We start from the raw sequence: 53868 nt of genomic DNA on the forward strand, positions 1-53868 counted from the left end.
GTCTTCGACAATATTCCTACTGCCATCCGCTGCATTGTTATCTACGGGCTTGGCAACCACTTTTCGGCGGGTCTCGACCTCTCCGAACTCAAAGAAAGAAATGTTATGCAAGGGGTTTACCACTCGCGTATGTGGCACAGGGTGCTCGATAAAGTGCAGTTTGGCCCCGCGCCAGTAGTAGCCGTGTTGCATGGCGCAGTAGTAGGCGGCGGGCTTGAACTGGCCGCAGCTTGCCACATACGGGTGGCCGATCCTACTACTTTTTATGCCCTTCCTGAGGGGCAACGGGGTATTTTTGTAGGTGGGGGGGCTTCGGTCAGGCTTCCGAAGCTGATAGGCATGGCCCGCATGACCGACATGATGCTTACAGGCAGGGTTTACAAGGCCGAAGAAGGCGAAAGGATTGGTTTAGCACAATATCTGGTCGATACCGGAGCGGGTATGGAGAAGGGCCTCGAACTGGCGCAGAAAATAGCGGCCAATGCCGAAATGACCAACTACGCCCTTACACACGTATTGCCACGCATTACCGATGCCTCACAAAATGAGGGTTTGCTCCTCGAAAGCCTCATGGCGGCTATTGCCCAGAGTGCGCCTGAGGCCAAGCAACGTTTAAAGGATTTTCTGGAAGGAAGAGCTAAAAAAGTAGGGGAATGAAAAACATCGCATATAAAAATATTGCTTTTGGCCCTACGCAAACCCATAAAATGGTACGTGCCGACGGCGCCATTCATTTCAGGTTGGCTCAACCGCTTGGGCAAAGCCCCGATAAACTAACACAAAAACTTATCGATTGGGCAGCCCTGCAACCCGAAAAACCTTTTCTGGCCCGCCGCAACAGCAATGGGGCATGGCAGCACATTACTTATGCTGCTATGTTGGCAAAGGTGCGTTCGGTAGGGCAGTATTTGCTCAACCAGCAGTTTGCGCCGAACGAAACCATCGTTATTCTGTCAGAAAACACACTCGAACACGCCATACTGGCACTGGCAGCCTTGCACGTGGGTATTCCGTACTCGCCTGTTTCGCCGCCTTATTCTTTAATTTCGCAGGATTTCGGCAAGCTCAGGCATTGTCTGGAACTCATGACACCCAAGCTGATTTTTGCCCAGAATGCCCGCCTTTACCAGCAGGCACTGGCATTGGCTAAACAATGGTTTCCTGAGGCCATGATTGTAACGGCCGAAGAAACCACCGAGATTGATTTTACTGCCCTCCTGCAAACTCATGCCTCGGCAGCGGTTGAGGGGGCTTTTGATAAGGTCTGTGCCAATACTGTAGCAAAGGTTTTGTTTACGTCGGGGTCAACAGGCCAACCGAAAGGGGTAATTAATACGCAGCAGATGTGGTGTACTAATCTGCAACAAATCACGCAGGTGTTTCCATTTTTGTCGGCTACGCCTCCGGTGTTTATCGACTGGCTTCCGTGGAACCACACTTTCGGCGGAAATCATAATTTTGGTCTGGCTCTTTATAATGGCGGAACGCTCTATATCGACGACGGCAAGCCTACGCCGCAGGGTATCGAAACTACTATTCAGAACCTGCGCGAAATCTCGCCAACGGCCTATTTTAATGTACCCAAAGGCTTCGAAATGCTCATTCCGTACTTTGAACGTGAGCCAACCCTACGCCATACTTTCTTTCAAAACCTGAATATGCTCTTTTATGCGGGGGCTAGCCTTGCGCAGCCTGTCTGGAATCGGCTCGAGGAACTGGCTATCGAAACCGTAGGCGAAAAAATACCGATTATCACGGGCTTGGGCTGTACGGAGTCGGGGCCGTCGGCTATGTTTGCTAACTGGGGTGGGGCTTTTTCGGGTTTGCTGGGGGTTCCTGTGGCGGGTATGGATGTTAAACTCGTACCCGATGGCGACAAACTGGAGGCGCGCTACAAAGCACCGAACGTAACCTGTGGCTACTGGCGCAACGAGGAGGCTACCCTGAAGGCTTTCGATGAGGAGGGCTACTACAAAACGGGCGACGCTGTGCGGTTTCTGGATGATTCCTGCCCCGATAAAGGGCTGGTTTTTGATGGGCGCATTGCCGAAGATTTTAAACTTTCAACAGGCACATGGGTAAACGTGGGGGTGCTGAAAGCTAAAATCGTTTCGGCGGGGTCGCCAATTATACAGGATGTGGTGCTGGCTGGCCTAGACCAGGAGTTCATAGGGGCTATTCTGTTTCTGAATGCGGATGCCTGCCGGAAACTGGCAGGAACTGCCACCGCCGATAACCGCGAGGTGTTTCTGGACGAACGGGTAACGGCCTTCCTGAACGATTTCCTCCGGCGTTTTAATGAGTCGGCTACGGGTAGCGCAAACCGGCTGGGTAAAATAGTGGTGGCTCTGGAGCCGCCTTCTATCGACCTCGGCGAAATAACCGATAAGGGTTCGCTTAATCAGCGTATCGTACTCAGGCATCGGGCGCATCTGGTCGAGGAGTTGTATCGCTAGCAACTAACTGCCCGACACAAACGTATCGCGGATTGGTAATCCGCAGCATTGGCCTTACCAAAACCCTGAACATAGATAAATTGTATTCAATCATAAAACAAAACTTATTAACTGATGAAACCTCCTTTCAGAGCCGACCACGTGGGTAGTTTATTAAGAACTCAGGCAGTCAAAGAAAATCGTTTAAAATGGAAAAAAGGCGAGATTTCTGCCCAGGAACTCCGCGCCATTGAAGATGCGGCCATTCTGGAAACCGTGAAAAAACTGGAATCAACAGGCATGAAATCAATTACTGACGGAGAATTCCGCCGTGATTACTTCCACCTTGACTTCCTGAAAGAACTCGAAGGCGTATCTGTTACCGGAGGTATCGAGGCCAACCCTAACGCCAAAGTGGCCGAAGATGGCTTTAAACCACCCGTACTGAGCGTAACGGGCAAACTAAAACACGTAAAAGACATTCAAGTCGAAGATTTTAAATATTTACAATCTATTGTTACTCAAACGCCGAAGGTAACCATCCCTTCACCTACCATGATACACTTCAGAGGTGGTCGCAAATCAATCGATATTCATTCGTATCCTGATATGGATGAATTTTTTCATGATTTAGCTGCGGCTTATCGGGAAGAAATCGACCACCTGTATCAGGCGGGTTTGCGTTACCTCCAACTCGACGACACCAATCTGGCATACCTCTGCGACCCTAAAATGCGCGCCGCAGCTGCCGAACGTGGCGAAGACCCCAACCTGTTACCCAAAACCTATGCCGCCTTAATTAATTCGGTAATTGATAACCGCCCTGCCGACCTCACCATTGGTATTCACCTGTGCAGGGGCAACTACCGCAGCACATGGTTTGCCGAAGGGGGCTACGAGCCTGTGGCCGAAATTCTTTTCAACGAAATTAACGTTGATGCCTATTTTCTTGAATATGACGACGAACGTAGCGGCGATTTTGCTCCCTTACGCTTTGTGCCTGCCCATAAAAACGTGGTGCTGGGCATTGTTTCCTCAAAACAGAAAGAACTCGAAAACATCGACGATTTGTGCCGCCGTATTGATGAAGCCGCCCAGTATATGCCGCTTGAAAACCTCTGTGTAAGTCCGCAATGTGGGTTTTCATCAACCCACCACGGCAACGACATGACCCACGACGACCAATGGTGTAAAATAGAACTGGTCGTAAATACAGCCATAAAAGTCTGGGGCGAATCATAAACGCTCCTGCCTCAAGCAAAAAACTGTCAGCCTTGCTATGAAAAAAATACTTGTCGTTCTGTGGCTCGTTTCTGGTTGCGTATGGGCGCAAAATAAACAGCCGTCTATCAGCCAAACCGCCATTACGTCGGCCCGATACTGGCTCGATGTCGATTACGTAGGCGATGGCCTCATCGGGCATCGGCTTGATGTACACCTGCCCCTGAAAGGTAAAGCTCCGTATCCGGTCGTAATAGCTGTTTACGGCAGCGCATGGTTTTCTAATTCATCCAAAGAAGAAACCTTTAAGGTAGGGTTGGGTCAGAAACTGCTCGAAAGCGACTTCGCAGTCGTGAACGTCAACCACAGGTCGAGCAGCGATGCCCGTTTTCCGGCACAAATTCAGGACATCAAGGCGGCCATCCGGTTCATCCGTGGCAACAGCGAGGCTTTTTCGCTCGATAACTCATTTATCGGCATCACGGGGTGGTCGTCTGGTGGGCATCTTTCGGCCCTTGCAGGCACCACAAACAACACCCGTATCGATACAATAGCGGGGCTGGCAGTAGACATTGAGGGTAAGCTAGGCAAATACACGCACGAAAGCAGCCACATAAATGCCGTAGTAGACTGGTTCGGGCCAACCGATTTCCTGATTATGGATAAATGCGGAAGTTCGTTTGCACATAACGAGGCCAAATCGCCGGAGTCGTCGCTCATTGGTGGGCCTATTCAGGAAAACCCCGCCCAATGTGCTTTGGCTAACCCAAGCAGCTACGTAAACGCACAAAACCCGCCTTTCCTGATTTTTCATGGCGACAAAGACCCCCTCGTGCCACATTGCCAGAGCCAGCAACTTTATGATAAACTGCAACAGGCAGGCATTAAAAGCGAGTTGATAATAGTGGCAGGCGGCGGGCATGGCCCGGGTGTAATGATTGATAAATACTACGATAAAATGATTAACTTTCTAACGCTTGCTTGGCAAAAAACAAAGAAATAAACCATAAAACCCATGAAAAAAACGCTTCTTCTTCTGGTTTTGTCTGTCTGCACAGCTTGGGGGCAGAATATCGCCCGCATCGACTCCGGTAATATCAACGGAGCTAGGTACCGGATTCTTTTCCCGCCCGACTGGAAAGGCAAACTGGTGATGTACGCGCATGGGTACGAATTCAACGGCAGCCCTTTGCAAAGTAAAAGCCCGCAGTTTCTGAAAAGCATGAGTCCTTTTCTGGAAAGGGGCTTTGCCGTAGCAGCCTCCGATTACCAGTTTCAGGGCTTGGCGTTGGCGCAAGGCGTAGACGACACCGAGGCCCTGCGTAAGTATTTTTTCGGCAAATATGGCAAGCCTGATTCTACGTTTATGGTAGGGCATTCGATGGGGGGCGGCATTACGCTCGCAATCATGGAAAACTTCGATAAAAACTATCAGGGTGCTTTGCCGCTGTGTCCGCTTTCGAGCCGTATTTACCTGCAATGCCGCAAGGAGTTTGACCTCTACGCTACTTTTAATGGCTTGTTTCCGGGTATTGCTACGCCTTTATCTACCATTTTCGATCTGAAAAACCCCTATCAGGCGCAAGACTCAAGAAAGATGTTTGCCAAAGCAATGGACATGAAAAAAGCCATTCTTGCCAAAGACTCGGCACTGGCAGTAGCCTTTGCCCGCCGTTTCGATTTAAAACTCGACGACCTGCCTTTTTCGCTGTTCTTTAACGAGAACGTCCTGCGTGACATCGCCCAGAAAGCCGGCGGAAACCCCTTCGATAACACCAACACCGTTTATTCGGGTTTTCCTGATAATATGCTCGTAAATGCCCGCGCCGAACGCCTGCCCGCAACCGTAAACCCTGAAAATGTTTTTGGTAAGTACGACCGCTCAGGTAATATCAACAAACCTACTTTACTGGTGCATACCCTCTACGACCAGCTTATTCCGCCCACGTATGGAGTAACCAACTTTGAAAACATGGTGCATAAGCAGGGCAAAGACCAGTTCTTTACCGTCAGGTATACCAATGGGCAAGGGCATTGTGCTTTTTCGCCGCAACAAACAGCTAAAGCCTTCGACGAACTCCGTAACTGGGTAAAAACAGGTGCAAAGGCAAAAGCCGGACTGATGGAATAACGAATCTTACCAAAGCCTTGTGCTGCACTGGCACAGGGCTATCGACAATACAGCTAAATGATAGACATTAACAAAATAATTGCCATTGATGTGCATACCCATGCGGAGGTGTCGTGCTGCCAGCCACATGACGACTACCGCCCTGAGTTTGATGTGGCTTTTGCCAAATATTTCAAGTCAGACAAACGCCCCACTATTCAGGAAACCGCCGACTATTATCGCGAGCTAAACATGGCTTTTGTGATGTTTACCGTCGATTCAGAATTTAATATAGGCAAACGCCGCATACCCAACAAGGAAGTAGCCGAAGGGGCCTTAAAAAACCCTGACGTAATGATAGCCTTCGCTAGCATTGACCCCCACAAAGGCCGTATGGGCGCGCGCGAAGCCCGCGATTTAATTGAAAATTATGGCGTAAAAGGCTTTAAATTTCACCCAACGGTGCAGGGCTTTTACCCGCAGGATAAAATGGCGTATCATCTCTATGAGGTTATTGCCGAATATAAACTGCCTATGCTTTTTCATTCGGGGCATTCGGGGTATGGCAGCGGGGTGCGTGGCGGTGGCGGCCTGCGGCTGGAATACTCAAACCCGATTCACCTCGACGACGTAGCCATCGATTTCCCCGACTGCCCCATTGTTATTGCACACCCTAGTTGGCCGTGGCAAGACGAAGCCCTTTCGGTAGCCATGCACAAACCAAACGTGTATATCGATTTAAGCGGGTGGTCGCCGAAGTATTTTCCGAAGCAACTCATACAGTATGCCAACACCTTACTGAAAGACCGTATGCTCTTCGGAACGGACTTCCCTCTCATTACGCCCGAACGCTGGATAAAGGATTTTGACGAAGCAGGTTTCAGAGAAGAAGTAAAACCTTTAATTTTAAAGGAAAATGCCATTCGGCTATTAGGATTAAAATAAAACCATCGTCTTATGAAACAATTAACCATCAAAACCTGCCTTACTTTAGTTGTTGCCTTTATTTGTTTGCACCGTGCCGTGGCGCAAAATGCGCCCGAAGCTCCGGCACTGGAATTTGTTTGTGAATTAAAAATAAAACTTAATCCACCAATGGTGGTGGGCGAAACCCCCCACGGTATGCGCCGTATTATTCCGATTATGGGCGGCACTGTGAGCGGGCCATCTATCAGGGCAGAAGTGCTTACAGGCGGAGCCGACTGGCAGGTGGTAAGGCCCGACGGGGTGTCGGAACTGGAAGCACACTACCAGATGAAAACCGACGACGGCGTAATTATCTATATCAAAAATACGGGCTTACGCGTAGCAAGCCCCGAAGTTGTGGCCCGCATGAGCCGCGGCGAACAGGTGAGTGCATCGGAGTATTATTTCAGGGCTGTTCCGAAGTTTGAAGCCCCCAAAGGCAGCAAATACGAGTGGATGAACAACGCCATCTTTATTTGCAAGGGTATCAAGAACCCCGATAACGTGGCCATTCAGGTCTGGAAAGTGCTTTAAGCCGAGCTTTATAATTGTATTCAACCGCTATAACTATGACATTCAGCACCCGAAACCTGATTGATAACGCGTCGCTTACCCGTCTGCAATATCTTACCATCCTGATTTGCTTTTTGATGAATATGCTCGACGGCATGGACGTAATGATTATCTCCTATGCCTCAACGGCTATTATTAAAGACTGGCAGATTTCTCCGGCAGCTATGGGGCTGGTGTTCAGTGCCGGACTCCTCGGCATGACCTTCGGCGCGCTGTTTTTAACCCCCATTGCCGACCAAGCAGGCCGCAAAACCCTGATAATTATCAGTGCCTTGCTCATGGGAAGCACCATTTACGCTACATCGTGGGTTAACAGCATTCCTAAACTAATTATGCTGCGGTTTCTGAGTGGCGTAGGCATTGGCAGTATGCTGGCAAGCACGGCGGCTCTGATGGCCGAATACGCCCCCACGCGCCTGAAAGATTTTCTGGTGAGTACAGTTATTGGCGGGTATCCGGTAGGGGCGGTTCTTTCGGGGCTTGCTGCCAGCCAGATTATCCCGACGTTGGGTTGGCAAACCATGTTTCAACTGGCGGGTATGATTACACTGGCATCGGTGCCGTTGATAGTGTTTTTCTTGTCCGAATCGCTCGATTTTTATATTAAACGCCGGCCAGCCAATGCGCTTGCTAAGGTTAACCGTATTTTGGCCCGAATGAATTTCGGAGCCATTGACCAACTGCCGCCCGCCCCTCCGAAACAACACAAAATAGCCGTTAAAGGACTCATGGGTAAAGAGTTTCTGGTGCCAACCATTCAGCTATGGATAGCCCTTTTTCTGGCTTTTGCTACGCTGTATTTCCTCACAAGCTGGATACCCAGTCTGGCGCAGTCAACGGGTTTATCAACAAAACTGGCTATCTATGCCGGAATCGTTTTTAATGCGGGGGCATTCTTTGGTATTATTACACAGGGCTATTTTTCTAATAAATACGGCTTAAAGAAAACCATCGGTATTTTTCTGATACTGACCGGAGTGCTGATGGCTGTTTTTAAGGTTTTTCTGGGGTCTGACATGGTCTTCTGGGTATTTTGTGCCTTAGGCTTTGGTATTCAGGGCGGTTTTGTGGGCTTATATGCCGTGGCCGCGCTTATGTATCCGACCGAGTTCAGAACCACCGGCGTGGGGGCTTCTATCGGTATCGGGCGGCTAGGGGGTATTGTAGGGCCAGCCATTGGTGGCGTATTAATTGGCATGGGGTTTTCAATCAGTACCAATTTTCTGATTTATGCCATACCTACCATTCTGGCGGGAGTCATGACGATGTTTATTTCTTCCAAAGAAATAAGCTAGTTTTTTCGGAAGTCGCTAGGTGTAACGCCTGTTAGCTTTTTAAACAAACGCGTAAAATAGGCGGGGTCTTTGATGTTCAGAAAATAGGCTATCTCCGAAACAGCATAATTGGTATTGAGTAAATATTTTTTGGCTTCGTTTATGAGGTGTTCCTGCACAATCTGCAAGGCCGACTTCTGAACAAGTGCCTGACAGATACGGTTCAGATGCACGCTGGTAATGTGTAGCTCGCGGGCATACTGGCTAATGGTTCGGGTTTCGTGCAGGCTTCGCCTGATACTTTTCTGGAACTCCTGAAAATAATGTAGCGTGCGGTTACTGGCATTAGAAAAAGTAGCTTGTTGCGATAAACTGAAACGGTACAGATAAACAAAAAACAATTGCAATAGCGATTGAATGACGGTTTGCTTTTCGGGGTTTGTTTCGTATAGCTCCCGTGTGAGTTCCTGCGCATAATGCAGGATGGGCGTAAAATGCTCAGGCTCATTTTTAAAAGCCAGTAACTGAAAACGGTTGATTTCGAGCAGAAGTTTTGGCATATTTTTGAAAAGACTCTCAAAAAATGCCTCAGAGAACGTAATTACCTCGCCTTTGGTTTCGGGCTGAAAAGCAAAGCCATGCAAAGTATTGGCCGGAATACACATAACACAAGGGCTTGAAAGTTGCAATGAGTGGCCGTCAGAAATAATGGTGCCAGCCCCTTGCTCAATAATAAACACCTGAAAAAGTTCGGTATGCAGGTGTTCTTTAATTTCCCAGTTGTGCATCCGGCTTCTGGTTTCGAGGGGTTCATGATGAATGAAGTAGGGCAACTCCATCGACTGGGTATCGCCGTAAAGACCTTTGAAATTAACGAGTGTTTTCAATTGAAATGTTTTAAAAATGCAAATATATATATGGAAATATATTTGAATATAGATAGGGTTGAATATAGTTTGTCGGGGAAAAAAAATGACACGGGCAGCGGATTACCAATCCGCTGTACCGCTTCATTGATCAAATACCCACGCTGAAACCTGTAAAACAAACCCACAGCACCAGCCACAACACCACGCCTGATAAGCGGTAAGAAAATAGTTTATATAAAACAAGATGTTTATATTGTACAAGTAATATTTGCATTAGTGCAAGCGTTTGTGGCAGCCAGAAAATACCTTTGTCGAAAAACTATTCAACACATGAGCCAGCTTATTTACCATACCTTTGACCGCGAGGTGCAGCCCCCGTATTTATCGCCCGATTACAAATCAACCGTACTACGTGCGCCACAAAAGCCACTCGTATTGCTCAAACAATCGTTATCAGAACTGACAGGCCCCGTTTTTGGCGACTGGAATTTAGGCCCGCTCGACCACGACCTTACCAGAAATTCGGTAAAAAACGGACAGCCCCTCGGCGAACGCATTGTAGTACATGGCCGCGTAATGAACGAAAACGGGCAGCCCATTCCGAACACCCTCATCGAAATATGGCAAGCCAATGCCGCAGGGCGTTATGTGCATAAGGTAGACCAGCACGAAGCCCCCCTCGACCCAAATTTTCTGGGCGCAGGGCGTTGCCTGACCGACGACGAAGGCCGGTATAAATTCTACACCATCAAGCCCGGAGCGTATCCGTGGGGAAACCACTACAATGCGTGGCGGCCTAACCATATACATTTTTCGTTATTCGGGGCTAATATTACCAACAGGCTCGTAACCCAGATGTATTTCCCGGGTGACCCCCTCCTGCAACACGACCCTATTTTTCTGGGTGTTCCGCCCAAAGGCCGCGAGTTACTCATTTCGCAGTTCGACCTGAGTATCACCGAACCCAACTTTGCTTTGGGCTATCGGTTCGACTTTGTGCTGAGAGGCTATAATCAAACCCCATTTGAAACACTATAACCGAGATTTCTTCGTAAATTGTCATAGAAATGTTACAGACACCTTCCCAAACCGTTGGACCTTACTTTGCTTATGGGCTTACCCCTGAGCAATATTTATATGATTTTAAAAGCCTTGTCGGAAACCAGATGGTAAACCCGCTCGACCACGAGCAAGCCATTACCATTACCGGAAAAGTATTCGACGGGCAGGGTGCGCCTATCAGCGATGCCATGATAGAACTCTGGCAGAACGACGGCGAATATCAGCTTTTTGGGCGATACGGCACAGGAACCGACCCCCAGAACCGATTCGTTTTTCATACCATCAAACCAGAGCCAGTTAATGGGCAAGCACCCTATATATCTGTGATTCTGTTTATGCGTGGGCAACTTATACACGTGTACACACGCCTGTATTTTTCAGACGAAGCCGAACTGAACGCCCAAGACGAAGTGCTTCTGGCCGTGCCTGAAGACCGACGGCACACCCTTATTGCACAAAAGAAAGCCAATGGCTATGAGTTTAATATCTATATGCAAGGCGAAAACGAAACCGTGTTTTTCGACATCTGACCCGCCCGCCCATTGTAGTAACACAAGCCAATGAATGGGGCAAATACCCCGCGTAGTACCTGCCTAAGTATGAATCATGTAAAGGCGAATGCGACCTTCGCCAAAAAAAGAAATGAGCCTATACGCACAATATTTCTACTCGGTACAAGCAGATGAACTCCTGTCAGACAAGCACCTGATAGCCCAGATGCTCCGTTTTGAAGGCACGCTGGCATTGGCACAGGCCGAACAGGGGCTTATACCACAGGCTTCGGCAGAAGCCATTGCCAACTGCTGCCAAACCGACCTGATAGACACCGAATCGCTGATAGCGGCCGTCAGGCTTGGAGGCAATGCTGCCATTCCGCTCATCAAACAACTGACACAAGCCGTTAAGCAAAAATACCCCGAAGCCGCCGGATGGGTGCATCTGGGTGCTACCAGTCAAGATGTAATCGACACCGCTACGGTTTTACAGATAGAAGAATTTATTTACTGGCTCGACGAAAAACTAGCCGTTTTGTCAGAGTTACTTATGAGCCTCAGCCGCCGCCACAGGCAAACCCTCATGGTAGGCCGTACCCTGCTACAACAGGCAAAACCCATTACCTTCGGGCTTAAAACTGCCTACTGGCTGGCAGGTATCGAACGCACACGCGAACGGATAGCCGCCATCGAAAGCAAGATACTCACCCTGCAACTGGGCGGAGCCGTTGGCAGTGGCAACACTTTTATATCGGCCGCAGTACAGCAAAACCTTGCCGATAAACTCAACCTAAATGCTGGCTTTGCATGGCATACCCAACGCGATAATCTGGCCGAATGGGCCGCGGTACTGGGCATAATAGGCGGAAGCCTCGGCAAAATAGCCAAAGATATTGCCTTGCTCATGCAAACCGAAATAGCCGAAGTACTCGAAGGAGCCGCCGAAGGCAAAGGGGGGTCAAGCACTATGCCGCACAAGCAGAATCCGGTTTTGTGTACGGCCATTCTGGCTAACGCCAATCGTTTGCCGCCGCTGGTAAGCACCATGCTTGCCGCCATGCCGCAAGAACACGAGCGGTCGGCGGGGTTGTGGCACTCCGAGTGGGAAGTGCTGACCGAAATTATGCGTTTGGTAGCTGGCTCGGTCGAAAGAAGCACCGAACTGCTGGAAGGGCTGGAAGTAGCCCCACAGCAAATGTTAAGTAATCTGGAACGAACCAACGGGCTGATTTATGCCGAAAACGTTTCGTTAGCCCTTGCCCCGAAGCTCGGCAAAGCACAAGCGCACGAGCTGCTGGAACAAGCCGTTAAGCGCGCCGTTAGCGAGCAAAAACACCTGAAAACAGTATTGACCGACATGGCGTTGGATTTACCCGATTTGGACGAACTCTTCAGCCCCGAAAAGTCGATAGGCAATAGCCTGCTCATAATCGACGAAATACTGGCTGGCATTGAACCTGATAAATACCAGAAAACATGAAAACCCATTACAAACTACAAGGAACCCCCAACAGCCCCGTGCTGATTTTCTCGAACTCGCTGGGGTCTGAAATGATGATGTGGGACGAACTCGTGCCGCATCTGTTGCCCTATTTTCGTATTTTACAGTACGATACCCGCGGGCATGGCGGAAGCGAAACCACGCCCGGCCCTTACAGCATCGAAAAGCTAGGGAAAGATGTAATTGAGCTAATGAATGACCTCGACATCGAAACCGCCTATTACTGTGGCTTGTCGATGGGGGGGCTTATCGGGCAATGGCTGGGGCTGAATCATCCGAACCGATTTAAAAAACTCGTGCTGAGCAACACAGGTGCTAAAATTGGCAACGACGAACGTTGGAACACCCGCATCGAGACCATTAACAAGCAAGGAATGCAGGCCATTGCCAACGAAACAATGGAACGCTGGTTTACCGAAGATTTCAGGCGGCACAAGCCACAACGCGTAGCCGACACCAAAGCCATGTTTCTGCGTTGCAATACGGCTGGTTATACGAGTTGCTGCGCGGCTATCAGAGATGCCGATTTTAGAGAGAAAGTGCAGAATATATCGGTAGAAACCCTCATTATCACGGGCGACGAAGACCCCGTAACCAATGTAGAGCAAGCCGAGTTTCTGGCCAACAAAATTCCGTTTGCACACCTGAAAGTGCTGCACGCGCGGCATCTGACAAGCACCGAATTACCCAAAGAATATGCCCATACACTGATAGACTTTCTGGTTGGCGATACCACCTATGCCAAAGGAATGCACGTGCGGCGCACAGTGCTTGGCAATGCGTATGTAGATAAAGCCAACGAGAAAATCAACGCCTTCAATACCGACTTCCAGTCGTTTATAACCAATTACGCGTGGGGGGAAATCTGGACACGCCCCAACCTCTCGAAACACAGCCGTAGCCTGATAACCATAGCCATGCTGATAGCTCTCGACAAAAAAGCCGAATTGAAACTACACCTCAAAGCGGCCCTTAACAATGGCGTAACCGTGAGCGAAATCAAGGAGGTAATTTTACAGGCGGGGGTGTATTGTGGTGTGCCTGCGGCCAACGAGGCGTTTGCCTCAGCGCAGGAGTTGTTCAAAGAAATTGGAGTGGTTTATGAAAATACTTAAAACGCAGGTTGGCATTATAGGGGGTGGGCCAGCGGGCTTAACATTGGCTTTGCTGCTGCGCAGGCAGGGCATAGAAGCCATTATTCTGGAAAACCGCAGCCGCGAGTACGTGCAGGCCCGTGTAAGGGCAGGCTTGCTTGAACAAAATACCGTTGATATTTATAAAACACTGGGCGTGGCTGACCGCCTCCTGAAAGAAGGGCAGCAACACCATGGCGTTTATCTGAGTTTTAATCAGGAGCGTGTCAGGATTCCGTTCGGAGAACTTACGGGTGGCAGAAACATAACCATTTATGGGCAGCAGGAGGTAATAAAAGACCTGACCGACGCATGGCTGGCAGGTGGCGGAGAAATCTACTTCGAGACCTCGGCCACACGCATAGAAGATTTTGAAACCAGTACTCCGAAAATCTATTTTGAGCAGCAGGGGCAGGCAGGTGTACTCACCTGCGACTTCGTGGCTGCCTGCGACGGCTTTCATGGTATCGGGCGTAAAACCCTGCCGGCATCTGCCTATCAGGAATATACTATAAGCTACCCCTTTAGTTGGCTAGGTATACTGGCGCACGTGGCCCCATCAACCCACGAGCTTATTTATGCCTACCACGAACGCGGTTTTGCCCTGCATAGCCTGCGTTCTGAAAAAATAAGCCGTCTGTACATTCAGGTCGATAACGACGACCATCTGGACAACTGGCCTGACGATAAAATCTGGCAGGAACTGGCCCTCAGGCTAGGCACCACAGGCTGGGAACTTAAAACAGGGCCTATCTTTGAAAAAAGCATTACGCCCATGCGTAGTTTCTTTACCGACAATATGCAGGCGGGGCGTTTGTTTCTGGCGGGCGATGCCGCCCATATTGTGCCGCCTACGGGTGGCAAGGGGCTGAATCTGGCCGTGGCCGATGTAAAACATCTGGCCGATGGCTTGCAGGCATACTACCAGCAAAATACCCTCGAAACCCTTGCAGCTTATTCGGCAACGGCCCTGAAACGCGTCTGGCGGGCGCAGGATTTCTCGCATTTCATGACCACGCTCTTTCATAAACAAGCCGAGCATGGGTCGTATCAATATCAATTACAAAAAGCAAAATTCGATTACATAAAAATGTCGGAGGCTTATGCAACCAGCATTGCCGAAAACTACGTAGGATTGCCCTTTGAGGCATTTGAGAAAAATATATGAAACAAGTTCCGGTTATTGATTTACAAACGGCAGCCCGTATGGTGAAAGAGGGCGACACCCTTCTGCAAGGGGGCTTCGGTATGACGGGCAATCCGGTGCATCTGATGCACGCATTGGCCGAACTAGGTACAAAAAACCTCACTTTTATTGGCAATAATGCTGGCGAAGTAGGGCTTGGCGGAGGGCGGTTGCTACAAAACGGGCAGCTAAAAAAACTCATAGGCTCGTTTTTTACCTCAAACCCCGACGCCGTCAAGGCTGTGCAGGCTGGCCTGATAGACTACGAACTACTGCCACAAGGCACATTGGCCGAAGCCCTTCGGGCGGGTGGAGCAGGTATTGGCGGTTTTTATACGCCTGCGTCGGTAGGTACGCTCATTGCCAAAGACCGCGAAACCAAACTCATCGATGGGGTAGAACAGGTTTTTATCAAAAGCCTGCGCGGAAACGTGGCGTTTATCAGGGCATGGCGCGCCGATACGGCCGGAAACCTGCAATACCGCATGACCGAGCAGAACTTTAACAAGGCTATGGCTACGGCTGCCGATTTGGTCATTGCCGAAGTAGAAGAAATTGTGCCGGTAGGGCAGCTCACACCGGAGTATATTCATACACCGGGTTGTTATGTCGACTATCTGGTGCAGGCTACCCTCACACCCGAAGATTTAGGAATGTCGGCCTCGGTTTCGTCGTCAAAAAAAGTAGACGAATCACGCATGAATATGGCGCGGCGCGCATTGGCCGAACTCAAAAAAGGCGATGTGGTGAATCTGGGCATTGGTATTCCGACCTTAGTAGCCGACCTCATCAACGAAACCCACGGCATTATTCTGCACACCGAAAACGGAATGCTGGGGGTAGGCCCCGTGCCTGCCGATGGTGGCGGAGCCATGGATTATCCGGTAAATGCAGGTAAAATTCCGGTTACAGCCCTCAAAGGCAGCAGCTATTTCGACAGTGCCGATTCGTTTGCCATGATTCGCGGCGGGCATATCGATGTGGCTATCATGGGCGGGCTTGAGGTTGACCAAGCCGCTAATCTGGCCAATTGGGCAGTGCCGGGCAAACCCCTGCTAGGCGTAGGCGGAGCCATGGATTTGGCTAAAGGAGCCAAACGCCTGATTATAACCATGACACACACCAACCCCGACGGCTCACCAAAAATTGTACCCGCTTGTGTGTTGCCTTTAACGGCGTCGGGTGTGGTCGATATGGTTATTACCGACTTGGCCGTGTTTGCGTATCCCGACAACCAACTGACTTTAATTGAACTCATGCCGGGTGCTACGCTCGAAGAAGTAAGGGCCAAAACAAGTGCCAGTTTCCGCGAGCAATTGAGTTAATAAAAACATTTATTCCATGAAAGAAGCCTATATCATAGATGCCGTCCGCACGCCCATTGGTAGCTTTGGCGGAAGCCTGTCGCCCGTTCGGGCCGACGACCTCGCGGCTATGCCCATCAAAGAATTATTGAAGCGTAACCCCTCGGTTCCGGCCCATGCCATTGACGATGTGTTGCTGGGTTGCCATAATCAAGCCGGAGAAGACAACCGCAATGTGGCACGCATGGCTTTGCTGCTGGCGGGTTTGCCTTACACCGTTCCGGGCGAAACCGTAAACCGTTTGTGTTCGTCGGGGATGTCGGCCGTTATACACGCCAGTCGGGCCATTAAAGCCAACGATGCCGAACTTGTTATAGCCGGAGGCATGGAACACATGACCCGCGGCCCGTGGGTGATTTCAAAAACATCGAAACCTTTCGGAAACGATGCCCAGATGTTCGACTCGAGCTTCGGATGGCGGTTTGTAAATCCTGTCATGCACCAGCTTTACGGCACCGATGCCATGGGCGTAACGGCCGAAAATCTGGTCGATATGTATCAAATCAGCCGTCAGGACCAAGATTTATTCGCCTATCGTTCGCAACAGAAAGCCTTTGCCGCACAGCAGAATGGCATTTTGGCTGAGGAGATTATGAGCGTTGAACTGGCAGATAAAAAAGGGAATATCAGTATTTTTGATAAAGATGAGTTCATCAAAGGCAGCACCACGCTTGAGGTACTGGCCAAACTGAAACCCGCTTTTAGGAAAGAAGGCGGAACCGTTACGGCAGGTAATTCGGCCGGTTTGAACGATGGTTCCATTGCCATGCTGATAGCTTCGGAAGAAGCCCTCCGGCAACATGGCTTACAGCCCAAAGCCCGCATTGTGGCATCGGCGGTGGTGGGGGTCGAGCCTAGAATTATGGGCATCGGGCCTGTGGGAGCTTCGCAGAAAGCCCTGCAAAAAGCGGGTCTGTCGCTCAACCAGATGGATGTAATCGAGTTTAACGAAGCCTTCGCGGCGCAATGTCTGGCCGTGAGCCGTTTACTGGGCCTATCCGACGACGACCCACGCATAAACCCCAACGGCGGAGCCATTGCACTGGGGCATCCGCTCGGTATGTCAGGCACGCGTATCATTCAGGCGGCTGTCAATCAGCTGGTACGTACACAGCAACGCTATGCACTGGTGGCTATGTGTGTAGGTGTAGGCATGGGCTACGCCGTAGTAATAGAGCGGGTTTGATGGTATCCTACAAATCAGCAAATAACAAAGGTGGCTTTTAGCAGAAGGTCACCTTTGTTGTTATTGCTATTCAGGACGGGTGCAAGTGTTAAAATAAGCCTTGAAGCCTGCACGCAAGTATGTATTTACTGCGGATTGCTTCCTGAATTTATTACAATACCGTATTTTGGACACAACACTCAGTATTCTGGATACTTTTTTCTGCCGTAATGCTCCCACCTTTGTAACAGATTTATTTAAACACAAAAAACATGAAAGTTACATTGCTTACAGGGGCCTCGAGCGGTATTGGTGAGGCTTGGGCCGAAAGGCTTGCCGCCGACAAACATAATCTTTTACTGGTGGCTCGTTCGGAAGACAAACTTCAACAGTTAAGTACATATTTAAGTGGTAAATATGGGGTTTCGGTGCAGTATATTGCCATTGATTTAACCAAACCCAACGCCGATTGGCAAATATTTGAAGAAACCGAAAAACGCAAACTAACGGTTGACTGCCTCATTAATAATGCCGGAATAGGCACCGCAGGCGACTTCGTGGCGGCAGAGTTAGCCAGCGAGTTAAACATGATTCAACTCAATATTGTGGCGTTGGTGTCGCTCACACACCGCTACCTGAAACAAATGCGTGAGCGCAACAGCGGTACGGTTATCAATGTGGCCTCAATGGCGGCTTTTATGCCTGCCCCTTTCATGGCAGCGTATGCCGCAAGCAAAGCCTTTGTGAAGTCGTTTACAGAGGCTCTTTCGGAAGAAAACCGCCCCTTTAATATCAGAATCATGCTACTATGCCCGGGTGCTACCGAAACCCGTTTCTTTGAAAGAGCCAATATTAACGAGCAGGACAAAAAGGCTTTATTAGGGAATTTTACCCTCCAGACCTCCGGCATGGTTGTAGAAGAAGCCATGAAAGGTTTAAAAAGTAATAAAACGGTGGTGGTGTCGGGCTTTACTAATAAAATAGGGGCCAAGCTAGGGGCTTTTATTCCAAATTCGGTAATAATGAAATTTATTGCTGGCAATGCGCGTTCAACTTTTCAAAAGACCAAAGCATGAAAACCAAAGCGAATGTATTGTTTACTATTGAGTCTATTGCGAAGCAACACCAGTATATGGGTTTGCCGCAACCGCAGCACCCCCTCATGAGTATTGCCCGATTTGAAGACTCGAAAGGCATAACAACCCGAGAAACGGGGCATTTCGTGAATAAATTTTATGCCATTGCCATTAAAAAGAAATGTACTTGCCGAACCAGATACGGGCAACATGAGTATGATTATAATCAGGGCATGATGTCGTTTTTTGCGCCTGACCAACTACTAAGCTGGAATGCCGACGACGAAATGCCCGATGCAGGGTGGTCAATCAGTATTCATCCTGATTTTTTGAGAAACCACCCCCTTGAGCAGAAAATAAAAGAGTATGGCTTTTTTCATTATGCCGTTAACGAGGCCCTGCACCTTTCGCCCAAAGAAGAAAAAATGATAGAGAAACTCCTGAAAAACATTTATGAAGAATACCACAGCAACATTGATGGTTTCAGTCAGGATATTATTCTTTCGCATTTATCGCTTTTGCTGAGCTATGCCAACAGGTTTTATAACCGCCAGTTTATAACCCGCAAGCACGCCAGCAGCCATTTGCTGCTCAAACTCGAACGCCTCCTGAACGATTACTTCAATAGCCCGCAGCTAGCCGAAAAAGGCTTGCCAACCGTAAAGTATGTTTCAGACCAGTTGCATCTTTCGCCCAATTACCTGAGCGATTTACTAAGAAACCTGACGGGCCAGACCACCCAACAGCATATTCATGGTAAACTCATTGAAAAAGCCAAAGAAATGCTGGCTTCGTCAAACCTGAGTGTCAGCGAAATTGCTTACTATCTGGGCTTTGAATACTCGCAGTCGTTTAACAAACTTTTCAAGAGCAAAACCCGCATTACTCCCCTCGAATTCAGGGCTTCGTTTAACTGACCGGAGCCTTGAAGATTCTTCTACCTCAGTAATTATTTCAGGTTGGGCCTTCCGTTTCAAACAATAGTTTTGTATCTTGCTTTTTGGTTGCTAAAACTTATAGTATGGCTACGCAATTACCTCTTAAACTGGCCCGACCAGCCCAAAGAGCTTTGGCAGGAGCGGGCATTACATCTTTGGCCGATTTTTCGGGTTTCAGCGAGCAACAAATTGCCCAACTGCACGGCATTGGTAAAAACGCACTGGCAGCCATTAAAACAGCTTTGGCCGAAAACGGGCTTGGCTTTGCCCAATAGGTTTGCCTAACCACCTTGCTTATGGAAGAAGACACACATACGCTTATCGAAACGCTGCTTCAGGAGTTCCGACCTGTTATCGGGCGCGACTACGCCAAGTACCGAAACCACGTTTATCGGGTTTTTCTGAACTGCCGGCTCATCGATACCACCCCCCAAAATGAAGATAAATATGCTATTGCGGCGGTTTTTCATGATATTGGTATCTGGACTCACCACACCTTCGACTACCTGCCGCCTTCGGTCGAGCAAGCCAGAAGGTATCTGTCCGAAACAGGGCAGGAGCATCTGAGCGAAGAAATTAAACAGATGATAAACTGGCACCATAAAGTAAGTGCCTATAAAGGCAACTACGCCACAACAGTGGAGACGTTCCGCCGCGCCGACTGGATTGATGTTTCGCTGGGGCTGCTTACTTATAAAATCAATAAAGAAGCCATTAAAACCTACAAAAGGCAGTTTCCCACGCTTGGATTCCATTTGTTTCTGGTAAAGGCTACGGTCAAGAACTTTTTTCGGCATCCGTCAAACCCCTTGCCAATGTTCAGAAAATAAGCCCAAAGAGGAGTTTCGGGGCTGGCAAAAATTTTTCTGGCAAAAACTAAATCTTTTTCGCAAAGACGGTGTTGTGTTAAAAGATATGCTGCGTTTTATGAACCAAAACCTCAAAATGTTGTCCTGCTCAGGGCTTCGCTTCCTGAAACCACGTGCCTGTTAGGGCCTGTTTCTCTGCATACGTATTCATCAAAAGCAATTCAGTTATATCAAACTTCGGGTTAGTTACTTTCAAATAAGCTATGAAAATAAATCTACTATCTGTTTCTTATCAAGAAGAAATCAAGAAAACTTTGTCGCTGGCCATACCGATTGTCGTGGCGCAGCTAGGGAATATCCTGATGGGCGTAACCGACAACATTATGGTGGGGCATTACCTCGGCAAAATCGGGCTGGGTGTGGCGGGTATTGCCAACTCAATTGCGTTTGTTATTTCATCTATCGGGGTTGGTGGGTTGGCCGTAGTTGCCCCGCTTATTTCTAAAGCCAAAGCCGAACGCAACATTGCTGAGGTAAATCGCCTGTTCAGGGCTTCTATTCGGGCGGCACTCTGGTTTGGGCTTATTCTGGGGGCAATAGGTTTTTTGTGCGTGTATTTCTTTGAGGTCTTCCGTCAATCGGCCGAAATCAACGCCAAATCGCCCAGTTTTATGAGTATCATTGTGGCTTCAAACACATTCATCTTTTTGTTTATTGCCGCCAAACAATTATCTGACGGGCTTTCGCGCACCTATGTTGCCATGATGATTACCATTTTGGGGTTAATCTTCAATTTTGTGTTTAATATCATCCTGATTAACGGGTATCTGGGTTTTCCGGCATTGGGGCTTAACGGCGCGGCGGTTTCAACCCTACTTACAAAAATACTGATGGTAGTAGCCATGCTGGGCTATCTTTTCAGGGCAAAAGCCTTTAAAAAATACCTGCAAAGCAAGTATAAATCGTTGCCTGTAAACCACCTTGTGGTTAATATCTTTAAAATTGGCGTGCCTAGTGGCTTGCAGTTTTTCTTTGAAATTGCTGCTTTTTCGTTTGCCGTTATCATGATGGGCTGGCTTGGCGAAAACCAGTTGGCTGCCCACCAGATTGCCATTAATGTGGCATCAACTACCTACATGATGGCTTCGGGGTTGGGTGTGGCTGGCGGTATCAGGGTAGGCGAGGGGCGTGGCCTGCGGAGCATTGCCAGAATAAAGCTATCGGGCAATGCCGCCTTGCTGCTGGTAGGGGCTTTCATGACCCTGATGATGCTACTAATTGTGGTGCTAAGAGAAGTGCTGGTGGGGCTGTATATTTCTGAGGCTGTGGTGGTTGACCTCGCCGTAAAACTCATGCTCATAGCGGCTGTTTTTCAGTTGTCGGACGGCGTGCAGGTGGTTTCACTGGGTATCCTGCGGGGTATTTCAGATGTAAATATTCCGACCTGGATTACCATGTTTGCTTATTGGGTTGTAGCTTTGCCGCTGGGTTATGTATTAGGCTTTAATTTTGGGCAAGATGCCATAGGGGTCTGGATTGGTTTGTGGGCAGGGCTGACGATGTCGGCAGTGTTACTAACTGCCCGATTCTACTACATGGTTGGCAAAATGAAAAAGTCGGAAGAATACACTTTAGGAGTAGTTAACGTATAACAAGGATGCTTTGGTCATATTACAATGAATTTCTGGTGGAAGCAGGGCTCGACGAAGCAGGGCGGGGGTGTTTGGCTGGCCCTGTGCTGGCAGCGGCGGTTATTCTGCCTAAAGATTATAAACACAACTTACTGAACGACTCAAAACAGTTGACAAGAAAACAGCGGAATCGCCTGCGGAAAGAAATAGAGACCGATGCACTGGATTTTCATGTGGCGCAGGCATCGCAGGCCGAAATAGACCAGATTAATATCTCGAAAGCGAGTTTTCTGGCTATGCACAGGGCAGTAGATGCCCTAACCATACGGCCCGAACATTTGTTGATTGATGGCAACAGGTTTGTGGCGTATCCGCTCATACCGCATACGTGTATCGTAAAGGGCGATGCCAAGTTTTTATCGATAGCGGCGGCATCGGTGCTGGCAAAAACATATCGGGATGATTTGATGGAGAAACTTTCGGAAGAATACCCCGAATACCGCTGGCACGAAAATGCAGGATACCCGACCCCCCACCACAGAAGAGCCATTATGCAAAATGGTCTTACGCCGCATCATAGGCTTACTTTCAAGTGCCGCGACCTGATGCTATGAATAAAAGAAGGTAGGTAGTCGGTAACTTGGTCAGAGGAACGACAGATTAATTATCCAATTCTGCTAAAGTAAGGTTCAATGGCATTATTTTATAAAGTATCGGACAAAGAATTTTTGACAATAAAACATAAGATATTTAAAGAAGTAGGTATTCCTGCCCTTGAAAAAAACAGGTTTGTAAAATCACCCTTTTCGGGGATTTGGTTCGGAGAGTATGACCGCAATATTAATGGATATTCTTACGAGTTGTGTAGATTGTCAAACCAACACTATTTAGAAATTATTTCTGTTGATATTGTTAAAGGGGATGAGTGGATACAAATACGCTTAAATATCTTTGAATTAAAACCAAATAATAATTCATTAAAAGAATTAAATGGTGTAGATGGAATACAATTTCATTTGCCTCCAAATAGTATAACAAAAATGAGACTACGAATAGATGACTTTAAGGGGATGCCGTTATTCAGATTTGTAGAGCATAAAATTGGTACATATTATACTAAAAATGGCTTTGAAAGCGAAGTAGAAAAGTTGAGGAAATTGATTAAAAAGGACATGACCAATATAGACCATTTTGTAAAAAGGTGGCATGAGCTTCACACACCTTTAGTTACAGATTGGAAAGGGAATAAGATAGAATAATTAGCTTTGACCTCATGCTATGAATAAAAGAAGGTAGGTAGTCGGTAACTTGGTCAGAGGAACGACAGATTAATTATCCAATTCTACTAAATTAAGGTTCAATGGCACTATTTTATAAAGTATCGGACAAAGAATTTCTGAAAATTAGAAGTAAAATTTTTACAGAAGCAGGTATCCCTGAATTAGAGAAAAATGGGTTTGAAAAATCACCCTTTTCGACTGCTTGGTTCGGAAGAAATAATTTGCAGGATTTTACTTATGAGTTGTGTAGAGTTGTTAACGGCTCATTGTTGGAAATCTTAGTAACTCATATTTCGAGAGGAGATAGTTGGATTCAAATCTACTTAAATGTTTTCAAATTAAATCCAGAGATAAAAAGTTGTGATGCTTTAAAAAATGTAGATGGAATACAATTTCATTTGCCTCCAAATAGTATAACAAAAATGAGACTACGAATAGATGACTTTAAGGGGATGCCGTTATTCAGATTTGTAGAGCATAAAATTGGTACATATTATACTAAAAATGGCTTTGAAAGCGAAGTAGAAAAGTTGAGGAAATTGATTAAAAAGGACATGACCAATATAGACCATTTTGTAAAAAGGTGGCATGAGCTTCACACACCTTTAGTTACAGATTGGAAAGGGAATAAAATAGAATAATTAGCTTTTGACAAGAAAACAGCGGAATCGCCTGCGGAAAGAAATAGAGACCGATGCACTGGCTTTTCATGTGGCGCAGGCATCTCAGGCCGAAATAGACCAAATTAATATCTCGAAAGCGAGTTTTCTGGCTATGCACAGGGCAGTAGATGCCCTAACCATACGGCCCGAACATTTGTTGATTGATGGCAACAGGTTTGTGGCGTATCCGCTCATACCGCATACGTGTATCGTAAAGGGCGATGCCAAGTTTTTATCGATAGCGGCGGCATCGGTGCTGGCAAAAACATATCGGGATGATTTGATGGAGAAACTTTCGGAAGAATACCCCGAATACCGCTGGCACGAAAATGCAGGATACCCAACCCCCCACCACAGAAGGGCCATTATGCAAAACGGTCTTACGCCGCATCATAGGCTTACTTTCAAGTGCCGCGACCTGATGCTATGAATAAAAACGGCACGGTTGTCAGAGCCGTGCCGTTTTCGTTATCAGAAGTTCAGGGTTTTCAGATACGCCGCATCGTTTTTCATGCTTTCAATAGGGCTTACCGGATATTGCTCCTGTTCTACCAGAAAATACTTAATGCCTGCGTCTTTGGCAGCACGTAGCAATTGGGTGTAATTAATGATACCATTGGCCAAATCGGTTTGTTTGGGTCTTGGTTCTTTGGTTTCCAATTGTTTTACGTGGCAAAGCTCGTAACGTTTGCCGTTTTCTTTCAAGTGAGCAATGGTGTCTTCTCCGGCGGCTTCAATCCAGCACATATCTAGTTCAAAACATACCAGCGAGGGGTCGGTGTTATCTAACAAAATGCGTTGACCTTTTACGCCATTTGCATTCTGGAACGAGTACGAGTGGTTGTGGTAGCCGTAGCGCATACCGTATTTTTTACAGGTTTCGCCATGTTTGTTAAAGGCTTCTGCTTTTTGTTTCCAAGCATCGGCCGACGGCTGCATCCCGATGGCGGGGCAAATTACGTAGTTCAAACCTGCCTCGGCACATTTGGCAATCATTTCTTCGTTGGTTTCGGGCAAGCCGAGGTGCGTACTCACCATTTTCACGCCTATGTCAGACAAATAGCTTTTGGCATCTTTCGGCGACATCCCCCAGAGAGGGTCTTTCGAGTAGCTTTCAAAATATTTATAACCCATGTCGGCCAGTTGTTTCATATAGCCTCTTGGGTCTTTAGGCAATACATCGCGGATACTATATAATTGGCAACCAAATTGTTTCAGGGTTTCGTTGGCGTTAACGCGGTTAGCTACCAGTGCCAGTGCTGCCAAAGAAGCCGATTGTTGCAAGAATTTTCTGCGATTGATAATCATAGTTTTGTAGTAGGTTTTGGTATTGATAAATTATGCAGCAAGTTAGCAGAATTTATAGCACACAGATAATATTAATTATGATTTTTTTTGTATCAGAAACGTACTTGCAAGCCGTATTATTGCAGGGTTTCGAGGTGAGATAGTGTTCTGGCAATACAGGGGGGGGCCATGCAGGGCCAGCCCACACAAAAAAAGGCACGAGTAGCGTTTTACCCGTGCCTTCTATCGCTTTAATATACGCAATATTAACTTTCAAACATACTGCCCAGACCGCCCAGAATAGAGCCGCTTTCTTTATTAGCATTACCACCATACGGAGTTAAACGCTGAATAAGTTTAGAAATTGGCAACGACTGAATCCAGACTTTACCTGTGCCGCGAAGCGTAGCAAGGAAAATACCTTCGCCACCGAAAATCATCGATTTAAGGCTACCCGAACGCTCAATGTCGAACTGGAGTTGTGGCTCAAAACCCACCACACAGCCGGTATCAATCCGTAGGGTTTCGTTTACTAGCTGGCGTTCAATGACTACCCCGCCCGAATGGATGAAAGCCATGCCATCGCCTTGTATTTTTTCAAGAATAAATCCTTCGCCACCGAAGAAGCCCGCCCCTAAACGTTTGTTGAAATGAATCGAGATACTGGTTCCCATAGCGGCACATAAAAAGGCATCTTTTTGTACAATCAGGGTGTTGCCCATAATATTAGCCAGATTTACGGCCTTGATAGTACCCGGATACGGCGCAGCAAAAGCTACCTTGCGCTTAATGCTGGAACGGTTTGTGAAGTGCGTCATGAATAGTGACTCGCCCATTAAAACCCGTGAACCCGCCTGAAATAACTTGCCCAGAATACTCTGCTCAGGTTGTGAGCCATCGCCCATTTTGGTTTCAAACAAAATGCCGTCTTCCATAAAAAGCATGGAACCTGCTTCGGCAATGACGGTTTCCATGGGGTCAAGCTCGATTTCGACAATCTGGATGTCTTCACCGAATATTTTGTAATCAATTTCGTGAGAACGCATAACAAATTAAGGTTTATAATTTTGTGACGAATATAGAAGTTTCGCCGGATAAGTTTCAAAAAAATCTACATAAAGGGCAGCTTTATTCATGGAACGGTTATTTTCAGAACATGAACTGCTTTTAAGTTTTACTATATTTTATTCTTGCTGTACTGCTGCAAGGTTGTTCTGCTTTTGATGCTAACTAGTGCGCTGGTATCTATTTATCTTCCTTGCACGGAAACCGAGTTTGCAATTAAACAACGTGATATATTTTGTAAGCGTCTGCCGCCCTCATGCCCATCAGAAATACCATTAAAACTACTGGAGAGCAACAGGATGCTTTATTTTTGTACTTCTGGAGAAACAACCACGAAGTCATACTTATCGATAATCTGATAGGTATCGTCCGTTAATGTTTTATCATTCCTGTAACGAACACGGAAAGGGCGCAAGTCAACAACTACCCATTTATCTTTGTCGTATAATTGCAAAAACTCTTTCGGGTATTCGTTTTCAGTACTTGCCAAATCATCAATGATTCTTCCGTCTTCGGTAGTATACCTGACAATGAAATATACATTGGTAAAATTGGTTTGGTTACGCTGCGACAATTCATAAACCGAATTGCCAATATCGTAGAGGTGTGTCATCAGGTTAAGCCCTTTGGCTAAATGGTTAGCTCCTAATTTAAAAAACACTTTTTCGTTTTTGGTTTTTGTCTGGTCGTAATACTGGTAAAAATTTTTCTTCATTAAGGTGGCTCGCATCAATGAATTATCTTCATAGTAAATCGTTCGGGATACCTTTATGTCATCCAACACACGTTTATAAATCGGTTGTGGAACTGCATTTCTCAAGCTGTCTAGTAGTTTAACTGCGGGCATCCACCATTTTGCCAGTAAGCTATCTCGTACAGGTTTATACGTCTGCTTTATTTTCGCAGATTGGGCATTGTAGACGTGGTTAATTGCATACGGAAAAGCCAATTGAAACTCTTGGTCGATTCCCCAGATATGGTACTTATATTTTTTTGCTGTAACCAACATTTGGGCATCTTCAGTAGTCTTGAAGAATGGGAAAGTTCCATAGTTTGGGTGGTCTTTAGAAACCATGAGCAAACTGTCAGCAGGATTTGCACTGGCTGCAAACCGCATGAGTTCGGAGGCTACAAACGGGCTTACTTCTACACACCAGTTTTTAAATCCATACCTGGACCCAACTTCGAGTGCATAGCTGGATAATTGTGATAATACTGTTGAATTATGATATTCGCCCCAAGCAACAAACTGATTGTCGGCAAACTGTTTTTCTAAAATATCCCACCCTGCACCGCTTGGTTTGTGGCCATCAAAAGTAAATGAACTCGTGTGTTGTAACAAATATCTGTTAAATTTGGTAGAGTCGCTGACAACCTTATTTTTCTGGGCAAAACACGTGTAGGAAAACATTAAACCAACGAGTAATAAAAGACTTTTCATATTTCAGTAAAATATTTTGAATTAATTGTATAAAATAAGGTAGATTATCAAGAAGTGGAACGCCGCCGCCGTATTTAATCGGGCTGGCAGCCGATGCGAAGCCAATATATGCGATGCTATTTACAAAACCAAAGAAAACTCCAGAGAGGTCTTACAAATATTGCCCCCTTATTATTTTATGTACAAAGGTTGTGGTGTTGGCTCAGGACAACAAACTTCTGTATGTGAGCCTTATGGCTACCGCCGTGTAATGTTCTTGCCTGATGTTAATAAGCATAAGCACTGCTATTACTGAAAGCTCCTGAAAAGTATCTGGCACTTGTTTAGTTGGTAAGGCAAGAGAAAAATAGAAGACTTGAATCAGAATATTTTAAAAGTTTTTCCAACCTTTTTGTTGCTGGTGGTATCCTTGTTATAAATATAGGGCTTTTCAGGTTAAACTTCTGTGGAATGATTTTTTTGAACTGAAAACTCGGAAGTATTACAAACAAACGTAAACGCAAAAAACAGTTATGAAAAGGTTAATGATTATGATGATGGTTGCAGTAGCAATGGCGTGTTCTAAAGAAGATACCACCGAGCCGCGGGCTTCGTTAGGTAGCACTATCGAAACAGCCTATGCCAAAGCAGTGGTGCTGCAAGAGGGTGTCGAAGTAAAAGTTACAAAAATCGAAGACAGCCGTTGCCCTAAAAGTGTGGTTTGTGTGTGGGCCGGTATGGTAAAAATCTTTGTGAATGTTTCAGAGAACAACATTACCAAAGAAGCCGTTATTGAGGTAATGGGCGATAAATCGAAACCTGCCAAAGCTACCGTTGACCTAAACGGGCATAGCTATGAAATTGAGGTGTCTGACGTGGCTCCGTATCCACAAACACCTGACCCGATAAAACTCGAAGATTACAAAATCAGCTTTACTATCAAGAAAGTCTGATAAAAGCAAGAGGCTAACCCAACGGTTAGCCTCTGCTGTTTTATGCCTGTGGCTCTGGGTTAGCCGGTGGTACGTCGGTAGTTTTGCCGAATAAATCCTGCAAGAATTTCTCGGCACCCGGAAAATACTGTTTCAAGGCTTCTGCTCCTTCGGTTTTCAGTTTTTCAAAATATTCAGGGGCTTTATCGATGGCCTGTTCGGCTTCACCCTTAAACTGATTGGCTTTTTCTTTCAAATCGGCCAGAGCCTTTTCGCCTTCTTCTGTCTGTAAATATTTGTGTAGTGCTACACCCGCGGCTGCGCCGAATACGAATGTGGCCAGATGTTTTGCATTTACCATTGCTGTATTGAATTTTAATGTTAGTACGGCCGCAGTTCCTCCTGAAACTGTTTTCTCATAACGCCGCAAGCCGCCTGCATGGTGTGTGTACAGGTATTAATATTTTGTGCTATCGTAATAGTTAAACGTAATGCTGTTATCAAACACATTGGCTTGTTTATTTACTACGTAGATGTCCTGTAAATTACAGAATATTTTTTCATATCTGTAATACTGGTTGGCAGCTACTCCTAGTTTGGCAATCTCGTTTTTTACGTATTTTTCGTTTACATACATTGTGCCGTAGCTTTCTTTCTTACGAATAGCATCTTCTACCACATTACTGGTCAGGTCTTCACTGGCTGTTAGGTAAACGGTATCTTCAGGGCTGTTTATAATTGAAGTATCGTGTACTGTAAATGCCAGAATACCGTCTTCGTGCAGGTGGTTATGAAGCACTTTCAACCAGCGCGTAAATAAATCTTCGGGTAAGTGGCTAAACAACGAGCCTACAAAAATAAATTTGAAGCGCACATCGGTTTTAAAGTCTTCGGGGGTAAAAGAAGAATAAATGCCATTGACACCAAATTTTTCTACCTGAAAATCAACCCCTTTCTTTTTTATGTCGGATGTATAAATCTGATTAGCGGGCAGGTAATGCACCAGTAGCCTTTCTAAAGCTCCATAGCCTGAGGCAAAGTCAAGAAAAGGATATGCCTGTTGTTGCCAGTTTTTGCCCCATTTTTTCTCTGCTATCTTTGAAATCATATCCAGAAAATGAACACTCCTAACAAAATAGGCTTTGAAGGCTTCGGGGAAAGAAAAGTTGTTCTGGATGAAAAACCTGAACATCAGGTCATTTTTTGAGATACCCGTATTAAAATCCTGTGGTAAATCAAAAATATTTTTTATACGCTCTATTTCTTCGGCACTTCGTTCGTTAATTACCCACTCGTCAGGATAAGCATCCTGAAGCATGGTCTCCAGAAACTGAAAGCGTTCTTCCACAGGTTTGTAAATGTACATTTGAGAAATAACATACTTAACCGGAGGGCCAAAAGTAGCAAGGACGATTTTTTTGAGTAAGTTTTTTAGCATAGCAGTATAAAGGTTTTTTTATTAAACCCATTAGTAATTGAATACTAAGCGTAGATTAATTTTATATTGAAAGATAATAATACGTATAGGGTGTTTGGCTGGGGCAAATATAAAAGGTTTTATTTTTTTACTGTAAGCATGAGTACTTTTTTTGATTTATCGGTAAAAAAACTCAGTAGGGCTTCAATACAGCATTGCTGGCAAGGCTAGAAATATGCCCATCATGAGAAGCCCGCCCGCCCGCTTTATGTAAACAGTTTATAAGTATCAGCAGCCATAGTATGGCAGAAAACATAAGCGAATCGGCCAGTGCTAGCCCACAAAAAAAAACATTTGCCGAGTAAAGCAACGGAGGCTAAGCAACTGGTGGCGGTGTGCCTTTAAACCAAATTATGGGCAAAAAGTAGCAGAAACTTTACAGATATTGCCTAATTTTGCCGCCGTTAAAACATTTATAGATGGCTGAAAGCCTTATCGACCATTACGCCGAGATTCTTTTCGATTATCATTTCCTGAAACAGCCTTTGGTAAAGGCCGACTGTATACTGGTGCTTGGTAGCCATGACCCCAGCGTGGCCGACTACGCCGCGCAACTATACCACGGGGGTTTTGCGCCATACATTATTTTTTCGGGTGGGGTTGTCAGGCCCGTTGGCGAGTTACGCAATACCAGACCCCGCTCAGAGGCAGAAGCGTTTTTTGAAATTGCCATTGAGCAGGGTGTGCCTGCCGAGGCCATTATTTTAGAAAATAATGCTACTAATACCGGAGAAAACTTTATCTTTACTAAAAAACTACTGGCCCATAAAGGGCTGGAGTTCAGAAGTTTTATTCTGATACAAAAACCGTATATGATTCGGCGCACCTATGCCACGGCTATGGTGCAGTTTAAAGAGTATGATTTTGTGGTTTCGGCCATGCCAGATACTTACCAGTCATATCTGGTGCGCTGTGCAGCAGAGGGTATCAGCAAAGAGCGGGTTATTAGTAACATGACCGGCGACTTACAACGGCTCAGAGTTTACCCCGAAAAGGGTTTCCTGATTGCCATGGATATTCCTGAGCAGGTATGGAGTGCCTACGAGCACCTGTTGGAAGCGGGCTTTGAGGGACGTATGGCAACCTGAGTGTAATCTGTTGCCGCACAATAAATAAATTGGGGAAATATTTCCTGTTGATGCTTATCAAATAAGCAGTTGTTGTTAATATTGCCCCGTCGAAAGCATCACAAGTGTACAGGCTTCGAGCGGTTCAATCTGGTTTTGTTCGAGCATTGTTTCAAACTCAGGGTTTTCGGTTCCGGGGTTAAAAATTACTCGTTTTGGTTGTAAGCCTACGATATAGTCATAATATTCGGGCTGATGTTTCGGGCTTATATACAGTGTTACGGTATCAATATCTTTCAATACAGGTTTGGTTGTTTGTATCTCATTGCCACCTATTTTTCCCTGATCTCTGCCTATGAGTTCAATTTCATGCCCATGATTTAACAAGCGGTTGGCCGCCAGAAAGGCATAACGTGAGGGGTCGGTGGATGCTCCTATTACTAAGGTTTTTTTTGCCATTGTTGTATCATAAAAATGAAGAACATTTATCAGAATGCCTTTCGTTCCTTAAATTAAGATTAAAACCTATATTTTAAAACAATTTTTTTATAAAAATGTTGTTATTATGCGAAGATTATCCTAACTGTTGTAGATGTTATCATTTTTCTGCTGGCATAGTTTTTTAGTGTAGAATTAACAGAATTAAGATTAACAATTTATATTTTTTTAGTGATGAATAGAGGACTGAACAGTGAAAAAACTGCCCTCTGGGCAGAGCGATGGACGCCAGTAATTATTGACGTAGAGGGAGTAGAAAACCCGCCCCGTTATGAGGTTTCAAATTTCGGACGCCTCCGCAGCTTGCAGAATGATTCTAAAGGGACAATTATTAAAGGCTCAGTTATTCAGGGCTATCGCTCTCTGAACGTAAGGCTCCCTAAAGGTAAAACGTTTAACCGTTATATTCATAAGCTGGTTGCAGAAGCCTTCGTTAAAAGAGAAACTCCCGAACAGAAGTTTGTGATTCATCTGGACTACGACAAAATGAACAACCACTTTGAAAACCTGAAATGGGTAACTAAAGATGATATGGTTGAACATAACCGCGAGAACCCGGCCGTTAAAAACAAGCCTATTCCGCGAAACACCAAGAATTACAAGCTTACTGAAACCAAAGTGAGAATGATTAAGAAGATGCTTCAGAACGAAAACACCCGTCTGAAAATGATTGCCAAACAATTTGGTATTACACATACCCAATTGAACCGCATTCGTTCGGGCGAGAACTGGGGGTATCTTAAAAACGAAGAATAACTGTTGTTTAAATAACCAACTGCTAACAGAATACTCAGCCCATGCCCATGCCTGATGTATTCGGATTTTCTCCGTTGATTTCTTAAAATAACACACACAGGTACGAATCAATGCGTATCTGTAAGTAGTAAACTTTTCAAAAAGTTTGCCTTAGCTCTCTATTGCCTTTACCGGCCTGAAAACCCTGTTTGCGGGCTGTGCTGTTTTTCTTGATTCTGTAACCAAAGGGCATAAAAAAAGGGATTATAAAATCCCTAGTTGCTTTAATATCTTATTGGTGATTTCGAGCCTGTCGGCACCGAAAGTTGGCATTTTTTTGTCGACGGGTTTATAAATACGGGTAGCAAAAAAATAAACCTTTCCGTGCGTTTCAATATAACCCACATACCAGCCAATATCGTTAGGTGGGGTATCGGCCCAACCGGTTTTGGCGCGTAGCACATAGTCGGGTGTTTTTTCCTGAATCATGATTTGTTTCACGATATTGTATGTACGTTTCGAGAAAGGAAGTTTTTCTTCATATAGTTTTACCAGAAAATCAAGCTCATTTTTGGGCGAGATAGTCAGGCTTGATCCTAGCCAGAAGGTGGTCAGCCCCGCGCTGATGTCCTGATTGCCGTAGTTTAGTAGTTTCAGGTATTTTTCGTAATTGTTTTCACCTATGCGTCGGGCCAGTTCCTGATAAAACCACACCGTTGAGTTTTTATAGGCATTTTTCAAGTCGTGGTCGGCGTTCCAAGCATCACGAAAACGCTTTTGCCCGTCCCATTTAAGCACTTCGTTTTCGTCTTTAATTACGCCCAGTTCGAGGGCAATCATTGAGTTAGGAATTTTGAAAGTCGAGGCCGGAGAAGTAGGTCGCAGAAACTCATCCTTATCGCTTACGATGTATTCCTTTTGCTGGTAGTCGTACAGAAAAAAGCCGCCTTCAACGTCTTTTTCTTTAAAATACCCACTAAAGTCCTGTGTTTTTTGTGAAAACGCACCCGTTAAAAAACAAAGCACGAAAATAAAAGTAAGTAGTTCTTTCATTGTGGTAAAGCACGAAGTAAATTTGAATTAATTTCTACAAAAATAAGTTTTTTTTAAAAGGTTTTGTTGCCTTATTGATTAAAATGCACCTGAAAATTTTATGCTTTGGTATTACACGTGATATTATCGGGCAATTTGAATATAAAACATCATTGCCCGAAGGGGCCACAGTGGCTGATTTGAAAAATCAGCTCAACGAAAGTTTTCCGGCTTTTGGCACGCTTAAATCGTTGCGTATTGCGCTCAACGAAACTTACGCCGAAGATACGACACCCTTAACCGAAAACGCCGAAATTGTGCTTATTCCACCCGTGAGCGGGGGGTAATTGCCACACTCACATACCATGATAGACATACAATTATTACATACGCCCCTTTCGGAACAGACCTGCCTCGACTTTGTAAAAACCGACAACGCCGGAGGCATTGTGGTGTTTGTGGGTACCGTACGCAACCAGACCAAAGGCAAAGCAGTAATAAGGCTCGACTTTGAAGCCTACGAACCGATGGCTATTGCCGAAATGCGAAAAATAGCCGTGCAGGCACTCGAACAGTTCGGGCTGAAAAAAGTGGCGGTGCATCATCGGGTCGGAACCCTCAATATTGGCGAAGTACCCGTGGTAATTGCTGTTTCGGCGGCGCACCGCAAAGCTGCCTTTGAAGCCTGCGCCTTTGTGATTGATACGCTCAAGGAAACAGTGCCTATCTGGAAAAAAGAAATATTTGAAGATGGCGAAGTATGGGTGTCGGCTACACCTTAAATTGGGGGTAAGCAAGGAGGCAGCCAGTACAAATTAGCAGATATAGCAAGTGCGATTTTACATCGTTGAAGACGATGATTTAATGAAGAATACAGCGAAACTTTTAATCAGTTCAATTAATGGATATTCATTGTACTATCGCATGACCTGATTTTTTCTTTAGCAATTGAAAGGGCTTTTTTCCAATCCACAGAATAACCTTCAGGCCAAATTATTTTTAAATTCTTATTACATATAATTGATAAAGCATTTTTTTTAAAAAAACTTACAAAGTAATAGTCGTTACAATTGCCTATGCTGAAATATTCCTTTTTTACTTCTCCATTGATAGACGCAAAGAATGTTTTTGGCACTATCAGCTTATTATTTTGATATAATTCAAACAAAATAGGAGTATCATTTGTATTCGTGATTCCGAACTCCTTTGTGTAGTATATTTTGAAAAAATCATGGCTATTATTAGGGAAATACAATGTATGTACTTCTATATCCTCAGCGGGTCTTTGCAATTCATACCTAAGATATAAAAATATTGTAATTATTGATATTACTGGAATTAACAGTTTGAGTATTTTTTTATTCATAGAAAGCGTTTAAGCTAAAAAGAAGATTCCCAAAATAGGTTGAATTTTATGCCGGGCCACCCGTGCAATACGAATCATAAATAAATATACAATCGAAAAATATCTTTTACCACACACAACTACACATTACTTATACAATTTCTCTGCTAGATAAAATCTCCTTATAAACTATTCTTTCCCCTTTTTATTAGATGATATACTAGAAAAATGATGATATAAAACCCCTCTAACCACCCAATATAACCTGCAAGCCATAGAACTGCTTCGTTAGGAAAAAGATTCTTTAAAGGGCCGTCCTTTATATATTCATAATTGCAAATCGGTTTTAATTTACAGTCTTAATTCAAACTCATCCGAGCATTATTATCATGTTATCAAAACTACGGCGCATTTAAGCAAATACACGTATCATCAATGAGCTGCAATAGAGAAGAATCGCCACGATGCTTGGTTAACCCCCTTGCTGGTTAATAAATGTTTTGAAATCCTGAGGTGTATTAATATTAGTCATAAAGCGGGTGTCTCCACCAAAAATTATTTCGATGTCATGCTCTTGCAGAAAAATTTTAGGGCTTTTTTGCCCTGCCTCAAGGCTGGCTTTCATGGGCAGATACGCCGCAGGTTCATAGACAGTAATGAGCGGCTCAGGGGCCTTTGTTTCGGGGTTATAAAAAGCCGTGGCTACTTTAGCAGCGTGCCGATACTCCAATAAGGTTCGTAGGGTGGCCTCGTTTACGAGCGGCATATCGCAGGCAACTACCAGCCACGGGGTGTCGGGGTGTTGGGCAAAGGCCGACACAATTCCGCTCATGGGGCTAACAGCCTGTTTGTCAGGAATAACGTTTGCATGAGCAAACTGCCCCTCACGTGCCGAAAAATAGACCTCCGTACAAAAGCCTTTCAGTAGGGCAAACAGATAGTCGCGTTGGGGTAACCCATCATGATAGGGCAAGAGGCTTTTATCTGTACCCATGCGGGTGCTGCGGCCTCCCATCAGAATCAGCCCGTTCATAGCCTGAAATCACGCTTACCGCCTGTTTTTTCAATCAGACGTGTTTCTCTGATAACAATATTATGCGAAAAAGCCTTGCACATATCATAAATGGTAAGTGCCGCAATGCTTGCACCTGTGAGAGCCTCCATCTCAACCCCTGTTTTGCCTGTAAGCGAGGCGGTGCATTCAACCACAACTTCTTTTTGCTGATTAAGGCTGATATGAATCTGGCAGTTTTCAAGCCCTAGCGGATGGCACAACGGAATGAGGTCGCCGGTACGCTTGGCGGCCATTACGCCAGCAATAATGGCGGTCTGAAAAACCGGCCCCTTCTGGGTATGAATTTCGTCGTTCTGTAATTTTTCCAGAATGGCCTCATCCAACACCACAATACTGCGGGCTTTAGCAAGCCTTCTGGTGATATTTTTTTCGCCTACATCAACCATCGACGGGTTGCCTGCGGCATCGATATGCGTAAAGTCTGACATAGCAAAACAATAGATAATAATAGCTGCTCGGTAAAACACCTGTATACCGCCGCAGTTGCCTCCGAAGGTAAACCAACGGCCGTTTGTATCAATACTGATGTAAATGTAGCGGGTGTAATTGCTTTAAGCAATACATATATTCAGTATTATTACGGCAGCTTCGGTTTCCTGGCCTTTTGTGCGTTTGTGTGGGTTTTGCCACCTCAAAAGTGCAAAGGCGTTTATTCATAAAAGTAGTGGCTACACCCGCAAAAGTCCTAAAACAATTAGGTAGCCCAGATATATTTAGTAATATTAATCCTATTTCATGCAACAGATTAATATATTTGTAACCAACAAGGTAAAACCAGCCACTGACCTGTAAGCTGTGGCTATTATTAATTTGTTAATATTTTCCTCTATGCAATCAGAACAAAGTCAGGAAGTAACCAAACGCTTCTTTGAAATCCTCGACGAACTCGTCCAACTGGGCCACATCCATTTTATGAACGACTTCTACGTCGAACATAAAATAAACAGCCGTAATATTTACCAGTTACGTAAAGATTACAGCCGTGATATTATGCAACTTGAGTGGTTGACAGCACTGGTAAGAGACTACCATGTATCGGGCGACTACCTGCTTACAGGCAAAGGTAAAAAATACAGAAAAGAACTGGAGCCTATCGAACGCCCCAAACGCCGCAAATACCAGAAGCATAAAACCGCATCTGTGGCAAGTGTGTAGGGTATCGGGCAAAGTGTTTTTGTTTGCTGTAATTACCCCAACTGCCACAAAGGTTTGTGTGCCAGCACTTGTTCATATACAGGGCATTGGCTATGATGCGCACCGGGCAACACGCCGATACTCATCAGAAATTCGTTTACGATTTCGCCGCCCGTAAACCTGAAAGTTTTCTTGAAGAGTTTCACCCATTCTTCCTTCTTTTTAGGGTGGTGCAGGCTTATCCAGTTCTCGAACGAGCCGTGTTCTTTTTGCAAGCGCAGAATCACGTTGGCGTTTTCGATGGCTGCATTAATTTTAAGCCTGTTTCGGATAACCCCTGCATCGGCCATCAGGCGGGCGCGGTCTTCTTCGGTATAAGCGGCCACCGTTGCAATATCAAAGTTATGATACGCCAGCCTGAAAGTAGCTTCTTTTTTCAGAATGGTTTCCCAGCTTAAACCGGCCTGATTAATTTCCATGATTAAACGTGCAAACAATTCGTTGTCGTCATGAATCGGGAAACCATAGTGGTGGTCATGATAAGCCTGATGAAGCTCCCGCTGTGGCGAGGGCATAGAAGGTATATAATTGCAATAAGACATCGTATGTGGTTTTTATGGCAAAGGTCTGAAAGAATCGGTATTAAAGTAGCTAAAACCTCAAAAAAAGGTTTCAATAGGTATAGATAAGGCTAAAAATCGCCTTTTTTGCTAGCTTTTATGCAATTCCTTACTAAAGATTTGGTTAGGTCAGAATATTCAATTATTTTACCGAAAGATTACTCACTGCCCCTACTGAAATGAATAAACTTATACGTTTATTAAACTTGTTGTGTACTAGCATTATTATTCTTAGCTGTGATTCATTTAAATGGGATTTGCCCGAAAAGGATTTTCCTGTTTGCAATGAGCCCAACGCTACGGTCAGAGTGACCAGTTCAGGTCTTATGGTAAACCTGAGTATTTCCAACCTGCAAGGCCCTGTAACTCAGCTACAATGGGATATGGGAGATGGAACCACCTCGACCCAGACAAGCGATTTTTCGTACACCTACCGCAATGCTGGTACTTATACCATCAAATTAAACTTACGCAATACTTGTGGCGATACCAAAACCCTCTCGTATCCGGTAAGCGTAACGGGTATTCCGGCTGTAAGCACACTCGATGCCACCGACGTGGTCGACACCAAATTTGTGATAAACATGAGCATCAGCAGCAGCGGTAGTTCGCTCGTAACACAATATGGCGTTTGTATGTCAAACATATTAAGTGTGCCTGCCATCGAAAACTCCACAGTTATTACCAGTAACGGAAATCCGGCCGTTAATACACGTTATTCGTTCAAGTTTGAAAACCTCAAGGTTAATACCTCTTATTACTGCCGCGCCTTTGCCAGAAACTCTTCGGGGCTATCATACGGGCAAGTATTGAAAATCAATACCATGCCTATCAGCGCGGCTACCAATACGCTCATCTTCCCGCTTGATTTGAAAGGCCGCGACAGCCCGATTTGCTTTGTTATTAACAAAAAACTTTATACAGGTATGGGAGCCGACGGCACAGGTACGGTGTATAATGACTTGTGGGAATATGACCCCGCAAAAAACAGCTGGACACAGAAAGCCAGTCTGCCGTCGTCGGGTCGGGTTTCGGCTGTGGGCTTTACAGTAGGTAGCAAAGGCTATGTGGGCTTAGGTTATAATGGCACTGCCATGCTCGACGATTTCTGGGAGTATGACCCAAGTACCGACGCATGGACCAAGAAAGCCAGCCTGCCCGCCACAGGGCGTTGGGCGGCGTTTGGGTTGGGGCATTCGCAACGCGGATACGTAGGCGGTGGAAGCAACAACTCGCTTAACTTCAAGGATTTCTGGGAGTATGACCCAAGCGGCAATACTTGGACACGTAAAGTAGACCTGCCTTTTTATAAGGTAAACGGAAGCGGTTTCTCGATAGGTAGCTTTATGTATATGGGCTTTGGGCAAAATATGGATTCACAAACGGCAGGCGAAGGGCCTACTGGCAGAGATTTCTGGCAGTACAACGCTAGCTCGAACGTATGGGTTCGGAAGCCGGATATACCAAGTAATGCCCCTTACGAAACCAAAATTAACTTTACTATTGGTGACAAAGGCTACATTGGCCGCTTTGATGCCGACTCGCCCAATAACCTGAGAATGTATACATACACCCCTTCAACCGAACGTTGGATTGTGTCGGCAGGGTTACTGGCAATTCCTCGTTTTTACGGTTGCGGAGGAGCCATTGATAATGTTGCCTATTACGGATTCGGTGGTGCTAACAATAACCTTTTAAACGATTTCTGGCTATTTAAACCCTGATACGCAGTACTAAACCGCTAAAACAGGTTTTAATATATTTTACTCAAAACGACATGATAAATATTATCAAAGTCTTAATCATATTTTTGCCGTTTGTTGCTTTTTCACAGGGGAGCATCACGAATGTTCGTATTGAACAGGTAAACCAGAATCTGGAAATAAGGTATGATTGCGACGGCGTACAACCCGGCGATTTTCTGAAGGTAATCATCAAGACAAGAAGCAGCCAGAAAAGTTTTGTGCCTAATAGCCTGACGGGTTCGTTCGGCAACGACATCCGTTCGGGTACTAATAAACTAATTGTCTGGAACATGGTAGAAGACAACATCAGGATTGATGAAGAAATAAGCGCAGAGCTAACTATTGTTCGGCCAAGCACAGGTGCAGGCACAACTGTTGCCAACACAAAACCCACCTCGCCCTCGCAGCCGGTTACTACTGCCAAAACGAGCACCATACCTGCCAGCGAAAAAAGATTTGGCAAGGCGTTGGCTTCAATACCTGTACCGGGTTTAGGCAATTATCTGGTAACAGGCAAAAGTAAACCCATACTAAGGGTAGTAACGGGCGTAGCAGCCTTTGGTTTGCTTACAACCTCGTTTATTACCAACAAGAAGTCGAACAACCAGTATTCGATTTACGAAAGCCTGCTTCGGCGACAAGAGGCACAACCCTATTATGACAAAGCCAATGGCCTGCATAAAGTTTCTTACATTACAGGGGTGCTGGCCTTTGCCGTCTGGGCTACCGAGCTTACAAGTGCCATTACCAATAGCATGAAGCCACTACCCGCCAAGCGTGCGGGGCTATCGTTTAAATCGGGCTATGCGTTTAATACACCCGTGGTAGGCATAAGCTATCAGTTCTGAAATAACTGGGCGTATACATAAAAAAATAGGCTGCCTGATGAGTGCATCGGGCAGCCTATTTTTATAAAAACCTTCTTACTTTGTTTTCATGGTTCCGGCCAGAATAACCAGCACAGCCCCAACAAACAAAACACCCCAACCCCACTGCATCTGGATAGACCCCATGGCTGCATTGGTTAATTCTTTAAAAGGGTTTTTGTCTGACTCCGCCCCCAGACTTTCGCTGATTTTCGAGATACGCTGCTGAATCGTGACAAACCTGTACCCTACAATACCCAGCGCAATAATGCCCGTAGCAACTAGCGGTTTAAACTGTTTTATCAGCACCAACCCCAGCGATATTACCGCCACAATCAGCACAATGGTACCATCGCTTTTGCCATTCTGGTATAAATTAAGGTTACCCATAATAGGCAAACTGATAACAGGCGCAAAAACACCGCATAAGAGCAATGAAGCTCCTACAAGGCCAATTGAATAGTTTCTTGAATTCATGTATATAAGTTTTATTTATTGGCAAAGGCGCAGAGAAATCACAAAACAACAATTGTGACCTTGAATGATGATACAAACAGCCCTAAACGCATGAGCTACTATTTATTCGTAATCAACAGGTGTTCTCTTTAACAAAGAAAACAAAAGTATGCCATAATGCCAAATGTGTAGGGGTCGTAAGGAGTTATAGCATTTGCTTACAATTTATGTAGCTGTTTGCTTTCTATTCCAGAAATAGCAAATTAGTTTTGGCAAAACATAAACTTTTAAACCCTCGTCAGGAGTTATAACAATAAAAAGCGTTCTATTGCATGATAACAGTTGAAGAAGCCGAAGCCATAATTTTGCAACATACCCTAAAGCCAACGCCCGAACTAGTGCCACTCGAAGAAGCATTGGGGCGCGTGCTGGCAGAAGATTTATTTGCCGACCGCGATTTTCCGCCTTTCGACAGGGTAACGATGGATGGCATTGCACTGGCCTATGCTACACTAGCGCAAGGGCAAACGCGTTTTCAGATAGCCATGACCGTGGCCGCGGGGCAACCGCAAGCCATACTGAACGATATTACCCAATGCGTAGAGGTCATGACGGGGGCCATGCTGCCTGTTAATACCGACGTGGTAGTGCGGTATGAAGACCTTCATATTGAAAATAATATAGCTACCATAAACGTTATTCCAGAAAAATCGGGCATTAACATACATACGCGCGGAGCCGACAAAAAAGCTACCGAGCTACTCGTAGCCAAAGGTAGGCGCATTACCCCCGCCGAAATAGGCGTGGCAGCCACCATTGGCAAACACAAGGTATGGGTACAGAAGCGTGTCAGTGCGATAGTGATAGCCACTGGCGAAGAGATTATCCCCATTACGGAAACGCCTCTGCCACACCAGATTCGTACCTCGAACAGCTATGCCTTGCAGGCAGCCCTGAAAAGCTGGGGCGTAGCGGCCGACATCGTGCTGCTGCCCGACAACCAGTTGGTTATAGAAGCGCAATTGCAGCAGTTTCTGCAAAGCTACGATGTGCTGGTGCTGAGTGGTGGGGTATCGGCCGGAAAATTCGATTTTGTGCCACAGGCATTGGCTAATCAGGGTGTGCAACAGTTGTTTCATAAGGTATCACAAAGGCCGGGGAAACCCTTCTGGTTTGGTATAAAACAAAACACGGGCAAAGTGGTGTTTGCCTTGCCGGGGAATCCGGTTTCGACGTTTATGTGTTTGCATCGGTATTTCAGGCCGTGGCTCGATGCCTCGCTGGGGTTACCTACGCAACGCCTTATGGCCGAATTAGGCAAGAATTTTGTAGTAAAATTTCCGTTGACGTTTTTCTTGCAGGTAAAACTGGAAGAAACCGCCTCAGGAATACCCAAAGCTATACCCATTGAAGGAAACGGCTCCGGCGATTTGGTAAGCCTTACCGCTACCGACGCATTTATGGAGTTGCCTTTAGGCACCGGAACCTTCAGGGAAGGAGAGAAGTTCGTAATCTGGAAATACAGATAAACCAGCCATCGTAATAAAGCAGCCTATTATGGGTTTTTATGCTTAAAATTGCTTTATACGGGCTTTAATCTTTCTTTTTATAGCATTTTTCAATATTTTTGAACAAAAATCTGTGCGAACGTGAAAAATCTAAGAGAAACCATAACAAGAGTGCCAGTGGTGCCACCAAAAACGAACCGTGAAGAACGCAAAGAAGTATTACAGGAGTCGATTGATAAGTATCTGGGCGCCATTGAAACGCAAATAGGAGACTTGAAAAAGGTTGGTAAAAATGCTTTGGTTATCGGAGGAATAATTGTGGCAGTGTACGCACTGACTGAACTGCTTTTGCCTGAAGGCGAAAAGCGCGAAACAACAACCGAGCCGGAACCTTTACCTGTTGCACCAGAACCCGAAAAAGCGCATGATTCGATGCTGTGGGCTACCATGAAGGGCGTGGCTACCTCGGTTATACTGGCTATTGCCAAGGATAAACTATTGCAAATAATTGACCACCTCACAACGAAAGATGCCGAAGCAACTGCTTGATAAAATACTTTCTGATAAACAAAGCAAGCGGAAATCGCTGGCTGTTTTGCTCGACCCCGATAAAGTGGAGTTGGCTTCGTTCCGTCATTTTCTGTTTGCCTGTGTCGAAAATCATGTAGATTTCTTTTTTGTTGGAGGCAGCCTGATTACCAAAAACATTATGGCAGCAATGATTGAGGCCATTCGTACACACACCTCTATTCCGGTTGTGATTTTTCCGGGTAATAACCTGCACATTGACCCTTCGGCTGATGCCATTCTGTTGCTCTCATTGATTTCGGGGCGCAACCCCGACTACCTCATTGGACAGCACGTTATTGCTGCGCCTATTCTGAAACAAAGCGGGCTTGAGATTCTGCCAACGGGTTATATACTGGTTGACAGCGGCCGGCAAACTACGGTTTCGTATATCAGTAATACTACGCCTATTCCGCACGATAAACCCGATATTGCTGCCTGCACCGCTATGGCCGGCGAAATGCTGGGGCTGAAACTGATTTATCTGGATGGTGGCAGTGGGGCGATGTATCCGGTATCACCAAAAATGATTAGTCGGGTAAAAGAAAATATTGATGTACCGCTGATTGTGGGCGGTGGAATCAATTCGGCCGAGAAAGCGCATGAGGCCCTCGAAGCCGGAGCCGATATGCTCGTAATTGGCAATGCGTTTGAGAAAAATCCTACTTTATTACCCGAAATAGCAGAGGTAATTCATTCTTTCAATTTAACTACGGCCTAGTGAAAATCAATCAGGTGTATCTGGGGCTTGGGTCGAACATGGGCGACAGACAGGCTAATCTGGCATTGGCACGCGAGGGTATTGCACGCGAGCTTGGGCCTGTTGTGGCGTTGTCGGGCATTTACGAAACAGCGGCGTGGGGCTTAACCAGTCAGGATGATTTTCTGAATCAGGTGCTTGCCGTTGATACTCCGCTTGGTGCTACCGAGGTGCTTGCAAAAGTACTGGCTATTGAGCAGTCGATGGGAAGGGTACGGAAAGTTAAATGGGGAGCCAGAATTATTGATATCGATATTTTGTATTACAACCATGAGCTTATTACGCTCGAAGGGCTTACGGTGCCGCATCCGTTTTTGCAAGAAAGACGCTTCGTGCTAGTGCCGCTGGCAGAAATTGCGCCTGCGTTTGTGCATCCGAAACTACACCAGACTAATGCCGAATTACTGGCTAACTGCCCTGACACGAGCGAGGTATTGTTGAAGGGCTAGGGCTTAGGCCATGCCGGATGCAAGGTACAACGGAATGCCATTCCGTTGTACGCCACTATCCTGCTTAGTTAATTTTCCATTCCCCATCTTTATAGAAATCCAGAATTTTCTGTTGAAGCAACACCTCATATTTAGCCTGAACCAGATTACTTCTGGCGCGGTCGTAATTCGTTTTTGCCAATACATACTCAACCGAGTTAACCGTTCCCGCATTAATTTTGCTCTCAACCGCCTTCACGTTTTCCTCGTTAACAGAAAGCTGTTCGCTTGCCACCTTATAACGCTCCGAGGCCGCATCAAAAGCCTGAAACGACTGCTCAATGGCCTGACGTAGCTGCAACTTGGCCGTGTTCAGTGTATTTTCGGTTAATTGCTGTTGCACCTTTACCGCAGCAATACGCGGGCTATTTTGCAAGCGGCCCAGAATAGGCACACTAAAATTCAGCGACAACGAGCCGTTACGTGTACCGTTAATCTGTTGCAGGTAGTTCTCAGCCTTATTTGAAGTAGAATAAAAAGCCCCGTAGCTAGCCGACAACGAAATATAAGGCATTACGTTTGCTTTGGTAGCTTTCAGTAAATTATTAAAACTTTGTAGTTGCAGTTCGGCCCTTTTTACGGTAGGGAAGTTGGCTAATGCCTGGTCATATAGCTGGTTCACGAAACCATCTTCCAGTTTATAGATATTCACCTCGTCGGCAATAGGCTTAAAGGTAATGCTGTTAGTAGGCATCTGGTTCATGAGCTGAAACAACAAAAGTCTGTTCGTTTTGAGCGTATTCTGTACGGTTACCAAAGCAAATTCATCGTTAGCCATCTGCGATTTAATCAGAAAATACTCTGCTTGCCCTACAATACCCGCCTCAACCATTTTGGTAACGCGGTTAACCTGCGCTTTTGAGGTTTCGACCTGCTGCTTGGCTACCTCGACCAACTCCTGCGAGGCCAGCACCTGCAAATAAGCCTGAATCACGTTAATTGTAACCAGATTGCGCGTAGCCTCAATGTTTTTTAGCCCTGCTTCTCTGAGAAGAACATTTTGCTGAATCTGGTTTCTTACCTGAAAGCCATTAAAAAGCAATACGCTGGCATCGAACCCAAAACCGTTGGTGCTGTAAACCTCTTCGATATAAGCATTGGTGAAGCGGTCGATACTTCTACCGATACGGAGGTCTTGCCCGAGGCCGAAACTCATTTTCGGATACTGCAACGATTTCACCCGTTGTAGTTCGGCGTTATTACCTTCAGACTGAATCTGGCTTTCTCTCAGCGTTAAGTTATTCTTCAAAGCAGCGTCTACACTCTCTCTGAGCGACATCTGCGTTTGCGCCCATGCCCCCGAAACCCCAAGTGTAAACGAAAAAAACAATAAGTATCTGGTTAAATTCTTCATTGGTATCTTAATAAATCACTGATAAAACTTTTAGTGTAAAATTGATTATTCAATCCAGCCATCTTTCAGGCGAATGACCCTGTTGCCGTAAGTAGCGTTTTCTTCCGAGTGCGTTACCTGCACAATGGTTACGCCGTCTTTCTCGTTCAGTTCCTTGAAAAGCTCCATAATCTGGCGGGCTTGTTCCGAGTGCAGATTCCCCGTAGGCTCATCGGCAAAGATAATTTTGGGTTGCGCCACAATGGCACGGGCAATGCCTACGAGTTGTTGCTGCCCACCCGAAAGCTGTGTCGGGAAAAGGTCTTTTTTGGCTACCATATTAAAGCGGTCAAGCACATCGGCCACGCGGCTTTTGCGCTCTGAGCTCGACTGCCCTTTGTATAAAAGAGGGGTTTCAATGTTTTCATAAACGGTAAGCTCGTCAATCAAATGATAGGCCTGAAACACAAAGCCAATGCTGGTACGATGAAGCTCGGTGCGTTTTTTCTCTGATAGTTTCTGAACAGGCACATCTTCAAACAGATATTCGCCTTCTGATGCTTCTTCAAGCAGCCCCAAGATATGTAACAAGGTTGACTTGCCCGAACCCGAAGGGCCCATAATCGACACAAATTCGCCTTGGTTGATAGTCAGGTTAATGTTTCTTAAGACATAGATTTTTCCGAAGCCCGCAGGATAATATTTTGATATGTTGTTTAATTGAATCATTTTGATTGAATTGATTAGTTCGAGTGCTTAAGATAGTACTTCTTCGCTGATTTTCAGGTTTAAACTATAAACAACTAAGTGCCAAAGTTTATGCCATATATTTAAAATACTGATAATGAGATATTTACGGTGATTTTTATGCAATAAAAATGTCCGAAAACGGACAAGATTTGTACGCCTTCGGACAATGGGTAGGGTTTATAAAAACAGTGGTATCAGTTCATGAATTTTTTGCCGTTTGAATACTTCATGTCAATACCAGAACGGAAACGGGTGTTATCGAAGTTACCCGAATCTTTAAATTCTGCATATTTGAAGTCGGCACTATTATCGAACGACGAGCCTTTAAACGTAACACGTTCGTTGAAATTAGCATACTTGAAATCGGCGTAATTTCTGAACGATACTTTGTAAAAATCGGCATCGTATTTAAAGTTGGCATACTTAAAGTTGGCGTATTCGCCAAAAGAGCAGTTAGCAAAATATACCTCTTTTTTGAAATTGGCATATTTAAAGTTGGCTTCTTCTGCAAACGTTGAATTACTGAAAGTGGCCTTCTCTATAAAGTCAGAATACTTAAATTCGGTTTTGCCTTTAAAAGTACAGTTTTCAAAAACTACGCTTTTCTGAAAATCAGTTGTGTAGGTGTCGCCATTGCCCCAGTTGCCTTTTTCGATGTTTTTGTAGGCAATTACATCATCTTTAAATACACAGTTCTTGAACGAAACCGGCACTTCTACGTTGCTTTTGTACTCTTCGTAGTCTTTGTTTTTCTTGATACGCTTTTTGTTTGAAAGCTCGGTTAAATCCAGCTTGCCTGTAATGGTTGCCCCTTCGTAGCTAACAGCTTTGCCCTGATCAATCATGTCGAAAATGGTTTTGGCCGAAACCTCCTGTTGTGCTGCCACAGAGCCAGCCACACCCATCGATAAAAGAAAAATGAATAGTCTTTTCATGTGCTTATGAATTTTGTGTGGCAGGTTAGTGGCCTGCCACCAGTATTTACGTATATTTTGTATTAGTCGTTAATAGCAATGCTACCAGAGTTGGCATCCATCGTAACCGGAATACCACCGCCATTTACCGAACCTCTTACGCGGTCTTTCTCGATACGGCCATTAAAGTTTCTGATTTCTGGCACATGCACACGGTTAGCGTCAAGGTCAAGGTCAAGCCCTTTGTCGAGCGGCATTCTTACCTTGATATTGCCCGCGCTGGTTGATAACGAAAGGTATTTACCTAACGATTTAATATCGGCACTGATACCCCCACCACTGGTTGAAGCCTTTACGCTTGCCATGATGTCTTCGAGGTGAATTGAGCCTCCCGAGGTTGATGTAATCAGTTCGCCTCTGATTTCCTCTGCTCTTATGCCGCCACCGCTGGTAGTTGCCTTGATGCGGCCGTCTAATTGCTTTAAACGCAAACCACCCCCCGAGGTACTCAAATGAATATCACCCTTGCAGTCGGTAGCTTCAATGCCGCCGCCACTGGTGCTTACATCAATTACATCGCGGCAACCAGTAAGGTCAATGCCACCACCTGAGGTTCTGCCTTTTACGTTTCCGCCCAGATTCGTAAGTTTCAAGCCACCACCACTGGTATTAAAATTTAAATCTCCCGTAAGGTTTTTGAGGGTTATGCCACCGCCACTGGTTTGGAGGTCGGTCGATACTTTTTCAGGTGCAAATACCTTAAAGGTAATGCTCAATGATTTTTTCCAGTCGTTCCAGTTATCGTTTTTCTTTTTGGCTACACAGTAAATAGTGTTGCCTTCTTTCTTGATGCTTAGTTCGTATTCGCGCAGGCGGTCTTCAATTTCCGACTTGCTGAGCGATGTTCCGTTCCAGTTGCTGGGCCTGATGTAAACCTCCACACGGGTTTCGTTGCCTGCTTGCCCTGTTACGGCAATACCACCGCCCGAAGTGCGTACATCAATGTTCTTTACTTCTGACGACTGATACGTTTTTACTAAATAAGGGGTTTCTTTGTCTTGTGCAAAGGCCGCTGTTGATAATCCGGCAATGAGTAATAGAAATAGCTTTTTCATACATTCAGTACTGTTATATGTTCATAGTTTTGATATATTGTTTATAAGATGCAAAAAAAAACAGGGGCGTTGCATTAGCCAAATAATTATTTTTTTTGTTACTCTGCCATTACAAACGGCTTTCGGCACTAAATGGCGTTGTGGTTGCCCATAGCTTCAAGCCCTTTTTTTATGCCATAAAGCACCAAAGAAACCAAAAATTGCATAAAAAAACCACTCACAAAGCGGGTTTATGAGTGGTTTGCCAGAAGCTACTGAGTGCTTCAGAACGAGCAAAATATTTTTATTTATTACGGAAAAATATAGTAATAGGTACGCCCGAAAAACCGAAATGCTCGCGGATTTTGTTTTGCAGGAATCGCTCGTAAGACTCCTTGATGTACTGCGGAAGGTTGCAGAAAAACACAAAAGTAGGCGACGGCGTAGGTAACTGAATACAATATTTAATCTTGATTTGCTTGCCTTTGAGCATGGGCGGTGGCGTTTGCTCAATAATAGGTAACATCACCTCGTTGAGTTTCGAGGTAGTAATTTTGGTAGTTTTATTTTCAAAGACCTCCATCCCTTTTTCAATAACCTGAAAAATACGTTGTTTTTCGGTTACCGAAGCAAAAACAATGGGCATGTAGTTCATGGGGGCCAGCCGCTCAAGAATTTCTTTTTTCATGTGGTCGGCGGTTTTGGAGTCTTTTTCTACCAAGTCCCATTTGTTTACCATAATCACAATCCCTTTTTTAAGGTTATGAGCATTGGCAATAATGCTGATGTCTTGCGCTTCAAGCCCTTTTGAGGCATCGAGCAGTACGATACAGATATCGGAGTCTTCGAGAGCCTTAATGGAGCGCAACACCGAGTAAAACTCGATACTTTCGCGAACTTTGGCTTTCTTACGGATTCCGGCCGTATCGGTCAGGATAAAATCTTTGCCATAAAGTTTATAATGGGTATCGATGGCATCGCGGGTGGTTCCTGCGATGTCGGTCACGATACTTCTGTCTTTTCCGGTTAAGGCATTCAGGAATGACGATTTACCTACGTTTGGCCGCCCCAGAATGGCAATTCTCGGAATACCCTCGTTCGGGTTTTCGATGCCGTCTTCCTGAAACTCCGCCACTACGTCGTCGAGCAGGTCGCCGGTTCCGCTTCCGTCGGCTGCCGAAATCGGATAAATGGTTTCGCCCAGCCCCATTTCATAAAATTCAGAGGCTGTCTGGTGGCGTTCAAAAGTTTCGGCTTTGTTAGCCACTACAAAAACCGGTTTTTTAGAACGACGCAGGATATTCGCAAAGTCCTTGTCGAGGTCGGTTAGCCCCGTAGTGGTATCTACCACGAACAAAATTACGCTGGCTTCTTCGATGGCAATTTCGACCTGTTCGCGGATAGCCCCCTCAAAGGTATCTTCCGAGCCTACTACATACCCACCGGTATCAATAACGGTAAAAAATTTCTCTGTCCAGACCGCCTGCCCGTAGTGTCGGTCACGCGTTACACCCGGCATATTATCAGTGATAGCCACGCGGCTTTCAATAAGACGATTAAAAAGCGTAGATTTTCCGACGTTCGGTCGGCCTACAATTGCAACAATATTTGCCATAAACCCCTAACCCTACCAAGAGGGTATAATTATTAGATGAAGACCTCAAAAAAAATACTTAAAAACAATTTTCCGAATACCAGTAAAGAGAGAGGTCTATGAGTCTCTTCAGGTATCAGGTATAAATGGGGTACAAAGATAGGGAAAACAGAGGGAATTCTGTTGAGTATCAACACGCCGGAGGTGTTTTGGGTTCACGATTTTCAAAAAATAGCCTGAATATCCTGCCACGAAATCAAAAGTATGGCAATCACCGCCAGCAATAAACCTATTTTATTAAGCCCCGATAGTTTTTCTTTGAAATAAAGCCACGCAATACCCGCCGATACCAGAATTACGCCAATGTTATAGAGCGGATACACAAACGCACCGCTGTTACCATAGGCTGTAAGGGCGAGTATCAGAAAATAAAACGACAAAAAATTGGGTACGCCAAGTGTAATACTAGCCAGTACGTTTTTCAGCGCAATTTTTTCTTTCCCTCTGATAACCTGAATTACCAGTGCTACTATGCCGGCAATAATTGCCCCTAGCACCATTACGAGCGTAACCGGCACGGTGCGGTCGGCCGAGGTAATGTATTGCATATTGAGGTAATTAATGGAGGTGTTGGTAACGCCATACATCAGAAACACAGCCACCGGCAGCAGGAAGTCAAGGCCCTTGCCCGATATTTTGTCTTGTGCAGGTTTAAATGTGCTTAACCCTACGGCAAGAAGTGCCAGCGCAAGCCCCAGATAATTGAGGGCATCGAAGTTGCGCCCGTTGGTTTTGAATACGAACAGGCTGAAAATAACCGGAATTACCAGCGAAATATTATTAGCCAGCGAAGTGGCCGTAATGCCCATTTTCTGGGTTGAAACCCCCGACAAAATAAAGGTAATAATAAACCCTACGCCTAGCAACAAGGCATAAAGAGGCCATTTTTCGGCAAAGTTCAGTTCAAAGTGTTGCCCCTGCGGCATTAATGCCAACCCTGTTAAAAAACAAACCGGATAATTAAAGGCAATGGCCTGAAAGGTGCTGATTTGGTATTTTGGGTAAATCCGAAAGTTAATCAGCAACAAAACCGAAAAAATAATGCTCAGGATAAGATAAACCATGTTAATCAGGATGCGTTTGAGGGATGAAATTATTCGTACCCGAATTTCTCTAATTTATTTCGTTTATTGCGCCAGTCGGGTTCAACTTTTATATATTGCTCCAGAAAAATCTTTTTGCCGAAGAATTTTTCCATTTCCAGCCGCGCTTCCATGCCCACTTTCTTGATTCGCTCGCCTTTATGCCCCAGCAAAATGGCGCGTTGGGTGGTGCGTTCGACATAAATTTCAGAACTTATGACAATAATATCTTCTTTTTCTTTGAAACTATTTACCACTACCTCGCAGCTATAAGGCACTTCTTTGGTGTAGTTGGTAAAGATTTTCTCACGGATGATTTCGGCCGCAAAGAAGCGTTCGGGTTTGTCGGTGAGTTCGTCTTTCGGAAAATAAGGCGGATGCACCGGCAGGAAGTTAATGATTTTGTCGAGCAGGCTATCGACGTTTTGTTGGTGTAAAGCCGAAATCGGAATTACCTCAACAGCCTTGAAGTTATCTTTCCAGTATTGTATTTTTTCGTCTATCTGTTCGGGTTTAGCGAGGTCTATTTTATTAACTACGAGCAGAATAGGCGTATTAGTGTGTTGTAGTTTTTCGATAACGTCGTTTTCGTCGTGTTTTTCAAAGATATCTGTTACGAAAAGCACCACATCTGCATCTTCGAGGGAGCCATGCACAAAGTGCATCATTGATTTATGGAGTTCGTAGACAGGTTTGATGATACCGGGGGTATCGGAATAAACCAGTTGGAAATCGGTGCCATTATGAACGCCATTAACGATGCCCATAATGCGGTGGCGGGTAGTTTGGGCTTTAGAAGTAATAATGGAGAGGCGTTCGCCCACGAGGATATTCATGAGGGTTGATTTGCCCACATTAGGTTTGCCAATGATACTAATAAAGCCAGCTTTATGATTCGGAGAGACTATGTCCACAATATTTTTTTATTTTTTTTGCAAAGATAGTTTTTTTATTTGGAATAAAGTTCTACCTTTGCAGTCCGATTTAGGAACAACATCGCGGGATGGAGCAGTTGGTAGCTCGTTGGGCTCATAACCCAAAGGTCACAGGTTCGAGTCCTGTTCCCGCTACAAGGTAGCAAAAGCCCTGATTATCAGGGCTTTACTCATTTATATACAACACAACTTATACAGTATACAGGTATGCAACCCTACAAGGAATGTACGCCAAATTTCTACAATAATGACCTATCAAAGAAGTGGTACTTCGATTTTTACGCATTTTCTAAGCGATTTCAGAAGGTAAAAAGGCATCGAGTTTGGATTCCGAAGCAAGGGAATTTAGAATTTCGTCTACTTCGAGCCGAAATGATGATGAAAAATATTAACGACCAGTTAAAAAAAGGAATGGTCGTTGATGACTTGCCAAAGCCAGTAGAAAAGAAACCAGTTAAGAAGACTTTAAAGCCTGATAGCAATACTGCAATAGGTAGATTTAGGGAAATAGTTTTGCTTAACCCTGATAACGTATCAAGCAAACAAATTTCTGCTTACAATACTGCAATTAATAAATTTGAATATTTCTTACGGAAAAGAGGGCAGGAAAAACACCCGTATCATTTTATTGATGATGAAATAGTTTTGCAGTTCTCTGACTTTATGCGATTAGAAGAAAAGTTAATGCCGCGAACCATTAATAATACATTTGATTCGCTTAAACATCTTGCTAAATTATTGATTAAGCGTAAGCTAGTTTCCGAAAATCCCTTTCTTACTTACGAACACATGAGGGAAGCGGATACCGACAGGCACACGGCTTACTCAGAATTTGAAAAAACAATAATAGAAAAACATATTATTGAAAATGACAAAAGATTATACTACCTGACAAGATTCTTGTTTTATGCTTTTATACGTCCTACTGAATTACGAAAATTAACTGTTGGGGATATAGATTTTAGAAAAAATAGCATAATGGTTTGGGGGTCAAAGTCGAAGAATAAAAAGCGGATACCTATACCAATAGTATCAAATTTGCAAAGTATAATCCTTGAAATGGAGTTGCATAAAAAACCATCTCATTTTTTTGTATTTGGAAAGGATTTAGAAACAAGTCCTGTACAAGCTGCAAAGAATCAGTATCTAAATAAACACAATGCCGCTTTAAAAGAAATCGGTATTTATCGTTCGAACGAAACAACCCTTTACGGGTGGAAACATACAGGCAATGTTTATGCTTATCTTGCAGGGGTAGACATTGCTACAATTAAAGAAATAAATAGGCATTGGAGCATTGCCGAAACTGAAAATTACTTGCGTGGGTTGGGTCTGATACTTAGGAAAGAAGCAAGTAAATTGAGTTGGTAAAATAAAGCCCTCATTTGAGGGCTTTATTTCATTTAATTTCTTCTAAATTAAGCTCTGGATATTTGTTTTTAATTTCTTGTATTGCTCCCTTTCTTATATTATTCAATTCCTCTTTGTTAGGGAATATTAGGTTCTTATTGTTCGTGTTTAAGAAATTGAAAATTTCATAAAGTTCACCGATTTTTACTTCTAAACTAGCAATTTGTTGTTGAGTTTTTTCGTGGGCTCTTTTGGCCATAAATGTTTGAGGCATAGCATTGTTGTTTAATATGTTATAACTAATATTTACTAATCAACGAACGTGTATTAGGTAGTTGAAAGTTCAATTTTCGCAACTAAAGAAAAAAGCAAAAATAACCAAATATAATATTTGGTTTGAGTAAGAGAGTTTAAAATAATATTCTGTATATAATACTAAAGCCTGATTGTTCATTGCTACAATCAGGCTTTTTCTTTAGTTATTATTCTGTATTGGTAAAATATACAAAATAAATTTTGTCGATTTTATCTTTCTATCTTTCTACAAAGGTGGTCTATCTTTCTACTTTCTACATAACTTACTACATATCTTTCTACATATAAAACACTTATAATCAATATATTATATATAATTGTAGAAAGATAGAAAGATAATATTAAGGTTTTAAAATGCTTATTATGCAAAAAAAGCCTGTAAGTGTCTGATTTTCAGAACCTTACAGGCTTTTTTAATGAATACTATTTTTGTATGTAGATTGTAGAAACTTACTCGTGAAGAAGATGGTAAATGTAGAAAGTTATCTTTCTACATCTTTGCTTTTTTCTTTAGTTGCGATACTCTTACTTTACCCCCCTTCTACCCCCCGCAAAACCCCTATCAATTTAGCCTTAGCCCCCCACCAAACCCCCGCGTAAACCCCTCTTTTATCC

At 44.8% G+C, this 53868-nt stretch carries 57 protein-coding genes, 1 tRNA gene and 1 pseudogene (1 of these 59 only partly in view); 38 read left to right on the forward strand and 21 right to left on the reverse strand.

The annotated features are described in order from the left end of the window. The 8 genes from WAA15_RS12565 to WAA15_RS12600 form a co-directional block, all read left to right on the forward strand. Positions 1–657 carry the 3' portion of a crotonase/enoyl-CoA hydratase family protein gene (locus tag WAA15_RS12565; RefSeq protein ID WP_337043110.1) on the forward strand. 126 nt of this gene lie to the left of the window's left edge, so 657 of the gene's 783 nt are visible here — the last part of the coding sequence; the start codon falls outside the window, past its left edge; it ends in the stop codon at positions 655–657. Next, entirely contained in the window at positions 654–2456 is a 1803-nt protein-coding gene (locus tag WAA15_RS12570) for a feruloyl-CoA synthase (protein ID WP_337043111.1), read from the forward strand. The genes WAA15_RS12565 and WAA15_RS12570 overlap by 4 nt, the downstream gene beginning before the upstream one ends. Before the next feature lie 114 nt (positions 2457–2570). After that, a complete protein-coding gene (locus WAA15_RS12575) occupies positions 2571–3677 on the forward strand; it encodes a 5-methyltetrahydropteroyltriglutamate--homocysteine S-methyltransferase (RefSeq protein ID WP_337043112.1) in 1107 nt (368 codons plus the stop codon). A 37-nt stretch (positions 3678–3714) separates the two neighbouring features. Continuing rightward, positions 3715–4659 (forward strand): alpha/beta hydrolase, encoded by a 945-nt coding sequence (locus tag WAA15_RS12580; protein WP_337043113.1) that lies wholly within the window; start codon positions 3715–3717, stop codon positions 4657–4659. 12 nt (positions 4660–4671) lie between these two features. Continuing rightward, complete coding sequence (locus WAA15_RS12585; RefSeq protein WP_337043114.1) at positions 4672–5787, forward strand: alpha/beta hydrolase family protein; 1116 nt, start codon at positions 4672–4674, stop codon at positions 5785–5787. A gap of 57 nt (positions 5788–5844) precedes the next feature. Then, on the forward strand, positions 5845–6711 hold the full coding sequence (locus WAA15_RS12590; protein WP_337043115.1) for an amidohydrolase family protein: 867 nt from the start codon (positions 5845–5847) through the stop codon (positions 6709–6711). Positions 6712–6723: 12 nt separating this feature from the next. After that, positions 6724–7266, forward strand: a complete 543-nt coding sequence (locus WAA15_RS12595) for a DUF3237 domain-containing protein (RefSeq protein ID WP_337043116.1) — start codon at positions 6724–6726, stop codon at positions 7264–7266. 35 nt (positions 7267–7301) lie between these two features. Next, on the forward strand, positions 7302–8600 hold the full coding sequence (locus WAA15_RS12600) for an MFS transporter (protein WP_337043117.1): 1299 nt from the start codon (positions 7302–7304) through the stop codon (positions 8598–8600). On the opposite strand, the gene WAA15_RS12605 is transcribed toward WAA15_RS12600, so the two are convergent. Next, the gene (locus tag WAA15_RS12605; protein ID WP_337043118.1) at positions 8597–9466 is read right to left on the reverse strand and encodes a helix-turn-helix domain-containing protein; all 870 of its coding nucleotides are present in this window, start codon (positions 9464–9466) and stop codon (positions 8597–8599) included. The genes WAA15_RS12600 and WAA15_RS12605 overlap by 4 nt on opposite strands. A gap of 312 nt (positions 9467–9778) precedes the next feature. On the opposite strand from WAA15_RS12605, the gene pcaH reads away from it, so the two are divergent. The 16 genes and pseudogenes from pcaH to WAA15_RS12685 form a co-directional block, all read left to right on the forward strand. Continuing rightward, positions 9779–10486 (forward strand): protocatechuate 3,4-dioxygenase subunit beta, encoded by a 708-nt coding sequence (gene pcaH / locus WAA15_RS12610; RefSeq protein WP_337043119.1) that lies wholly within the window; start codon positions 9779–9781, stop codon positions 10484–10486. 29 nt (positions 10487–10515) lie between these two features. Continuing rightward, positions 10516–11040, forward strand: coding sequence for a protocatechuate 3,4-dioxygenase subunit alpha (gene pcaG, locus WAA15_RS12615; RefSeq protein WP_337043120.1), 525 nt, complete (start codon positions 10516–10518; stop codon positions 11038–11040). 112 nt (positions 11041–11152) lie between these two features. After that, positions 11153–12484, forward strand: a complete 1332-nt coding sequence (pcaB, locus tag WAA15_RS12620) for a 3-carboxy-cis,cis-muconate cycloisomerase (protein WP_337043121.1) — start codon at positions 11153–11155, stop codon at positions 12482–12484. Then, complete coding sequence (pcaDC, locus tag WAA15_RS12625) at positions 12481–13620, forward strand: bifunctional 3-oxoadipate enol-lactonase/4-carboxymuconolactone decarboxylase PcaDC (protein WP_337043122.1); 1140 nt, start codon at positions 12481–12483, stop codon at positions 13618–13620. The genes pcaB and pcaDC overlap by 4 nt, the downstream gene beginning before the upstream one ends. After that, positions 13607–14806, forward strand: a complete 1200-nt coding sequence (locus tag WAA15_RS12630; protein ID WP_337043123.1) for a 4-hydroxybenzoate 3-monooxygenase — start codon at positions 13607–13609, stop codon at positions 14804–14806. Before pcaDC ends, WAA15_RS12630 begins: the two co-directional genes overlap by 14 nt. Continuing rightward, positions 14803–16149, forward strand: coding sequence for a 3-oxoacid CoA-transferase (locus WAA15_RS12635; RefSeq protein WP_337043124.1), 1347 nt, complete (start codon positions 14803–14805; stop codon positions 16147–16149). Before WAA15_RS12630 ends, WAA15_RS12635 begins: the two co-directional genes overlap by 4 nt. 16 nt (positions 16150–16165) lie before the next feature. Next, complete coding sequence (gene pcaF, locus WAA15_RS12640) at positions 16166–17374, forward strand: 3-oxoadipyl-CoA thiolase (protein ID WP_337043125.1); 1209 nt, start codon at positions 16166–16168, stop codon at positions 17372–17374. Positions 17375–17625: 251 nt separating this feature from the next. After that, positions 17626–18429, forward strand: a complete 804-nt coding sequence (locus tag WAA15_RS12645) for an SDR family NAD(P)-dependent oxidoreductase (protein WP_337043127.1) — start codon at positions 17626–17628, stop codon at positions 18427–18429. Continuing rightward, positions 18426–19346, forward strand: a complete 921-nt coding sequence (locus WAA15_RS12650) for a helix-turn-helix domain-containing protein (RefSeq protein ID WP_337043128.1) — start codon at positions 18426–18428, stop codon at positions 19344–19346. Before WAA15_RS12645 ends, WAA15_RS12650 begins: the two co-directional genes overlap by 4 nt. A 104-nt stretch (positions 19347–19450) precedes the next feature. Next, positions 19451–19642, forward strand: coding sequence for a hypothetical protein (locus WAA15_RS12655; RefSeq protein ID WP_337043129.1), 192 nt, complete (start codon positions 19451–19453; stop codon positions 19640–19642). 21 nt (positions 19643–19663) lie between these two features. Continuing rightward, on the forward strand, positions 19664–20197 hold the full coding sequence (locus tag WAA15_RS12660) for an HD domain-containing protein (RefSeq protein WP_337043130.1): 534 nt from the start codon (positions 19664–19666) through the stop codon (positions 20195–20197). 242 nt (positions 20198–20439) lie between these two features. Next, a complete protein-coding gene (locus WAA15_RS12665; protein ID WP_337043131.1) occupies positions 20440–21828 on the forward strand; it encodes an MATE family efflux transporter in 1389 nt (462 codons plus the stop codon). A 5-nt stretch (positions 21829–21833) separates the two neighbouring features. Next, positions 21834–22421 (forward strand): ribonuclease HII, encoded by a 588-nt coding sequence (locus WAA15_RS12670; protein ID WP_337043132.1) that lies wholly within the window; start codon positions 21834–21836, stop codon positions 22419–22421. A gap of 78 nt (positions 22422–22499) precedes the next feature. After that, positions 22500–23066 (forward strand): hypothetical protein, encoded by a 567-nt coding sequence (locus WAA15_RS12675; RefSeq protein WP_337043133.1) that lies wholly within the window; start codon positions 22500–22502, stop codon positions 23064–23066. Between the two features lie 101 nt (positions 23067–23167). Further along, entirely contained in the window at positions 23168–23728 is a 561-nt protein-coding gene (locus tag WAA15_RS12680; RefSeq protein WP_337043134.1) for a hypothetical protein, read from the forward strand. Between the two features lie 7 nt (positions 23729–23735). Then, positions 23736–24179, forward strand: a pseudogene (locus tag WAA15_RS12685) (ribonuclease HII); the annotation flags it as partial. Between the two features lie 41 nt (positions 24180–24220). On the opposite strand, the gene WAA15_RS12690 reads toward WAA15_RS12685, so the two are convergent. The 3 genes from WAA15_RS12690 to WAA15_RS12700 all read right to left on the reverse strand — a co-directional run bounded on the left by WAA15_RS12690 (position 24221) and on the right by WAA15_RS12700 (position 27542). After that, complete coding sequence (locus tag WAA15_RS12690; protein ID WP_337043135.1) at positions 24221–25057, reverse strand: sugar phosphate isomerase/epimerase family protein; 837 nt, start codon at positions 25055–25057, stop codon at positions 24221–24223. Positions 25058–25302: 245 nt separating this feature from the next. Then, positions 25303–26082 (reverse strand): TIGR00266 family protein, encoded by a 780-nt coding sequence (locus WAA15_RS12695; protein WP_337043136.1) that lies wholly within the window; start codon positions 26080–26082, stop codon positions 25303–25305. Between the two features lie 323 nt (positions 26083–26405). Next, positions 26406–27542, reverse strand: a complete 1137-nt coding sequence (locus WAA15_RS12700; protein ID WP_337043137.1) for a hypothetical protein — start codon at positions 27540–27542, stop codon at positions 26406–26408. Positions 27543–28054: 512 nt separating this feature from the next. Here WAA15_RS12700 and WAA15_RS12705 point away from each other — a divergent pair. Continuing rightward, the gene (locus WAA15_RS12705; protein WP_337043138.1) at positions 28055–28474 is read left to right on the forward strand and encodes a hypothetical protein; all 420 of its coding nucleotides are present in this window, start codon (positions 28055–28057) and stop codon (positions 28472–28474) included. Between the two features lie 40 nt (positions 28475–28514). Here WAA15_RS12705 and WAA15_RS12710 read toward each other — a convergent pair whose 3' ends face one another. After that, positions 28515–28814: a YtxH domain-containing protein gene (locus tag WAA15_RS12710; RefSeq protein ID WP_337043139.1), complete on the reverse strand. Its 300-nt coding sequence runs from the start codon at positions 28812–28814 to the stop codon at positions 28515–28517. 96 nt (positions 28815–28910) lie between these two features. After that, positions 28911–29891, reverse strand: coding sequence for a hypothetical protein (locus WAA15_RS12715; protein ID WP_337043140.1), 981 nt, complete (start codon positions 29889–29891; stop codon positions 28911–28913). Positions 29892–30349: 458 nt separating this feature from the next. Between WAA15_RS12715 and WAA15_RS12720 the strand changes: the two genes are divergently transcribed. After that, a complete protein-coding gene (locus tag WAA15_RS12720) occupies positions 30350–31018 on the forward strand; it encodes a YdcF family protein (protein ID WP_337043141.1) in 669 nt (222 codons plus the stop codon). A gap of 75 nt (positions 31019–31093) precedes the next feature. Here the strand turns inward: WAA15_RS12720 and WAA15_RS12725 are convergent, their stop codons facing one another. Beyond that, entirely contained in the window at positions 31094–31456 is a 363-nt protein-coding gene (locus WAA15_RS12725) for a CoA-binding protein (protein WP_337043142.1), read from the reverse strand. A 213-nt stretch (positions 31457–31669) separates the two neighbouring features. Between WAA15_RS12725 and WAA15_RS12730 the strand changes: the two genes are divergently transcribed. Continuing rightward, a complete protein-coding gene (locus tag WAA15_RS12730) occupies positions 31670–32251 on the forward strand; it encodes an HNH endonuclease (RefSeq protein ID WP_337043143.1) in 582 nt (193 codons plus the stop codon). Positions 32252–32494: 243 nt separating this feature from the next. Here WAA15_RS12730 and blaOXA read toward each other — a convergent pair whose 3' ends face one another. Continuing rightward, on the reverse strand, positions 32495–33283 hold the full coding sequence (gene blaOXA / locus WAA15_RS12735) for a class D beta-lactamase (protein WP_337043144.1): 789 nt from the start codon (positions 33281–33283) through the stop codon (positions 32495–32497). 83 nt (positions 33284–33366) lie between these two features. Between blaOXA and WAA15_RS12740 the strand changes: the two genes are divergently transcribed. Then, positions 33367–33609, forward strand: a complete 243-nt coding sequence (locus WAA15_RS12740; RefSeq protein ID WP_337043145.1) for a MoaD/ThiS family protein — start codon at positions 33367–33369, stop codon at positions 33607–33609. An 18-nt stretch (positions 33610–33627) separates the two neighbouring features. Continuing rightward, entirely contained in the window at positions 33628–34044 is a 417-nt protein-coding gene (locus WAA15_RS12745; protein ID WP_337043146.1) for a molybdenum cofactor biosynthesis protein MoaE, read from the forward strand. A gap of 116 nt (positions 34045–34160) precedes the next feature. Here WAA15_RS12745 and WAA15_RS12750 read toward each other — a convergent pair whose 3' ends face one another. The 3 genes from WAA15_RS12750 to moaC all read right to left on the reverse strand — a co-directional run bounded on the left by WAA15_RS12750 (position 34161) and on the right by moaC (position 36110). Further along, positions 34161–34628: a hypothetical protein gene (locus WAA15_RS12750; protein ID WP_337043147.1), complete on the reverse strand. Its 468-nt coding sequence runs from the start codon at positions 34626–34628 to the stop codon at positions 34161–34163. Positions 34629–35079: 451 nt separating this feature from the next. Next, complete coding sequence (locus WAA15_RS12755) at positions 35080–35640, reverse strand: NTP transferase domain-containing protein (protein ID WP_337043148.1); 561 nt, start codon at positions 35638–35640, stop codon at positions 35080–35082. Further along, on the reverse strand, positions 35637–36110 hold the full coding sequence (moaC, locus tag WAA15_RS12760) for a cyclic pyranopterin monophosphate synthase MoaC (RefSeq protein WP_337043149.1): 474 nt from the start codon (positions 36108–36110) through the stop codon (positions 35637–35639). The genes WAA15_RS12755 and moaC overlap by 4 nt, the downstream gene beginning before the upstream one ends. Before the next feature lie 400 nt (positions 36111–36510). On the opposite strand from moaC, the gene WAA15_RS12765 reads away from it, so the two are divergent. Beyond that, a complete protein-coding gene (locus WAA15_RS12765; RefSeq protein ID WP_337043150.1) occupies positions 36511–36837 on the forward strand; it encodes a hypothetical protein in 327 nt (108 codons plus the stop codon). A gap of 32 nt (positions 36838–36869) precedes the next feature. On the opposite strand, the gene WAA15_RS12770 is transcribed toward WAA15_RS12765, so the two are convergent. After that, positions 36870–37418 (reverse strand): DNA-3-methyladenine glycosylase I, encoded by a 549-nt coding sequence (locus WAA15_RS12770; protein WP_337043151.1) that lies wholly within the window; start codon positions 37416–37418, stop codon positions 36870–36872. 197 nt (positions 37419–37615) lie between these two features. Between WAA15_RS12770 and WAA15_RS12775 the strand changes: the two genes are divergently transcribed. Together WAA15_RS12775 and WAA15_RS12780 are read left to right on the forward strand one after the other, a co-directional pair. Further along, entirely contained in the window at positions 37616–39160 is a 1545-nt protein-coding gene (locus WAA15_RS12775; RefSeq protein ID WP_337043152.1) for a Kelch repeat-containing protein, read from the forward strand. A 53-nt stretch (positions 39161–39213) separates the two neighbouring features. Continuing rightward, positions 39214–40029: a hypothetical protein gene (locus WAA15_RS12780; RefSeq protein WP_337043153.1), complete on the forward strand. Its 816-nt coding sequence runs from the start codon at positions 39214–39216 to the stop codon at positions 40027–40029. Between the two features lie 75 nt (positions 40030–40104). On the opposite strand, the gene WAA15_RS12785 is transcribed toward WAA15_RS12780, so the two are convergent. After that, positions 40105–40524 carry a hypothetical protein gene (locus WAA15_RS12785; protein ID WP_337043154.1) on the reverse strand — a complete coding sequence of 140 codons (420 nt, stop codon included), beginning with the start codon at positions 40522–40524 and terminating at the stop codon, positions 40105–40107. A 311-nt stretch (positions 40525–40835) separates the two neighbouring features. Here WAA15_RS12785 and WAA15_RS12790 point away from each other — a divergent pair, with 311 nt between their 5' ends. From WAA15_RS12790 to folK, 4 genes are all read left to right on the forward strand, one after another. Continuing rightward, positions 40836–42032, forward strand: a complete 1197-nt coding sequence (locus tag WAA15_RS12790; protein ID WP_337043155.1) for a molybdopterin molybdotransferase MoeA — start codon at positions 40836–40838, stop codon at positions 42030–42032. A gap of 120 nt (positions 42033–42152) precedes the next feature. Continuing rightward, positions 42153–42560 (forward strand): hypothetical protein, encoded by a 408-nt coding sequence (locus tag WAA15_RS12795; protein WP_337043156.1) that lies wholly within the window; start codon positions 42153–42155, stop codon positions 42558–42560. Next, a complete protein-coding gene (locus WAA15_RS12800; RefSeq protein ID WP_337043157.1) occupies positions 42541–43299 on the forward strand; it encodes a geranylgeranylglyceryl/heptaprenylglyceryl phosphate synthase in 759 nt (252 codons plus the stop codon). The genes WAA15_RS12795 and WAA15_RS12800 overlap by 20 nt, the downstream gene beginning before the upstream one ends. After that, a complete protein-coding gene (folK, locus tag WAA15_RS12805; protein ID WP_337043158.1) occupies positions 43299–43787 on the forward strand; it encodes a 2-amino-4-hydroxy-6-hydroxymethyldihydropteridine diphosphokinase in 489 nt (162 codons plus the stop codon). Before WAA15_RS12800 ends, folK begins: the two co-directional genes overlap by 1 nt. A gap of 64 nt (positions 43788–43851) precedes the next feature. Here the strand turns inward: folK and WAA15_RS12810 are convergent, their stop codons facing one another. The 7 genes from WAA15_RS12810 to era form a co-directional block, all read right to left on the reverse strand. Then, positions 43852–45180, reverse strand: a complete 1329-nt coding sequence (locus WAA15_RS12810; RefSeq protein ID WP_337043159.1) for a TolC family protein — start codon at positions 45178–45180, stop codon at positions 43852–43854. A gap of 45 nt (positions 45181–45225) precedes the next feature. Next, on the reverse strand, positions 45226–45888 hold the full coding sequence (locus WAA15_RS12815) for an ABC transporter ATP-binding protein (protein ID WP_337043160.1): 663 nt from the start codon (positions 45886–45888) through the stop codon (positions 45226–45228). Positions 45889–46103: 215 nt separating this feature from the next. Further along, positions 46104–46844 carry a pentapeptide repeat-containing protein gene (locus WAA15_RS12820; RefSeq protein WP_337043161.1) on the reverse strand — a complete coding sequence of 247 codons (741 nt, stop codon included), beginning with the start codon at positions 46842–46844 and terminating at the stop codon, positions 46104–46106. Positions 46845–46906: 62 nt separating this feature from the next. Beyond that, entirely contained in the window at positions 46907–47938 is a 1032-nt protein-coding gene (locus WAA15_RS12825; protein ID WP_337043162.1) for a DUF4097 family beta strand repeat-containing protein, read from the reverse strand. A gap of 283 nt (positions 47939–48221) precedes the next feature. After that, the gene (der, locus tag WAA15_RS12830; protein WP_337043163.1) at positions 48222–49532 is read right to left on the reverse strand and encodes a ribosome biogenesis GTPase Der; all 1311 of its coding nucleotides are present in this window, start codon (positions 49530–49532) and stop codon (positions 48222–48224) included. A gap of 203 nt (positions 49533–49735) precedes the next feature. Continuing rightward, on the reverse strand, positions 49736–50635 hold the full coding sequence (locus WAA15_RS12835; protein ID WP_337043164.1) for an EamA family transporter: 900 nt from the start codon (positions 50633–50635) through the stop codon (positions 49736–49738). 29 nt (positions 50636–50664) lie between these two features. After that, positions 50665–51567: a GTPase Era gene (era, locus tag WAA15_RS12840; protein WP_337043165.1), complete on the reverse strand. Its 903-nt coding sequence runs from the start codon at positions 51565–51567 to the stop codon at positions 50665–50667. Positions 51568–51650: 83 nt separating this feature from the next. On the opposite strand from era, the gene WAA15_RS12845 reads away from it, so the two are divergent. Together WAA15_RS12845 and WAA15_RS12850 are read left to right on the forward strand one after the other, a co-directional pair. After that, positions 51651–51723: transfer RNA gene (locus tag WAA15_RS12845), tRNA-Met, on the forward strand. Between the two features lie 243 nt (positions 51724–51966). After that, on the forward strand, positions 51967–52959 hold the full coding sequence (locus WAA15_RS12850; protein WP_337043166.1) for a tyrosine-type recombinase/integrase: 993 nt from the start codon (positions 51967–51969) through the stop codon (positions 52957–52959). Positions 52960–52987: 28 nt separating this feature from the next. On the opposite strand, the gene WAA15_RS12855 is transcribed toward WAA15_RS12850, so the two are convergent. Beyond that, positions 52988–53212, reverse strand: a complete 225-nt coding sequence (locus WAA15_RS12855; protein WP_337043167.1) for a hypothetical protein — start codon at positions 53210–53212, stop codon at positions 52988–52990. Positions 53213–53868 lie beyond the last annotated feature (656 nt).

This window comes from Emticicia sp. 17c, from assembly GCF_037153985.1.
Lineage (GTDB): Bacteria > Bacteroidota > Bacteroidia > Cytophagales > Spirosomataceae > Emticicia.

Bases quoted from the DNA above. Each gene is read 5' to 3' on its own strand.
- WAA15_RS12755 (WP_337043148.1), bottom strand. From the start codon at position 35,640: ATGAACGGGCTGATTCTGATGGGAGGCCGCAGCACCCGCATGGGTACA.
- pcaH (WP_337043119.1), top strand. From the start codon at position 9,779: ATGAGCCAGCTTATTTACCATACCTTTGACCGCGAGGTGCAGCCCCCG.
- WAA15_RS12765 (WP_337043150.1), top strand. From the start codon at position 36,511: ATGCAATCAGAACAAAGTCAGGAAGTAACCAAACGCTTCTTTGAAATC.
- WAA15_RS12655 (WP_337043129.1), top strand. From the start codon at position 19,451: ATGGCTACGCAATTACCTCTTAAACTGGCCCGACCAGCCCAAAGAGCT.
- WAA15_RS12630 (WP_337043123.1), top strand. From the start codon at position 13,607: ATGAAAATACTTAAAACGCAGGTTGGCATTATAGGGGGTGGGCCAGCG.
- WAA15_RS12770 (WP_337043151.1), bottom strand. From the start codon at position 37,418: ATGTCTTATTGCAATTATATACCTTCTATGCCCTCGCCACAGCGGGAG.
- pcaB (WP_337043121.1), top strand. From the start codon at position 11,153: ATGAGCCTATACGCACAATATTTCTACTCGGTACAAGCAGATGAACTC.
- blaOXA (WP_337043144.1), bottom strand. From the start codon at position 33,283: ATGAAAGAACTACTTACTTTTATTTTCGTGCTTTGTTTTTTAACGGGT.
- WAA15_RS12665 (WP_337043131.1), top strand. From the start codon at position 20,440: ATGAAAATAAATCTACTATCTGTTTCTTATCAAGAAGAAATCAAGAAA.
- WAA15_RS12680 (WP_337043134.1), top strand. From the start codon at position 23,168: ATGGCACTATTTTATAAAGTATCGGACAAAGAATTTCTGAAAATTAGA.
- WAA15_RS12850 (WP_337043166.1), top strand. From the start codon at position 51,967: ATGAAAAATATTAACGACCAGTTAAAAAAAGGAATGGTCGTTGATGAC.
- WAA15_RS12835 (WP_337043164.1), bottom strand. From the start codon at position 50,635: ATGGTTTATCTTATCCTGAGCATTATTTTTTCGGTTTTGTTGCTGATT.
- WAA15_RS12810 (WP_337043159.1), bottom strand. From the start codon at position 45,180: ATGAAGAATTTAACCAGATACTTATTGTTTTTTTCGTTTACACTTGGG.
- WAA15_RS12705 (WP_337043138.1), top strand. From the start codon at position 28,055: ATGAAAAGGTTAATGATTATGATGATGGTTGCAGTAGCAATGGCGTGT.
- pcaDC (WP_337043122.1), top strand. From the start codon at position 12,481: ATGAAAACCCATTACAAACTACAAGGAACCCCCAACAGCCCCGTGCTG.
- WAA15_RS12650 (WP_337043128.1), top strand. From the start codon at position 18,426: ATGAAAACCAAAGCGAATGTATTGTTTACTATTGAGTCTATTGCGAAG.
- WAA15_RS12635 (WP_337043124.1), top strand. From the start codon at position 14,803: ATGAAACAAGTTCCGGTTATTGATTTACAAACGGCAGCCCGTATGGTG.
- pcaG (WP_337043120.1), top strand. From the start codon at position 10,516: ATGTTACAGACACCTTCCCAAACCGTTGGACCTTACTTTGCTTATGGG.
- WAA15_RS12730 (WP_337043143.1), top strand. From the start codon at position 31,670: ATGAATAGAGGACTGAACAGTGAAAAAACTGCCCTCTGGGCAGAGCGA.
- pcaF (WP_337043125.1), top strand. From the start codon at position 16,166: ATGAAAGAAGCCTATATCATAGATGCCGTCCGCACGCCCATTGGTAGC.
- WAA15_RS12800 (WP_337043157.1), top strand. From the start codon at position 42,541: ATGCCGAAGCAACTGCTTGATAAAATACTTTCTGATAAACAAAGCAAG.
- WAA15_RS12780 (WP_337043153.1), top strand. From the start codon at position 39,214: ATGATAAATATTATCAAAGTCTTAATCATATTTTTGCCGTTTGTTGCT.
- WAA15_RS12595 (WP_337043116.1), top strand. From the start codon at position 6,724: ATGAAACAATTAACCATCAAAACCTGCCTTACTTTAGTTGTTGCCTTT.
- WAA15_RS12660 (WP_337043130.1), top strand. From the start codon at position 19,664: ATGGAAGAAGACACACATACGCTTATCGAAACGCTGCTTCAGGAGTTC.
- WAA15_RS12775 (WP_337043152.1), top strand. From the start codon at position 37,616: ATGAATAAACTTATACGTTTATTAAACTTGTTGTGTACTAGCATTATT.
- WAA15_RS12585 (WP_337043114.1), top strand. From the start codon at position 4,672: ATGAAAAAAACGCTTCTTCTTCTGGTTTTGTCTGTCTGCACAGCTTGG.
- WAA15_RS12580 (WP_337043113.1), top strand. From the start codon at position 3,715: ATGAAAAAAATACTTGTCGTTCTGTGGCTCGTTTCTGGTTGCGTATGG.
- WAA15_RS12815 (WP_337043160.1), bottom strand. From the start codon at position 45,888: ATGATTCAATTAAACAACATATCAAAATATTATCCTGCGGGCTTCGGA.
- WAA15_RS12825 (WP_337043162.1), bottom strand. From the start codon at position 47,938: ATGAAAAAGCTATTTCTATTACTCATTGCCGGATTATCAACAGCGGCC.
- WAA15_RS12570 (WP_337043111.1), top strand. From the start codon at position 654: ATGAAAAACATCGCATATAAAAATATTGCTTTTGGCCCTACGCAAACC.
- WAA15_RS12855 (WP_337043167.1), bottom strand. From the start codon at position 53,212: ATGCCTCAAACATTTATGGCCAAAAGAGCCCACGAAAAAACTCAACAA.
- WAA15_RS12750 (WP_337043147.1), bottom strand. From the start codon at position 34,628: ATGAATAAAAAAATACTCAAACTGTTAATTCCAGTAATATCAATAATT.
- moaC (WP_337043149.1), bottom strand. From the start codon at position 36,110: ATGTCAGACTTTACGCATATCGATGCCGCAGGCAACCCGTCGATGGTT.
- WAA15_RS12820 (WP_337043161.1), bottom strand. From the start codon at position 46,844: ATGAAAAGACTATTCATTTTTCTTTTATCGATGGGTGTGGCTGGCTCT.
- WAA15_RS12690 (WP_337043135.1), bottom strand. From the start codon at position 25,057: ATGATTATCAATCGCAGAAAATTCTTGCAACAATCGGCTTCTTTGGCA.
- WAA15_RS12710 (WP_337043139.1), bottom strand. From the start codon at position 28,814: ATGGTAAATGCAAAACATCTGGCCACATTCGTATTCGGCGCAGCCGCG.
- WAA15_RS12695 (WP_337043136.1), bottom strand. From the start codon at position 26,082: ATGCGTTCTCACGAAATTGATTACAAAATATTCGGTGAAGACATCCAG.
- WAA15_RS12745 (WP_337043146.1), top strand. From the start codon at position 33,628: ATGATAGACATACAATTATTACATACGCCCCTTTCGGAACAGACCTGC.
- WAA15_RS12575 (WP_337043112.1), top strand. From the start codon at position 2,571: ATGAAACCTCCTTTCAGAGCCGACCACGTGGGTAGTTTATTAAGAACT.
- WAA15_RS12740 (WP_337043145.1), top strand. From the start codon at position 33,367: ATGCACCTGAAAATTTTATGCTTTGGTATTACACGTGATATTATCGGG.
- der (WP_337043163.1), bottom strand. From the start codon at position 49,532: ATGGCAAATATTGTTGCAATTGTAGGCCGACCGAACGTCGGAAAATCT.
- WAA15_RS12720 (WP_337043141.1), top strand. From the start codon at position 30,350: ATGGCTGAAAGCCTTATCGACCATTACGCCGAGATTCTTTTCGATTAT.
- WAA15_RS12715 (WP_337043140.1), bottom strand. From the start codon at position 29,891: ATGCTAAAAAACTTACTCAAAAAAATCGTCCTTGCTACTTTTGGCCCT.
- WAA15_RS12675 (WP_337043133.1), top strand. From the start codon at position 22,500: ATGGCATTATTTTATAAAGTATCGGACAAAGAATTTTTGACAATAAAA.
- WAA15_RS12785 (WP_337043154.1), bottom strand. From the start codon at position 40,524: ATGAATTCAAGAAACTATTCAATTGGCCTTGTAGGAGCTTCATTGCTC.
- WAA15_RS12670 (WP_337043132.1), top strand. From the start codon at position 21,834: ATGCTTTGGTCATATTACAATGAATTTCTGGTGGAAGCAGGGCTCGAC.
- WAA15_RS12590 (WP_337043115.1), top strand. From the start codon at position 5,845: ATGATAGACATTAACAAAATAATTGCCATTGATGTGCATACCCATGCG.
- WAA15_RS12600 (WP_337043117.1), top strand. From the start codon at position 7,302: ATGACATTCAGCACCCGAAACCTGATTGATAACGCGTCGCTTACCCGT.
- WAA15_RS12790 (WP_337043155.1), top strand. From the start codon at position 40,836: ATGATAACAGTTGAAGAAGCCGAAGCCATAATTTTGCAACATACCCTA.
- WAA15_RS12700 (WP_337043137.1), bottom strand. From the start codon at position 27,542: ATGAAAAGTCTTTTATTACTCGTTGGTTTAATGTTTTCCTACACGTGT.
- WAA15_RS12645 (WP_337043127.1), top strand. From the start codon at position 17,626: ATGAAAGTTACATTGCTTACAGGGGCCTCGAGCGGTATTGGTGAGGCT.
- WAA15_RS12725 (WP_337043142.1), bottom strand. From the start codon at position 31,456: ATGGCAAAAAAAACCTTAGTAATAGGAGCATCCACCGACCCCTCACGT.